Here is a 57671-nt window from a genome sequence, read left to right as displayed (position 1 = left end):
GGATGCCCTGCGCCCCGTATTGGCAGGCGATGTGGGTGGTCAGCGCGGTGAGGCCGCCCTTGGCGGCCGAGTACGCGCCGCCGCGCAGACCACCGACCACGGCGAAGGTCGACGTGACGTTGATGATCGCCGACCCGGGCGGCATGTGCGGCAGCACCTGGCGAATCAGGCGGAACGGGGCCCGCAGCATCAAACCCAGGAAGTGGTCCAGCGATTCGTCGTCCGTCTCGTGAACCGGCCGGGGGCTGCCGATGCCGGCGATGTTGACCAAAATGTCGATGCGTCCCCACTTGTCCACCGCGGCATCGGTGATCCGCTGCGGGGCATCGTCGTCGGTGAGATCGACGGCCACCGTGGCCACCCGGTCGGGATCGCCGATGTGTTGCGCCAGCTCGGCGAGTCGCTCGTCGTTTCGTCCGGTCGCCAGGATCGCCATGCCCGCCTCGGCGAGCTTCACCGCGCAGCCGAAGCCGATCCCCCCGCTCGCCCCCGTCACCACCGCTACCTGCATGTCACTGTTCCGCCTTCATCAGCGCCGCCTTGATCCGGTGCTTCAATATCTTTCCCGCGTCGTTCTTGGGTAGCACGTCCCAAAGTTCAAGCTGCTCGGGCGCTTTGAACCGCGCCACGCCCGAGTCTTCGAGGAAGCTGCGCAGGCCGGCCACGTCGAGGTCGGGCCCGCCCGCGGGGACCACGACGGCGCAGGCGCGTTCCCCGGTCCGCGCGTCGGGCAGCCCGACGACGGCGATTTCGGCGATGCCGGGGTGGCCGGCGAGGACGTCCTCGACCTCCTTCGGCGAGATGTTCTCGCCGTTGCGGATGATGATGTCCTTGGCCCGGCCGGTGACGACGAGATAGTCACCGTCGAGCCGGCGCGCCAGGTCCCCGGTGCGGAAGTAGCCGTCGTCGTCGAAGGCGTCGGCCTCGTCTTCGGGATGCTGGTAGCCGGTCAGCATCTGCGGCCCGCGCGCGTGGATCTCGCCGCCGACCAGCTTCACCTCCGCCAGGCCGACGCGCCCGTCGGTGTCGGCGGCGCGCTCGGGGTCCCGCAGCGACCCGACCGTCGTGACGGGGACCTCCGTCGAGCCGTAGACCCGGGTGACGATGGCCGACTCGAAATAGGCTGCGGCCCGGCGGATCAGCGCGGGCGGCACCGACGCCCCTCCGCAGATGAACACCTTCAGGTCCGGCAGGCGGGTGCCGGCGCGCTCCGCGGCGGCCAGGATGTGCTCGAGGAACGGGGTCGCCCCGGCCATGTGTGTGCACCGCTCGGCTTGCATGAGCGCCACCGCGTCGTCGCCGTCCCACCGCTCCATCAGGACCGCGGTGGCGCCCAGCAGCAGCGGGCATTCGAAGGCATAGATGGAACCGCCGATGTGCGCGATGGGCGACGCGACCAGGAACGTGTCGCCGGGTTCGACCAGCCAGTGCTCACCGAGCTGGCGGATCAGGGCGTGGATCGAGTTATGGCTGTGCAGAACGCCTTTCGGGCGTCCGGTGGTGCCCGACGTGTACAGGATCATGCGTACGGCATCGGGATTGAGCGCGGGGAGCGCCCCGACCGGGGCGCGTTCTTCGAGCAGCGAGTCGAAGGGCACGAACCCCGCGTCGGCGTCCCCGCGCACGATCACGACCTCGGGCGGGGACTCCAGCTGCTCGGTCACCCGGCCCAGCATCGCGGCATAGTCGTGGCGGCCGAACCGGGCCGGCGCGAAGATCATTCGGCTGTCGGCGTCCTCCAGGACGAACCGGAGTTCGCGGTCCCGCATGGACGGCAGGATGGGGTTGGCCACCATCCCCGCCAACGTGGTGGCCAGGTAGATCAGCGCGGCCTCGTGCCAGTTGGGCAGCATGAAGGACACCACGCTGCCCGGGGGGATGCGGGCGTGCAGCGCGTGCGCCAGCGTCGTCGCCTGCCGGTACAGGGTCAGACAGTCCAGCCGCCGATCACCGTCGACCAGCGCCACCCGGCGCGGCGTGCGCTCGGCGGCCTCACGCAGCGCGTCGGCCAGCGTGGTGCGGACCCCCCAGCCGCGCGCGTAGGCCTCGGCGGCGCGTTCGTCGTCCCACCGAACCCACCGCCCGCCGATCAGCTTCCGGCTGGTGGCCATTGCGGCAGCTTAGCCACGAACCCGGCGCATCGTCATCGAGTGCCGGAAGCGCGACGCGGGATGGGTGTTGATGGTGACCTGGGCGACCCGCCCGTCGGACGCCGTGTAGGTCCGCCGCACCTGCAATGCCGGTGCGCCCGAATCGATCTCGAGACCGGCGGCCAGGTCGGGGGGGATGAGCACCGCGGCGATCTCCTGCTGAACCTCGACGATGCTCAGCCCGAACAGGTCCTCGATCAGCGGGAAGATGGGGCCCTCGTGGCGTTGCAACAACCGGCCGACCCCCGCGAACGCGCGGTTGATGTAGTACTCGGTGCGGCACAGCGCCGCCCCCGCGGCCGCTTCGGCGGCGCGCCGGAAACCGCGCACGGTCAACCATTGCTCGCCGGCCGCCAACCCGGTGCGGGTGGCCAGGTCGTCGTCGACGGTGACCATGGCGACCGACTCGATGGCGAACCGGGTGTCCGTCGCGAACGCCAGCAGGTCGTTGATCGACATGACGTGCTGGACGTAGGAGTCCGACGACGGCCGCGGCACCACGAGGGTCCCGGTCCGGGGGCGCGACGACACCAGGTTGTCCTCACGCAGGCGCCGCAGCGCCTCCCGAATGGTGTACCGGCTGACCGCAAACCGCTCACAGAGTTCGTGTTCGGTCGGCAGTTGGGAGCCCACCGGGTAGACGCCCTCCACGATCTCCTTGCGCAACGTGCGGGCGACCTGCAGGTACCGGTGATCGACGACTCTGGCTTCCGGCATCTTTTCCCCTCAACCTTCCCGTCGCACGGCCAGCACGCTCCCGTCGCCGTCCGCCGAGACGTACAGCGTGCCGTCGGGCCCGGCGGCGAGGCCGGCGAACGGACCCTGCGGGCCGGAGAAGGGCGGCATGCCGCGCAGCGGCTTGGGCGTCACCCCGGGCGGGGCGCCCACCGGCAGGCCCGACGCGATGGTCCGGCGGGCCCCGGTGTCCAGGTCGAAGGCGACCAACTCCTTGGCGCCGGCGTCGACGACATAGAGCTGCCCGTCGCGCACCAGGATGCCCTGGGGGGCCGGGGGGCCCCGGGTGCCGGGTCCGAGGCGACCAAACCCTGTGGGCCGGGGGGGGACGACAGAGGGCGGCCGCGCCGCCCCCGGGAGGCCGGGGGGGGGTGGCGGGCCGCCCCACACGGCGTTGCCCGCCCCGCCGAGTCGGACGACCCGCCCGGCGCCCGCCTCGGACACCAGGCAGGCCCCGTCGGGGGCGATGGCCACGCCGACCGGTTCGCTGAGCCCGGTGGCCATCACCTCGACGGCGCCCGCGCCGATGGACAGCACGCGGCCCGCGCCGAGTTCGGCCGCGACCACGGCCCCTCCCGGCGCGACCGCGACCCCGTAGAGCTGGTCGAAACCTTCAGCGAGAACGACGCTTTCGTTGTCACCCGGCCGGTAGCGTGCCACCTGGCCGTTGGAGGTGGTGACGACGAACTCGCCGTCGGCGACGGCGGCCAGGCCGCGCAGGAACCCCGGGTAGCCGGGGGTGAACATCATCCCGACGGTGCGCAGAGAGCCGTCGGAGAGGAGCACATAGAAGTACGTCCCGTCGGCGATGTAGAGGTTGCCGTCGGCGCCCACCGCCAGATCCAGCGGCCAATTCAGCCCGCCCGGCAACACCGTTCGGGTCTGGCCGTCGCCGAGGATCTCGGTGATCTCGCCGGTGAAGTTGGAGACGAACACCCGCTCACCGACGAAAGTGAGGTTGTCCAGGCCGGGATTCAACGTTGCCAGCACGGTCCGTTCGCCGGTGCGCGCATCGATGCGCAGCACCTGCCCGCTGTGCACCTGGGTCGACACGATGCGCCCGCGGGAATCGAACTTCACCGCGTCGGGGACGCCGAGGTCGCCGGCCACGCGTTCGGGCTCCCCGCCGTCGGGGTCGATACGCCAGATCTCGTTGGCGCCCATCAGCGGGAAGTAGAGCATGCCGTCCGGTCCGACCTCCATGGCGTTGGGCGACGGCGCGTTCTCCAGCAGCACCCGCGCCGCGCCGGCGGCCGGATCGAGCTCCAGCAGGCGGCCGCCCTCGCGGCACTCGCCGATGAAGAGCCGCTGCCCGTGAAAGGTGATGCCGTTGGCCGACGGCACGTCGTCGCGCAGCACCCGGCTGCGGCCCGCCGGATCACGCACGCTCACCCGGCCGTCCATGACTTCGGTGGCGAACAGGTTGCCGTTCGGGTCGAACGCGACGTCGTCGGGGGCGACGATCTCGCCACCCTTGGCGCTGACGACGTCCAGCCGGCCGGTCGCCGGGTCGAGCGCGCTGATCTGGCTGCCGGTCACCTGGGCGATGTAGATCCGGCCGTCCGGCCCGGTGCGTAAGCCGTTCGCACCGAACAGCCGGCTCGGGGGTGTCAGGCGGGTGAGGCTCCAGCCGTCGGCGGCGCGGGGGTCCCGTTCGGCGGTATAGCGGCACTGAGGCGGCGACGATCCGGCCATCACGCTCGCACGGTAGCAACGCACCGCTGGTCCAGACAATAGACGTTGCAGTATTTATCGGATCCCTTGACGCGTCGCGGTGCCGCGGAGAATCATGCTCTCTAATGAGTGCACATCGTTATCTTGTCCGGACAATTATCTGATTCGATGACAGGCGACCTACTGAGCCTGGATGGGCGCATCGTCGTGGTCTCCGGCGCGGCCGGGGGCGGCATCGGCACCACGGTCACCCGCATGGTCGCCGAGGCCGGGGCGACCGTGATCGCGGTGAGCCGCGGGCGGGAGAACCTCGATCGCCACCTGGGGCCGCTGCTCGCCGCGGGGCTCTCGGTGGTGCCGGTTGTGGCCGACGCCTCCACCGAAGACGGCGTGCGAACCACGATCGACGCCGTGCGGCGCGCGGACGGTGAACTCCACGGGCTGGTCAACGTCGCCGGCGGCGCGGATCCCTCGACATGGATGCCGTCGACCCGGGTGACGCGCAGCGACTGGCGAGAACTGTTCGCCCGCAACCTGGAGACGATGTTCTTCATGAGCCAGGCCGTGGCCGCGGAGCTGAAGCACCGCGGCCGCCCGGGCTCGATCGTGTCGATCTCGTCGATCAGCGGGATGAACACGGCGCCCTTCCACATCGCCTACGGCACGGCCAAGGCCGCCATCGTCGCGGCGACCCGCACGATGGCGCTCGAACTCGCGGACGGCCCGGCCCCGATCCGGGTGAACGCCGTCGCGCCCGGGGTCACCGAGACGCCGGCGTCGGGCGCCTACGTCGACTCCGACGCCGAGCGGGATCGCCGCGCCATCGCAATGGGTCGCCGCGGGCGGCCCGCGGAGGTGGCCGGCGCGGTCCTGTTCCTGCTGTCGGACCTGTCGAGCTACATCACCGGACAGACGCTGCTGGTGGACGGCGGATTGAACCTCAGGTGGGGGCACCTGGGCGCCGACAACACCTCGTTGTTCCTCAAAGACGAATCATTCCGCGCGGCGATCACCCGCTGGGACGGGTAGAAAGCGAGGCCCCGATGGCACAGAACGGCGCGGCCGCGCCCGGGGAACTGACCGAGCCGGTCACCATCCCGGTGGAGGCGTACCTCTCCGAGGACTACGTGCGCGCCGAGCGCGACAAGCTATGGCGCAAGGTGTGGCAGCAAGTCGGGCGCGTGGAAGAGCTGCCCGGCGTCGGCAGCTATCTCACCTACGACATCCTCGACGACTCCGTCGTCGTGATCCGCACCGGAGCCGACACGCTCAAGGCCCACCACAACGTGTGCATGCATCGCGGCCGCCGGCTGGTCGACACCCCGGCCGGCGCGAGAAACGCTTGCGGACAAAAGAAGTCGTTCGTGTGCGGGTTTCACGGATGGACGTACGACCGGGACGGCGCCTGCACCCACGTGCCGGAAAGACAGGACTGGCAGGGCGCGCTGACCCCGGAGAACACCTACCTGGCACCGGTGAACGTCGACACCTGGGGCGGCTGGATCTGGATCAACATGGACCCGGCCTGCGAGCCGCTGCGGGACTACCTCGAACCCGCCGCCACCATGCTCGATCCGTTCCGCCTGCAGGACATGCGCTGCAAATGGCGCAAATGGCTGCATTTCGACTGCAATTGGAAGGTCGCCATGGAGGCCTTCAACGAGACCTACCACGTGGCCACCACGCACCCGCAGTTCAACAGGTTCGGCAACTTCCGGGGCTGGGCGATGGCGCAGGGCAAACACAGCAACATCGGCTACGACGCGCCCGAGGGGCTGGAGGAGACCAAGTCGAAGATCCGGCTGGGAACCGGTGCCGATCCCCGCATTTCGACGGCCGAGATGCAGATCTACACGCTGGAGGAAACCAACGCCACCACCACCAGGACCCTGGTGGAAGCGGCGCGCCGGCTGGTCGACGAGTTGCCGGACGACACCCCCGCCGGCCGGGTGCTCGAGCACTGGCTGTCCTCGGCCCGGCGCGACGACGCCGCCCGGGGCGTGGTGTGGCCGACCATCGATCCCGAACACCTGGCCAAGAGCGGCACGGCGTGGCAGATCTTCCCGAACTTCCAGATCGGGCAAGGCCTGACCACCGCGCTGTGTTACAGCGCCAGGCCACACGGCTACGATCCGGACAAGTGCATCTTCGAGGCGTCGTGCTACGAGCTGTATCCCGAAGGCGAAGAGCCGCAGACGGAATGGGTGTACGCACCGCCGGACGACCCGAACTGGCGCAGCGTGTTGCCGCAGGACTTCTCCAACATGGCCGCCGTCCAGCAGGGCATGAAGTCCTATGGCTTCCGCGGCCCCAAGCCCAACCCGTACATGGAACGCAGCACCGCCAACCTGCACCGCAACCTCGCCCGGTATATGGGCTCCGGTGCCCCGAAAAAGTTAGCGACGGAGATACAACGATGAAGGTCAATCTTGGTTTCGGCGCGCACAACTCGCACGACTGGGAGCGCGTCCTCGCCGAGGACTTCGGCCGGCCACCCGCGACGCCGGACTGGGAGTGCGTGCAGGCGACGCTCGCCATCGCCGACCTGGCCGAGCCGCTCGGGTTCGACGGCATCTGGATGCCGGAGCACTGCGGGACGCCGTATGGCATGACGCCCAACCCGATTCAGGCGCTGAGCTACTTCGCCGGCCGCACCCAGCGGGTCGGCCTGGGCACCTTCGTCGTCGTCGCGCCGTGGTGGCATCCCGTTCGGCTCGCACACCAGATCGCCTACCTCGACATCCTCTCCAACGGCCGCTACACCACGATCGGGATCGGCCGCGGGGTCTCGAAGGGGGAGTTCGACGCCGTCGGCGTGCCCCGCGAGGAGAGCAGGCAGCGGTTCAACGAAACGCTCGACATCCTGCAGCTGGCGTTCTCCGGGGAGCGGTTCTCCTACGAGGGGGAGATCTTCAAGGTCCCCGAAATGTCGCTGCGCCCCGAACCGCGAAGCGACGACCTCTTTTCGCGCATCTACAGCTCGTCGTCGACGGTCGAGTCACTGGAGATACTCGCGCGCCGCGGCATGGTCCCGCTCTTCGTCGGCAACAAGCCGATCGAGGACGCCGGACGGGAAGTGCAGAAGGTCAACACGTTCCGGAAGGAAGAGGGGCTGTCGCCCTGCCAGCCGAAGAACGTGATGTTCATGTACTGCACCACCGGCGACCCCGCGGAGTCCGAGGAGTGGATCTGGACGGCCAACCGCGACGTCACCGTGCACTACGGCTTCGCCGACGCGTCGAACTTCAAGGGCGTCAAGGGCTACGAGGCCTACGCCGCCCGGGAGGCCACCGCCACGGCCGTGCTCGCCTCCTCGGTAACCGGTGACGCCAAAGGCCCGTCCAAGACGCCGGGCTACCACGCCTCAAACCTGCTCATCGGGACACCGGAGGAAATTTTCACCCGCATCAAGGCCGCCCAGGAGGCGTGCTCGTTCTGCGAGCTGACCATCGTCCCCCAGTTCGGCACCATGCCCTACGACAAGGCGATGGCCAGCACCGAGCTGTTCGCCAGGGAGGTGCTGCCCGCCGTCCAGAAGATGGACGCGCCCCTGCACGCCGCGGCGCTGCCGGAGAACGCCCTGGCATGACGGACCCGGATTGCGCCCCTTCGCAGACCCCGAACGACGTCGACTTCGAGGCGCTACGCGAAAAGTACCGTCGGGAGCGCGAGAAGCGACTGCGCCCGGAGGGATCCAAGCAGTATGTCGAACTGGTCGACGACTTCGCGGGGTACTACGAAACCGACCCGCACTCACCGCCGTTGGTGCGCGATCCGATCTCGGCGGACATCGACGTCGCCGTGATCGGCGGCGGGTTCGGCGGCCTGCTGTGCGGCGCCTATCTGAAGAAGGCGGGCGTCGCTGACGTCCGGGTCATCGAGCTGGGTGGCGACTTCGGCGGCGTCTGGTACTGGAACAGGTACCCGGGCATCCAGTGTGACAACGAATCATATTGCTACGTACCGCTACTGGAGGAGCTGAACTTCATCCCGTCGAAGAAGTTCGCCGACGGCGCCGAGATCTACGACCACTGCCGTCGGATCGGGAAGCACTACGGGCTCTACGACTCGGCGATTTTTTCGACCCAGGTTCGCGAGCTGCACTGGGACGAGCCCGGCAAGCGCTGGCGGACCAGCACCGACCGCGGCGACGACATCCGGGCCCGCTTCGTGGTGATGGCCTCGGGCCCGTTCCACCGGCCCAAACTACCCGGCATCCCGGGGATCAACGACTTCAAGGGGCACAGCTTCCACTCCTCGCGCTGGGACTATGAGTACACCGGCGGGGACACGTCGGGTGGGCTGGACAAGCTCGCCGACAAGCGGGTCGCGGTGGTGGGCACCGGGGCGACGGCCATCCAGATCGTGCCGTTCCTGGGCCGGCATGCCAAGCAGCTCTATGTCTTTCAGCGCACCCCGTCCTCGGTCGGCGAGCGCAACAACGCGCCGACCGATCCGGAGTGGGTGAAGTCGCTGATGCCGGGCTGGCAGAAGGAGCGCCAGCGCAACTTCCATGCCTGGACCTTCGAGGGGATGGCACTGGGCCAGCCGGATCTGGTCTGTGACTTCTGGACCGAGCTGGGCCGCAACACCGCCGCGCGGGTGCTCGGGCTCAAGGACCCGACCGCTATGACGCCGGAGCAGTTCATGGCCATCCGCGACGAGGAAGACTTCAAGGTGATGGAACGGCTGCGGCGCAGGGTCGAGAGCCTGGTCGAGGACCCTGAGACCGCCGAGGCGCTCAAGCCCTACTACCGGTTCCTGTGCAAGAGGCCGACCACCAACGACGACTACCTGCAGACCTTCAATCGCCCCAATGTGACCCTGGTCGACGTGTCGGCGAGCAAGGGTGTCGAGCGGGTGACCGAAAAGGGCTTGGTGGCCAACGGCATCGAGTACGAGGTCGACTGCATCATCTACGCCAGCGGCTTCGAGATCACCACGGAGATCAGCCGACGGTATTCCATCGACGCGATAACGGGCCGCGACCGGGTGTCACTGTTCGACCACTGGCGCGACGGCTACCAGACGCTGCACGGCATGACCAGCCGTGGCTTTCCCAACCAGTTCTTCACCGGCTTCACCCAGGTCGGCATCTCGGCGAACATCGCCGCCAACTACGAACTGCAGGGCGAGCACATCGCCTACATCATCTCCGAGGCGCTGGCTCGCGGCGCGACCACCGTCGAGCCCACCGAGGCCGCCCAATCCCGGTGGTGCCAAACCATCAGGGAGACCGCGATCGACAACAGCGCGTTCGATTCCGAATGCACGCCGGGCTATTACAACAACGAAGGCGGTGGCGGGGGCGAGGGCATCCGGTCCCATCTGGGTGAGCCGTTCGGGCCGGGGTTCTACGCATTCAGCGATCTGCTGACCGAATGGCGCGACAGGGGTGACCTGGACGGTCTAGAACTGGGATCGTGATGGCGCAACTGAGATTCGACGATCGGGTAGCGGTGGTGACCGGCGCCGGCCGGGGGCTGGGCCGGGAGTATGCGCTGCTCTTGGCCGCCCGGGGCGCCAAGGTCGTGGTCAACGACACCGGCGGGGCGTTGACCGGCGCCGGCGCCGACGACCGTCCCGCCCACCAGGTGGTGAGCGAGATCAGGGCGGCGGGCGGCGACGCGGTCGCCTGCACCGAGTCGGTCACCACGCCGGGGGGTGGCCAGGCGATCGTCCAAGCGGCACTGGACAACTACGGGCGCCTCGACATCCTGATCCACAACGCCGGCAACGTCCGGCGGGGATCGTTGAAGGAGCTGAGCTACGAGGACTTCGACGCCGTCATCGACGTCCACCTGCGGGGCGCTTTCCACGTGGTGCGGCCGGCGTTCCCGCTGATGTGCGACGCGGGATATGGTCGTGTCGTGTTGACCTCGTCGATCGGCGGCCTCTACGGCAACCACGGCGTCGCCAGCTATGCCGCCGCCAAGGCGGGCCTGCTCGGCCTGTCCGACGTCGTCGCGCTCGAGGGCGCTGCGGAGGGGGTGCTGTGCAACGTGATCGTGCCGTCGGCGGTGACGAGAATGGCTGAGGGTCTTGACCTTTCGGCCTATCCGCCGATGGGTACCGAGCTCGTCGCGCCCGTGGTGGGCTTGCTGGCACACGAAAGCTGCCCGGTGAACGGGGAAATCCTGGTCGCCATCGCCGGTCGCGTGGCCCGCGCGGTGATCGCCGAAACCCCCGGCGTGCATCGCCCGTCGTGGTCGATCGAGGACGTGGCCGAGCAGATCGATGCCATCCGCTACCTGGCGGTGCCGCTGGTCTTCCCCGTCATTCCGGACGGCCACGGCGACCACATTCGCTACAGCTTCGAAACCGCGGCACGCAAAGAAGGTGCGCGCCATGTCTAGTCGCGCGGCCGGTCCCGGCCGGCACGGCGGACCGCTGACGGGTGTGCGCGTCGTCGACCTCACCGCGATGGTGATGGGGCCCTATTGCACGCAGATCATGGCAGACATGGGCGCCGACGTGATCAAGGTCGAGCCGCCGCAGGGCGACGACACGCGTTACGTGTCGGTGGGGCCGGCCCGCGGCATGGGCGGCGTCTTCGTCAACGTCAACCGCGGCAAGCGTGGCATCACCGTCGACCTGCGGTCGGAGTCGGGCAAGGCGGTGTTGCGGGCGCTGATCGAACGGGCCGACGTCTTCATCCACTCGATGCGCTCCAAAGCCGTTGCCCGGCTGGGGTTCAGCTACGACGAGGTGGCGGCGATCAATCCGGCCATCGTCTACACCAACTGCTATGGCTACAGCCGGCGCGGCCCCAACGGCGACCTGCCCGCCTACGACGACACCATCCAGGCGGCCTCCGGGGTGCCGTTCGTCCAGGAGCAGTTGACGGGAGAACCCAGCTACGTCGGCACCATCATGGCGGACAAGGTCGCCGGACTGACCGCGCTGTACGCCACCATGATGGCGTTGTTCCACCGCGAGCGCACCGGTGAGGGACAAGAGGTGGAAATCGGCATGTTCGAGACGATGGCGTCGTTCATGCTCGTCGAACACGCCAACGGCGCCATGTTCGACCCACCGCTGGGCCCCGCGGTGTATCCGCGGACGGTGGCCCCGAACCGGAGGCCGTACCGCACCCGGGACGGTTACATCGCGGCGCTGATCTACAACGACAAGCACTGGGCCGCCTTCATGGACGCGGTGCGGCCGCCCTGGGAGAGCGAGCTGTACGCCACACTCGAGCGGCGCGCGCGGCAGATCGACTCCGTGTACGCGCTGCTGGCCGAGACGATGGCGCAGCGGACGACCCAGGAGTGGCTCGATCTGTTCCGGGAACTTCAGATACCGGCCGCGCCGCTGTCGAGTCCGGCGGCCCTGTTCGACGACGAGCATCTCAACGCCCTCGGCTTCTTCGAGACGGTGCGCACGCCGCACGGGCCGGTGCGGTTCCCCGGCGTGCCGACCTGGTTCTCCCGGACACCGGGGCGCGTGGCCGGCCCGGCGCCGGAGCTCGGCGGCGACACCCAGGAGGTTCTCGAGGAACTGGGCCTGGCCGTCGTCGACGTGAACGCCGAGGTGAAGCCGGCCGGGCCCGTATAACACGCGCGGCGCCTACCAAAAGCGAAGCGCGTCATGGCGTGTCTCTCCGGTCGATCCGGCCGCCTCGCCTCTAGGCTGGCTTGCTGAACTCAACAGGAGGGGCAGCGACGTATCGGCATCAACCATGGCGCCGGGCGAGATGGTAGTTACGGCGCGCTGACAGCAAGCACCGAGCCGGGCGGGACCCATGCCGCGCCGGCTCGCCGGGCTCGGCGGCCCCGGTGGGTCGCGCCCGTGCGGCGGGCGGGTCGCCTGGCGATCTGGGATAAACCGGAGCGGCGCAGCGGAATTCCGGCGCTCGACGGGTTACGCGCGATCGCGGTTGCGCTGGTGCTGCTCGGCCACGGCGGCATCCCCGGGGTCGGCGGCGGATTCATCGGTGTCGACGTGTTTTTCGTGCTCAGCGGTTTCCTGATCACCTCGCTGCTCCTGGACGAATTGGGCCGCACCGGGCGTATCGAGCTGGCCGGCTTCTGGATTCGCCGCGCGCGGCGGCTGCTGCCCGCCCTGGTGTTGATGGTGCTCACGGTGGGCGCGGCCCGCCAACTCCTGCCCGAGCGATCCCTCACCGGCCTGCGCGACGACGCGATCGCGGCGTTCGTGTGGATGGCCAACTGGCGGTTCGTCGCCCAGAAGACCGACTACTTCACGCAGGGCGCCCCGCCGTCGCCGCTGCAGCACACCTGGTCGCTCGGGGTGGAGGAGCAGTACTACTTCGTCTGGCCGGTACTGCTGATCTCGGTGACGCTGCTGTTGGCCGCGCGGGCCAGGCGCCGCCTCACCCGCGCGACCGTCGGCGGCGTCCGGTTCGCGACGTTCGTGATCGCCACCGTCGGCGCGCTGGCGTCAGCCGCGCTCGCCATGGCGATGGTGACCGACACCACCCGCGACCGCGTGTATTTCGGCACCGATACCCGCGCGCAGGCCCTGCTGACCGGTGCCGCGGCGGCGGCCCTGATGGTTCGCGACTGGCCCTCGCTGAACCGGGGCTGGTGTCTGATCCGGACCCGGTGGGCGCGCCGCGTCGCGCGCGTTTTGCCGTTGGCCGGCCTGGCGGGGCTCGGGGTCGCGACCCACTACGCCACCGGCAGCAGCGGCGAGTTCCGCCACGGTCTGCTGATCGGGGTCGCGATCGCGTCGGTCGTCGTGGTGGCGCCGGTCGCCCTGGAGCAGCGCGGCGTGGCCGCCCGCATCCTGGCGGCTCCGCCCCTGGTGTGGCTGGGCACCATCTCCTACGGCGTCTACCTGTGGCACTGGCCGATCTTCCTGGTGCTCAACGGCGAGCGCACCGGGTGGACCGGGCTGCCCCTGTTCGCCGCCCGGTGCGGCGCGACGGTGGCGCTGGCCGCGGCGTCGTGGTGGCTGATCGAGCAACCCATCCGGCGCTGGCGCCCGGCGCGGGTGCCGCTGCTGCCGCTGGCGGCCGCCACGGTGGCCAGCGCGGCGGCGGTGACCCTGATGGTGGTTCCGGTGGGCACCGGGCCCGGCCTTCGTGAGGTCGGCCTGCCGCCGGGCGTCTCGGCGGTCGCCGCGGTGTCCCCGTCGCCTCCGGGCGGCGGCCGCCCGGCCGGGCCCCGCGATCCCAACCGGCCCTTCACGGTTTCGGTGTTCGGCGATTCGATCGGGTGGACGTGGATGCACTACCTGCCGCCGACGCCGGGATTCGCCTTCCTCGACCACACCGTGATCGGCTGCAGTCTGGTGCGCGGCACGCCGTACCGGTACATCGGCCAGACCCTCGAGCAGCGGCCGGCGTGCGACGGCTGGCCGATTCGATGGTCGGCGCAGGTCGGCCAGGACCAGCCGGACGTTGCGCTGCTGATCATCGGCCGTTGGGAAACCGTCGACCGCGTGAACGAGGGGCAATGGACTCACATCGGTGATCCCACCTTCGACGCCTACCTCAACGGCGAGTTGGAGCGGGCGCTGAACATCGTGAGCGCCAACGGCGTTCGCGTGGTGGTGGCCACCGTGCCGTACAGCCGGGGCGGCGAGAAGCCGGACGGCCGACTGTATCCCGAAGACCAGCCGGACCGGGTCAATTTGTGGAACACCATGCTGCGCAAGACCGTCGCCCACCACCCGGGCGTGCAAATCCTCGACCTGAACAAAAAGCTCTGTCCGGACGGCGTTTACACCGCCAAGGTCGACGGCATCAAGGTGCGCAGCGACGGCGTCCACCTCACCCCCGAAGGGGTGAAGTGGTTGACGCCGTGGCTGGAGGAATCCCTGCGCTAGGCCCTAATCGTCGGTGCGGCAGCTGATCTCCATGCTGTCGCTCTCCCGAACCTGGAAATTGAAGCTGACGTAGCCGTTCCCGGGATCGCGCACCCTGTCGAGATAGGGCTGCGTGTCGGCGGCGCTGGTGTTGTCGGCGACCACCAACGCCCCGATCGACAGCCGCGGTTCGAGCAGCTCGATCACCGGCAGATACAGGTCCTTCCAGCCGTCCAGCAAGACGAAGTCGACGGGCCCGTCGAGCCCCGCCAGCGTGGCCAGCGCATCCCCTTCGAGGACGGTGATCACGTCGTCCAGGCCGGTCTGCGCGAATGTCTTCTTCGCGGCGGCGATCTTGGCCTCGTTGAGCTCGGTCGTCACCACCCGGCCGGAGCCGTTGTCGCGCACCGCCGACGCCAGGTGCACGGCGGAGATGCCGAACGACATCCCGAACTCGACGACCGTTGCCGGGCGGGTCGCCCGGACCAGTGCGTACAGCAACCGGCCCGCTTCGGGTGTGACCGGGATGTAGAACTCGCTCATGGCGTCGGCGCGTTCCTGCGCCGTCATCGGCCGGTCGAAATCGCCATGCCGCTGGCGCAACAGCGACATCTGGCTCTTCGCTTCGGTGTACATGCGGTCGAGGACGGACGCGACCTTCGGATCTTGCAGAGTATTGGCCATGCTGTCGAGGGTAGGCCCGGGCGGCGCGCGGCGGTCCCGCGCAGCTGATGATCGCGGTGAGCTGCCGTAACGGTTACGCAAACGAGTTTGACGGGCCCCGGGCCGCGGTGTACAAAGGGTTTCGCAAGCACCTCGGTAGGTGAGGCGTCTGCATGGACACAGGCCACTGACCCCGAACGTCGAGAGACGCCCCGGGTCAGGACAGCTCTTCCCGGACCCAAGGGTTGAGCCCAAGTGGCTTCCGGATCGCGACCGTCGGTTGAATTCCGGATACGCCGTGCAGTGCCGAAGCTCCGACGAGAGGGGTGCGACCGGCGGCCCGTCGCCGGTTTTCGCTCTTCTCCCGTTCAGGTGACAGTGATGACACCCGCGTATGTCGCGGCCGTGAGGAGGTGAGGGCGAGATGAGTCCGGGCGATAGTCCCTATCCGAAATCCGTCTTGTCCCGATCCGGTTCCGGCATTCCTTCTGCCGCCTGAGCTTTCACGGACACTCGGTCATTCGTGCGCGTCGAGCGGCGCGCCGTTCCGGCCGGGTGCCTCCAGCTGAGCCGATCGGACCTCCCGCAAGGAGAAGATCATGGCTTTTGTTGTCACACAACGTCTCACCGCTCGGACCGGGGGGCGGGGACGTTCGTGGCTGCGGTCGGCGCGGCTGTGGGCCACCAGGGTGCACGGGCGGACCGTCCTGACGCCTCAGGAGCGGGCCAATCTGTACGTGTCGCGGATGCCGATCGCGGTAGTCACCGCGTCGCTGGGTGGACACCCTTCGACCGGCGCCCACCGGTGACGGCCTTCACGAGGACACCATGACCGCAGTCTCATCCGAGGCCGCCGGCGTCGTCACCGCCGCCACGCCAACGCATCCCGGCGCCGCCCACCCCGGCGACATCGTCGGGGCGTTCGGCCGTATCCGGCGTGACGGCGCCGGCGTGTCCGGCGGTCGCTGGCGCCGCCTGCGCACTTTGCTGGTCATCAGCGGTCCCGGGCTGATCGTGATGGTGGGGGACAACGACGCCGGCGGCGTCGCGACCTACGCCCAGGCCGGGCAGAACTACGGGATGGCGCTGCTGTGGACGCTGGCGCTGTTGATTCCGGTGCTCTACGTGAACCAGGAGATGGTGCTCAGGCTCGGCGCGGTCACCCGAGTCGGGCACGCGCGACTGATCTTCGAGCGGTTCGGCAGGTTCTGGGGCGCATTCAGCGTCGGTGACCTGCTGATCCTGAATGCGTTGACCATCGTCACCGAATTCATCGGCGTCGCATTGGCGCTCGGGTTCCTGGGCTGCCCCAAGCTGATCGCGATCCCGGCCGCCGCCGTGCTGCTGTTCGCGGTGGTGGCCGGGGGGTCGTTCCGCCGGTGGGAGGGGCTGATGTTCCTGCTGATCGCGGTGAACGTGCTGGTCATCCCGATGGTGCTGTTGGTGCATCCGACGGCGAAAGGGATTGCCGGCGGCCTGATTCCGCGGTTCACGGGCGGGGTCAACTCCACCGTGCTGCTATTGGTCATCGCGATCGTGGGCACCACGGTGGCGCCCTGGCAACTGTTCTTCCAGCAGTCCAACGTGGTGGACAAGCGCATCACCGCCCGTTGGATGCCCTACGCCCGAGCGGATTTGGTGATCGGGATCGTGGTGGTCATGGTCGGTGCGACGGCGCTGATGGCCGTCACGGCGTTCGGTCTGGCCGGCACGGCCGGCGCCGGGCACTTCACCGATGCCGGCGCGGTGGCGGCCGAGCTGTCCCAACACCTCGGCGGTACGGTCGGGACGCTGTTCGCGATCATCCTGCTCGACGCCTCGCTGATCGGGGCGAACGCCATTGGGCTGGCGACCACGTATGCCATCGGCGACGCGATGGGCAGGCGGCACTCCCTGCACTGGAAGATCAGCGAGGCCCCGCTGTTCTACGGCGGCTACGCCTTGCTGCTCGCGGTGTCGGCCGCGGTCGCGTTCAGCCCCGACCATGTCCTCGGTTTGGTGACTCAGGGTGTGCAGGCGCTCGCCGGTGTCCTGCTGCCTTCGGCAACGGTCTTCCTCGTGCTGCTGTGCAACGACCGGGCGTTGCTGGGTCCGTGGGCAAACAGCGTGCGGCAGAACATCGTTGCGTGGATCATCGTGTGGGCGTTGGTGCTGCTGTCGCTGGCGTTGACGGCGACCACGTTCTTCCCGGGCCTGGCTACGTCGACGATCGAGGCCGGCCTCGCCGTCGGCGCGGCCATCGGTGTCGTCGGCGGTGCCGCTGTGATCATCGCCGGTCGCCGGTATTCCGGGCTGCGTGACGCGGAAGCCGTCGTGCGGACGCTCGGGGGTGGCCTGGACCCCGAACAGGTCGACCAACTCGACGACACCCCGACACTCACGCGCGCCGAACGCCGCGCCATCCGCCGCCAGGACCGGATGGACTGGCAGACCCCGAGCCTTGCGGGCCTGGCCCGCCCGGCCATGTCGCCGATTCGCCGGGCGGGGCTTTTCACCCTGCGGGCTTACCTGGTGCTGGCGGTCGCGCTGGTGGTCGTCAAGGTCGTGCAGGCCGGCATCGTGGGCCCGGCCGCATCACTCTGAATCGTTCGGCAGCAGAACGATTTTGCCGCGGGTATGCCGTTTCTCCAGTTCCTCGTAGGCATCGGCGACCCGATCCAGCGGATAGGTCGCCGCGATTTCGAAATCGATGGCGCCGTCGACCACGAGCCGGGCCATTTCGGCCAGCACCTCGGGCGTCGACGCCTCAGCGCTGGCTTCGGTCTTGGCGCCGACCTCGCCGGCCTTCTGGAACGAGATGATCGTGTCGATCCGGTCGGGTGCGACGCCCAGGTCGACGGCGAGCTGCACGTAGTCGGGTCCGAAGAGGTCGATGAACGCGTCGATCCCCTCCGGTGCCGCCTCGCGCAGCCGGTTCGCCAGCCCGTCGCCATAGGGAATCGGGGTGACGCCGTGGGCGCGCAGCCAGTCGGCGTTGGCCGGTCCGGCGATGCCGAGCACCCGTGCCTTCCGCAGCACCAGAAGTTGCACGACGAGGCTGCCCACGCCGCCCGCCGCCGCCGACACGGCGACCGTCTCCCCCGGCCGAGGTGCCACTGCCCGGACGGCCGCGTACGCGGTCACACCGGCGACGTAGAGGGAGCCGGCGACCTCCCAGCTGAGTTGGGGGGGTTTGTGGATCAGCTGGCCGGCCGGGACCGAGGCATGGGTGGCGTGGCTGGACCGGCGGAAGCTGAACCCCAAAACCTCGTCCCCCACCGTGAATTCGGTCACTCCGGGGCCCACCGCGGTCACGATGCCGGCCAGGTCGCTGCCCTCACCGGACGGAAAGGTGGCGGGGAACATGTCGTGCACGGCGCCGGTTCGGATGGCGGCCTCGCCGGGGTTGATTCCGGCGGCGCGGACCTCGACGACCACCTCGCCGGGTGCTGGGGCGGGCATCTCGACGTCGGCCACGTATAACACCTCGCGACCCCCGTATCGGTCGAACCGTACGGCGCGCGTCGCAGCTGCCATATCGATCTCCTCTCGTCGCGGCTACAGCAGACCGAGCAGCCGCAGGTCGAGAACGTACTTCTCGATCAAGTCCGCCGTCAGGTGCGGGATGTCGTTGTCCGCACCGAGTTTGGCCGCGCGGACCGCGCCGCGGAAGACGTCGGTAGGGGCCGGGGCGCCGCGCAGCGGTGTCTCCGGCTTCCGGTAGGCGTCCAGTAATGGCAGCGCCGAATGCTGGCGCTGCCGGTCGGGCAGGGCCCGTAGCGCGGTGCCGAACCGGCCGAGCCACTCGTCGTAATCGTCGATGCGCCGGATGTCGTGGCCGCCGGCGATCAGCCAATCCACGAACACGTCCAGGGAGACGCCGTCGTCGTGCGGGTTCATCACGTCGTAGGAGCGAAACGTCTCAGTAGCCGCCGCATCCTCGGCAACGGTGGCGATCTGCTCGCCGAGCGCGGTCACCGCTTCGGCCACGAAGTCGGCGGGCAGCCCGTCGTAGTGGGCGACCGCCCGGCCGCCGGTGTCGGTGGCCTGGTAGAAGGACCCCGGCGCGATGCCGGTGACCAGCAAGCTGAAGATCAAGCGGGTGAACGCATCCGGGACGTTGAGCTGGCCTGCGTAGCGGCTATGGGCGAGGATCATGTCGGACCGGAAGACGGCGACGGGCAGCCCGCACAGGTCGTGCGCCTCCCGCAGCAGCACCTCGCCCGCCCACTTGCTGTTGGCGTACCCGTTGGCGTAGCTGTCGTCGATCGGCCGCACGGGGCTGGTAGCGCGGATGTCGCCGTCCTCGGTGAACTCGGCCACCGACATGGCCACCGCCACGGTCGACAGATAGCTCACCGGCTTGACGCGTTCGGTGATCGCCAGGCGGATAACCTCCGCGGTGCCAACGACATTGGGGCCGAACAATTGGTCGTAGGGCAGGACGTGATTGACCAGCGCCGCCGGGTGCACGATCAGGTCCACGCCGCGGGCGAGGGAATCCCATGTCGCGCGGTCCAGCCCCAGGCCGGGCTCACCGATGTCGCCGGCGAGCACCTCGAGATGGTCGGCCGCCAGCTCGCGGAACCGCTCGAGCAGGCGCGGATCACCGCTGCGGTAGACGTCCTCCAGCCGCGTGGCGGCCGCCGCGGCATTCACGCCGCGGACGATGCAGACGAGCTTTCCGCCCGTCTCCGCGAGGCGCTCCAGCCACTCCAGGCACAGGAAGCGACCGAGGTAGCCGTTGGCACCGGTCAACAGGACCGTGTGCGGCGTGCCGATGGCGCGGGGCAGGTCCGCCGCGGCGCCAAGGGTTTCGGCGTCGATGAATTCGTCCAGGGTGAGGTCGGCCGCGCGGACCTCGGTGGCGTCCCGCCCGTGGACCGTGGCGAAAGTCGGCCGACGCGACCCTGACGTGCGCTCGGCGGCAACGTATTCCGCGAGCTGACCCAGGCTGGTCGCCGGGCCGGTGATCATTCCCACCGGGACCTCGACGTCGAAGATGTCCTGCAGCAGGTTGGAGAAGGTCAAGGCCGACAGGGAATCTCCGCCCAGTTCGATGAACAACGCACCCGGGTCCGGCGGGCCGCCCGCCAACCCCAACAGCGCCTCGGCGGCGCTCACCAGCGTGTCGATCACCGGGCGGTCGGCCGCGCCCTCGCGCAGCGCCCGAAGCTCGGTCGCCCGGTTGTCCGCCAGATCCGCGTACAGCTGCTCGAGCCGATCGCCATAGTGTTCCTTGAGCTTCGGCCGCAGCAGCTTGCCCACTCCCGACAGCAGCCCGTTGTCCTCGCTGAACGGCTCGGGCTCGACGAGGAACTCGACCGGCACCTCATAGGACTGGAGCTCGGCGAGTTTGCCTGACTGGCGCAGCGATTCGCCCAGCGCAGCCCTCAGCCCGTCGGCATCGTCGGCGAATCGTTCCAGCGCGTCCGAGGTCGGCACGATGACGGCCAACAGGTAGGGGCGTTCGCTGTTGCCATAGACGAAGATCTGACGGATCAGGGCCGCGCTGCTGAACACCGCCTCCAGGCGCGCGACGGCCACGAATTCGCCCTGGGCGAGCTTCAATACGTTGTTGCGCCGGTCGACATAGGCCAGCCGATCCGGCTCCAGTTCCGCCATCACGTCCCCGGTCCGGTAATAGCCCTGCGTGTCAAAGGCATCGGCGGTGACGTCCGGGCGCTTGAAGTACCCGGGCGTGGCGGTCAGCGACTTGACCAGCAGCTCACCCCGCGGAAAGGGTTTGTCCGTAAGGAAGTAGCCCAGCTCCGGGACGTCGACGAGCTTGTAGCCCAGTACCGGGGGCCGGGCGATCCTGCCGTCCTTGGTCACCATCCCGACCTCGGTCAAGCCGTAGCCGTCGAGCACGTGCACGCCCAGGCAGGTCTCCACGAAGCTCCGCATCTCGGCGGCCAGAGGCGCCGTGCCGCAGAAGGCGGTGACGATGCGTCCACCCAGCACCTGCTCACGCAGCTCCGTCCGCGCCTCCGCGCTGGCGGATTCCGGGTCGGATCCCCGGGAGACGCGCCGGTCGACGGCGCTCTGGTAACGCTGATACAGCATCTCCGCGACCCGTGGCACCAGCCCCATCTCGGTGGGGCGCACCAGGTTCCAGTCTTCGAACAGCGTCGACAGGTCGCTCTCGGGAACGAAGTAACTGGTGCCGCCCGCTTGGAACGCGGTCGACAGCGGTATCCGGCCGCCGAGGTGGTTGAGCGGCATGAAGTTGACGTTCAACACGGGCGTGTCCGCGAATTCGGGCATCAGCTCGTTGGTCCACAGCTTGCACAGCATGCGCTCGGTGTACATGGCGCCCTTGGGCAGTCCGGTGCTGCCCGACGTGTACATGATCATGGCGAGGCGTTCGTCGGTACCGCCGGTGTACGCCGGCTCGGGCGGCAGGGCGCGGCCGCGCCCGATCAGTTCGTCGAACGTCTCGATCGTCACCGTCATCCCCGCGGCCGACAGCTTCGCCCGCGCGCGCTCCAAAGCCTCGCGCTGATCGTCGATTTGGGGGGAGTAATCGAAACCCACCAAGCGTCGCAACGCCGCGCTGCCCAGCGCCGCCTCGACGGCGAGGTCGAGGTAGCCCGCGCCCGCCGCGAGTATCCGCGGCTCGACCTCGGCGACGATCGGCTGCAGCCGCGCCGCCGCCGCGTTGTGCTGCAGCGGCACCGCCACCAGCCCGAGATATCCGCAGACCAGGTCGAGGGTCAGGTACTCGGCGCTGGCGAAACCGACTGTGGCGACGAAATCTCCGGGCGCCACCGGATCGGCGGCGTCGCCGCGCCAGGCGCTGGCAATCGCCCCGACGTTGGCCCACAGCTCGCGATAACTGAGGGTGTCGAACCGGGACAGCAGCTGCGCCGTGGTGCGGCCGGTCGCGGGATCGGTGACCAGCGAGCGCGCCCGCCAGCCCAGTGCCGGCCGGTCGGCATAGCCCTCGATGAGGGTCTGCAGGATCTGCGGCAGGCGAAGGCCCGGCTCGCGCGCCGCCTGTTGGACCGCGGCGTGCGGCTTGGTGGTGCGGAACTGTTCGTCGACGGCGTCGAGCCGGCGGATGCGGTCGGCCACCCGTTGCCGCACCGGACCGCTCGAACCCGCAACCGCTGACTCTTGCTTCGCATCACCCGTCATCGCCAGCCTCCCGGTTCGGATCCTCGTCTACCGAGAACTCACCGCCGCGGGCCAGTCTTCCGTTCAACCATTGTGACCGTCGTCACACGAAGGTCGAATGCGCCGTAAGCGCGGCGCGGATCCGGCGTCAGGCGACGACTTGGATGGGATCGCCGACGTTCACCTGGTTGAAGTACCAGGCGGCGTTGTCGGGACTCAGGTTGATGCAACCGTGACTCACGTTGGCGTAGCCCTGGGAGTCGACCGACCAGGGCGCCGAGTGCACGTAGACGCCGCTCCAGGTGACGCGCACGGCGTATTGGGCGGTGATCTTGTATCCCTCGGGTGAGCTGAGCGGGATCCCGATGGTCCGCGAGTCCATGACGACCGTGCGCTGCTTCTCCAGGGCGGTGAAATTGCCGATCGGCGTGGGCCGGCTGGGCTTGCCCATCGAGGCGGGCATGGTGCGTAGCACTTCGCCGTTACGGCTGACGGTGAACGTGTGCGCGGAGATGCTGGCAACACCGAGGAGCGCGTCTCCGGTGTCGAAGCCCGTCGTCAGGGCCTGAACACCGACCGACACGTGGGTGTGCGCGGGCCAGTACCGGTCGGGTACCCACTGCACGACGTTGTCCTCGACCCACTGGAAGTGTCCGGGCGTGTTGCTCGGCGAGGCGACGTGGATGGACCGCTCGACGGCGGCGCGATCGCCGACCGGCGCCGTGAACGTCACCACGACCGGATGCGCGACGCCCACTACCGCACCGTTAGCCGGCAAAACCGAGGCAACCGAGGGGGCGGGTTGCGGTGCGGGGATGGAGGCGTGGCTACGGCCGGTCGATCCGATGAGGCCGATCGCCGTGATCGCGACCATAACAAACAGATAACGAACACCTCGACGCATAGCGCCCGCCCTTCGAGATGGTGCGATTGACACAACCGTATTCTACCGGCTATTCCCGCATGGCCACTTTCAGCAAACATTTGGCGATTCGCCGGGCAGCACGAACACGATCCGATCATCGGCTCGCGGGACTGGCTGGCGAGCCGGCGAGACGTTAGCCTCAGCGAAACTCCCTGGGCCGAGGAGGTGCGGGTGCTCTTCCGACAGTTGGAGTATTTCGTTGCGGTCGCGCAGGAGCGCCACTTCGCCCGCGCCGCCGAAAAGTGCTTCGTGTCGCAGCCCGCGCTGTCCGCCGCGATCGCCAAGCTGGAGCGTGAATTGAACGTCACGCTGATCAACCGCGGGCACAGCTTCGAGGGCCTCACGCCCGAAGGGGAGCGGTTGGTGGTGTGGGCCAGGCGGATTCTCGCCGAGCACGACGCATTCAAGGCCGAGGTGCACGCGGTGCGCTCGGGCATCACCGGCATGCTGCGCCTCGGCACGGTGCCGACCGCCTCCACGACGGCTTCATTGGTGCTCTCGGCGTTCTGCTCGGCGCACCCATTGGCGAAGGTGCACATCCTTTCCCGGCTGGCGGGCAGCGAACTGTACCGGCGGCTCCGCGAATTCGAGCTGGACGCCGCGATCGTGCACGCCGCGCCAGACGAGGCGCACGACATGAACCTGGTGCCGCTATACCAGGAGCACTACGTGCTGTTGTCGCCCGCGGACATGCTGGGATCCGCCGCGCCGACCATGACCTGGCCGGAGGCGGCGCAATTGCCGCTGGCGCTGCTCAGTCCCGACATGCGGGATCGCCAGATCATCGACAAGGCCTTCGCCGACCACTCCATCGAAGTGACTCCGCAGGTCGAAACCGACTCCGTCGCCTCGCTGTTGGCTCAGGTCGCCGCGGGGAATTGGGCGTGCATCGTCCCGCACACCTGGTTGTGGACGTCGCCGCTGGGACCGGAGGTCCGCGCGGTGGAGCTCGTGGATCCGGTGCTCAGGGCCGACATCGTCCTGGCCACCAATTCCGCCGGACCGGGATCACCGATCGCCCGCGCGCTCGCCGCCTCCGCCGAGGAGCTGTCGCTGAACGAGTTCTTCGACGTGCAGCTATCGCGAATCACCCTCCGACACTGACCTTTCCGGCCTCAACCCCACTTTTCGGGTTCAGGCTCGCCAGATGCCCGCTTTCCACTCCCGCCGCGGGGTCGAGCTCGCAGTCGATGACCGACGGCATCCGGGAGCCGATCGCCTCGGACAGCGCCGACCGCAATTCCGCCGGGGTGGTGACGTGATATCCCTTGCCGCCGAAGGCTTGGGCGATCAGCTCATGACGCGCACGTGCGTTCAACACGGTGGGGGCCGGATCGTGGCCGTTGGGGGATTCGTCGCCGCGGTAGACGCCGCCGTTGTTGAGGATGACCACGGTCACCGGGAGCCGGTAACGGCAGATCGTCTCGACGTCCATGCCGCTGAAGCCGAATGCGCTGTCACCCTCGACCGCGACGACGGGCCGGTCGGTCTCGACGGCGGCGGCGATGGCATAACCCATGCCGATGCCCATGACGCCCCAAGTCCCGGTGTCCAGCCGGTGCCGCGGCAGCTCCATGCCGATGACGTTGCGGGCCAGGTCCAACGCGTTCGCTCCCTCGTTGACCACGTAGACATCCGGATTATCCCGCAGCACGGCACGAATCGCGGCGAGCGCGTTGTAGAAGCGCATGGGATGCGGGTCCTCGGCCAGCCGCTCGGACATCTTGGCGTCGTTGCGGGCGGTGCGCTCGGCCAACTCCGCGGCCCATTCCGCGGGCGCCGTGACCGGGCGGGCGGTGAGGCCGTCGCGCAGCGCCGACATCACCGAGCCGATGTCGCCGACCAGGGGCCCCGCGATCGGCTGATTGCTGTCGAGTTCCGACGGCGCAATGTCGACCTGCACGAACTTGGCGTCGGCGGACCACTGCGGCGAATCCCCGTGGCCAAGAAGCCAATTCAGCCGCGCGCCGACCAGAAGGACCACGTCCGCCCTTGCGATCGCCAGGGAGCGCGCGGCCGCCGCGGACTGCGGGTGGGAATCCGGCAACAGCCCCTTGGCCATCGACATCGGCAGGAACGGAATCCCGGTGGTCTCGACGAACTCGCGAATCACATTGTCCGCCTGAGCGTATGCCGCGCCCTTGCCGAGCACGATCAACGGTCGCCGCGCACGCGCCAGCAGCTGCAGCGCGCGTTCGACCGCATCGGGCGCCGGCAGCTGCCGTGGCGCCGGGTCGACGATCCGCCAGACCGTGTCCGCGGCCGCCGCGGCGTCCATCGCCTGCCCCAACACGTCGCCGGGGATGTCGAGGTACACGCCCCCGGGGCGGCCGGAGATCGCGGTGCGGACGGCACGCGCGACCCCGCGCCCGATGTCCTCGATCCGGCCGATCCGATAGGCCGCCTTCGCGAACGGCCGCGCGGCGTTGAGCTGGTCGATGTCCTGGTAGTCGCCGCGCTGCAAATCGACCAGGGCCCGATTGCTGGACCCCGAGATCTGGATCATCGGGAAGCAGTTCGCGGTGGCGTTGGCCAGCGCGGGCAGCCCGTTGAGGAACCCGGGTCCGGATGTCGTCAGGCAGATGCCCGGCCGGCGGGTCAGGAACCCGGCGGCGGCCGCGGCATTGCCGGCCGAAGCCTCGTGGCGGAAGCCGATGTAACGGATCCCCGAGGCCTGCGCAACGCGGGCAAGGTCGGTGATCGGGATGCCGACGATCCCGTACATGGTGTCGACGTCGTTGGCCTTGAGCGCCTCCACCACCAGATGGAAGCCGTCGATCAAACGCGTGGACGCGGTCATGGGGGCGACTCCTCGTGTGGTTCCGCTGTAGTAAACGCTTGGCCCTTACTCTGACGCGGCCACCCGCCGGGTGTCCAAGACGGAGCCGCTATGCAGCGATTCACGACGTCTATCGGCGCTGGCAGCGTGGTATTCGGTCGCGTCGATAGTCAGTGGTTATCGGTCGTGAGCGAACCACTATTGGACGGGCGGCCGGGCCGCCGGGCATGGTTCGAGCAGATGCTTATCAAGACGAGGGCGAAAGGGAGCGCGGCGATGAGGACGACGAGGCCGGAAGAGATCATCGGCGGCACGGGCTCGGCCCAGACGCCGGGGCCGGGCATCACCGATCTGGTCGAGGAGGCGGGGCACCGATCCCCGGAGGCGCCCGCGCTGGTCGTCACCTCCGATCGGGTGCGGGTCAGCTACCGCGATCTGCTCCGGCTGGCCGACGACCTGGCGGGGCAGCTGGCCCGGGGCGGGCTGCGCGCGGGCGACCGTGTCGCCCTGCGCTCCGGAAGCAATGCCGAGTTCGTCGTCGGGCTGCTGGCGGCTTCCCGGGCCGGCCTGGTCGCCGTCCCGCTGGATCCGGCCCTGCCGGTCGGGGAACAGCGCGCTCGCAGCGAGGCCGTGGGCGCCAGGGTGGTCCTCATCGACGGCGCGGCACCCGCCGACGACGAGGGACGGCACCTGCCGTGGTGGCCGCTCGCGGTGACGCCCGGCGGCGCGGGCGGCACCCCGGCCGTCGACGTGGACACCACCGCCGCTCCCGCGCAACAGTTTTCGACGCCCGAGGGCCTGCGCGACGACGATGCCATGATCATGTTCACCGGCGGTACCACCGGGGTGCCGAAGATGGTCCCGTGGACCCGCGGCAACATCGCCGGCTCGGTGCACGCCATCATCGCCGGATACGGGCTCGGCCCCCGGGACGCCACCGTGGCGGTGATGCCGCTCTACCACGGTCACGGGCTGCTCGCCGCGCTGCTGGCGACCCTGGTGTCCGGGGGAACGGTGCTGCTACCGGCCCGCGGTCGGTTCTCGGCGCACACCTTCTGGGACGACATCGATGCCGTCCGCGCCACCTGGTACACGGCGGTCCCGACGATTCATCAGATCCTGTTGGAGCGGGCGGGCACCGGCCGAGAGGGTAGCTCCGCGTTGCGCTTCATCCGCAGTTGCAGCGCCCCGCTCACCGCCGAAACGGCGCAGGCGCTGCAGGGCACCTTCACGGCCCCGGTGGTGTGCGCCTTCGGCATGACCGAGGCCACCCACCAGGTGGCGACGACCGAGATCGGCCACACCGAAAACCCAGCCGCCACACCGGGTCTGGTCGGCCGGTCGACCGGGCCGGAGATCCGGATCGTCGGGCCCGACGGGCGGCCGGTGCCGCCGGGGGAGGTCGGCGAGGTGTGGCTGCACGGCCCCACTGTGGTCCGGGGCTACCTCGGCGACCCGGCGATCACGGCCGCCAATTTCACCGACGGGTGGCTGCGCACGGGTGACCTGGGAACGCTGTCGGCGGCCGGCGAGCTGGTCATCCGCGGCCGGATCAAGGAACTCATCAACCGGGGCGGGGAGAAGATCTCCCCGGAACGCGTCGAGGGCGTGCTGGGCAGCCATCCCGGCGTGCTGGAGGTGGCCGTCTTCGGCATGCCCGACACGCTGTACGGCGAGACGGTGGCCGCGGTGATCGTCCCCCGGGGATCGGCCGCGCCGACCCCGGACGAGCTGACGTCGTTCGCCCGCGACCGGCTCGCGCCCTTCGAGGTGCCGGCCAGCTTCCAGCAGGCCGCGGAGTTACCGCACACCGCGAAAGGGTCGCTGGACCGCCGCGCGGTCGCCCAGCGGTTCGGGCGCGGGGCGTGACGGTTCAGACGGTCGCCTTCACCCGGGTGGCCGCGGCCTCCGGCATGGGTTCGTAGCGGGCGAAGGCCCGGTTGAACGACGCGGCGCCGTGGGCCAGCGAGCGCAGGTCGATCGCGTAGCGCGTCAACTCCACCTGGGGCACCTCGGCCCGCACCAGCGTGCGCTCGCCCGCGGTCTCGGTACCGAGCACCCGGCCGCGGCGACCCGACAGGTCGCCCATCACCGCGCCGACGAAGTCGTCGGGCACCAGCACCGAAATCTCGTCGATCGGCTCGAGCAGGCTCACCTTCGTCGCCGCGGCCGCCTCGCGCAACGCCAGCGCCCCGGCCATCTGGAACGCGAAATCCGAGGAGTCGACGCTGTGCGCCTTGCCGTCGAGCAGCGTGACCCGGATGTCGACCACCGGGTAGCCGGCGTGCACGCCCTTCTCCATCTGCGCGCGCACGCCCTTCTCCACGCTCGGGATGAACTGCCGCGGCACCGCGCCGCCGACCACCTTGTCGAGGAACTCGAACCCGGAGCCCTCCGGCAGCGGTTCCACTTCGATGTCGCACACCGCGTACTGGCCGTGCCCGCCCGATTGCTTGACGTGCCGGCCGTGGCCTTTCGCCTTGCCGCCGAACGTCTCGCGCAACGGGACCCGCAGCTCCACGGTGTCCACGGTGACGCCGTACCGGTTGGCCAGCGCGTCGAGAACGACACCGGCGTGGGCCTCGCCCATGCACCACAACACGATCTGGTGGGTCTCGGGGTTCTGCTCGATGCGCAGCGTCGGGTCCTCGGCGGCCAGCCGGCCCAGCCCGACCGACAGCTTGTCCTCGTCGGTCTTGGCGTGCGCCTGGATGGCGACCGGCAGCAGGGGTTCGGGCATCGTCCACGGTTTGAGCACCAGCGGCTCCGCCTTGTCCGAGAGGGTGTCGCCGGTCTCGGCGCGGCTCAGCTTGCCGATCGCGCAGATGTCGCCGGCCACCACGGCCGCCGCGGGCCGCTGCTGCTTGCCCAGCGGAAACGACAGGGCGCCGACGCGCTCGTCTTCGTCGTGGTCGGGGTGCGTGCTGCCGTTCCCGTTGACCGAACCGAAGAACGACGCAAAGTGGCCCGACACATGAACCGTCGTGTCGGGCCTGATGGTCCCGGAGAACACCCGGACCAGGCTGAGCCGTCCGACGTAGGGATCCGACGTCGTCTTCACCACCTCCGCGAGCAGGGGCGCGCCGGGATCGCAGGTCAGCGTCGCGTGCGTGGCGCCCTGGGGCGTGAACACCTCCGGGAGCGGGTGTTCCATCGGGGACGGGAAGCCGCGGGTGGCGACCTCCAGCAATTCCAGGGTGCCGACGCCGGTGCCGCTGCACACAGGGATCACCGGGAAGAACGACGCCCGGGCGACGGCCCGCTCCAGGTCCTCGATGAGCACCGCCTCGTTGATGGACTCACCGCCGAGGTAGCGATCCATCAGCGACTCGTCCTCGGACTCCTCGATGATGCCTTCGATCAGGGCCCCGCGCGCCTCCTCGATCCGCTCGGCGTCCGACGGGTCCAGCGCCTGCGCGGTCCGCTTGCCGCCGGAATACTGGTAGCGCGTCTGCGACAGCAACCCGATCAGGCCTTCGCAGGACGGCATGCCGGTCGGCAGGTAGAGCGGTAACACCTTGTCGCCGAACGCGTTCTGCGCGGCCGCCAGCGCCTCGGAGTAGTTGGCGCGGGTGTGGTCGAGCTTGGTGATCACCACGGCGCGGGGCATGCCGACCTGATCGCATTCCTGCCACAGCGATTTGGTGGGTTCGTCGACACCCTCGTTGGCCGCGATCACGAACAGCGCGCAGTCGGCGGCGCGCAAGCCGGCCCGCAGCTCGCCGACGAAGTCGGCATAGCCGGGCGTGTCGACCAGGTTGATCTTGACGCCGTCGTGCGCCAGGGAGGCGACGGCAAGGCCGACCGAGCGCTGCTGGCGGATCTCGGCGTCGTCGTAGTCGCAGACGGTGCTGCCGTCGGTCACCGAGCCCGCCCTGGTCAACACCCCTGCGGCGACCAACAGCGCCTCGACCAGGGTGGTCTTGCCGCCGCCCGAGGGCCCGACGAGGACGATGTTGCGCACATCGCCGGGACCCTTCGCGATGGGAGCGGCCGCCGCGCCCTGGGCAGCGTTCGCCTTGTCCGCCATGACATTCCTCCAGTCCTCCCCGGCCGCATCACCGCTGGGGCACCCCAGTCGCGGTGTGTTCTGGCTCACAGGGTCTGTAAGCAACTTTTCCCCCAACCGCGGCCCAACACAAGGCCACGGGCCGGCCACAATTGCGTCGGCCCGACGGGAAGCCGGGAGTTGCCGTCAGGCGTGCCAGCTGGACCAGCGGTGCACCGCGACCGCGATCACGGGACCGTCCAGCGAGACGGATTGATACTGGGGATATTTGGCGCGCAGCAGCCGGTACGCGGACGCCATCGCCGGCCCCTCGGTGTGGACGGTCGCAGCCCCGTCGGCTCGCACCCACCACAGCCGCGCCCAGTCGTCGGCGTAGTGGTCGACGAGCAGGCTCACGTGCGGGTCGTTTTCGATGTTGGCCAGCCGCCGCAGCCGCCGCGTCGTCTTCGGTTTCGCATCGACGGCGGTGTACAGCACGTCGGGGGAGTCCTCGGCGACGGCGAATACCACCGGAACCAGGTGGGGGAGGCCGGCCGGCGTGACCGTGGCCAACCGGGCCACCGGCGATTCACCGAACCTGGCCTTGGCGTCGAATCCGCCCACCGTGTCAGCCTAGACGCCGGTCATCCGGGCGGCCGGGAGACCATCGCGGCTGATCAGAACCTCGCCAGTGCCGTGCATAGCTACCTGCATTACGGTTATATACACACGATTGTGCCGCCCAGAACCGCAAGGCCGGGACAGTTCGGTGTTTTCCGCGACGCAGGAAGGGTGACGGGATGAGCAAATCGCACCACCGCTCGGTGTGCTGGTCATGGTTGGCGAGCGTGCTGGCCGTGGTCGGGCTGGGCCTCGGTCTGGGCACCGCCCCGGCGGTCGCATCGCCGATCCCCCGGCCGCAGGCTCCAGTCGATGCGGCGGCACTGGTCGGCCAGGTCGGGCCGCAGGTGGTCAACATCAACACCAAGTTCGGCTACAACAATGCCGTGGGCGCCGGGACCGGCATCGTGATCGACCCCAACGGCGTCGTGCTGACCAACAACCACGTCATCTCCGGCGCGACCGACATCAGCGCCTTCGACGTCGGCAACGGCCAGACCTACGCCGTCGACGTGGTCGGTTATGACCGCAGCCAGGACATCGCGGTGCTGCAACTGCGCGGCGCCGCCGGGCTCCCGACGGCCGCCATCGGCGGCGGGGTCAGCGTGGGCCAGCCGGTCGTGGCGATGGGTAACGCCGGCGGCCAGGGCGGAACGCCCAGCGCCGTCTCGGGCAAGGTCATCGCGCTGAACCAGAGCGTCTCGGCGACCGACACCCTGACCGGCGCCAACGAGTCGCTCGGCGGGCTGATCCAGGCCGACACGCCGATCAGGCCCGGGGACTCCGGCGGACCGATGGTCAACAACGACGGGCAGGTCGTCGGCGTGAACACGGCCGCCACCGACAACTACAAGATGTCGGGCGGCGGACAGGGCTTCGCCATCCCGATCGGCCACGCGATGGGCGTGGCCGGGCAGATCAGGTCGGGCGCCGGCTCGAACACCGTGCACATCGGCCCGACCGCGTTCCTCGGCCTGGGTGTCACCGACAGCAACGGCAACGGTGCGCGCGTCGAACGCGTGGTCACCGGCGGCCCCGCCGCGTCGGCCGGGATCTCGCCGGGTGACGTCATCACCGGGGTCGACAACGTCGCCATCACCGGGGCCACGTCGATGACGGACGTCCTCGTCCCGCACCACCCCGGCGACAACATCGCGGTGCAGTACCGCTCCGCCGGCGGCGGCGAACGCACCACGAACGTGACGCTGGGCGACGGGCCGCCGGCCTGACACCCGCACCGACGATGCGCGCTGGGTGGTCAATTCGGTTGTCGCCAAGCGCGTTTCGTCGCATGCCAGCGGGCGTGATTCCGAATGTCGCGCCTCGGGTACACGTGGCATCGTGGATTTGATGAACGACGCAAGAGAAGCGGTCGAGCACCATCCCGCAGGGGGCAGTCACGTTCAGGACGGTGTCGTCGAGCACCCGGAGTCCGACGACTTCGACAACGCCGCCGCGCTGCCCACCGACCCGACGTGGTTCAAGCACGCCGTTTTCTACGAGGTGCTGGTGCGGGCGTTCTTCGACGCCAACGCCGACGGGTCGGGTGACCTGCGCGGACTCCTGGGACGCCTGGACTACCTGCAATGGCTGGGCATCGACTGCATCTGGCTGCCCCCTTTCTACGATTCGCCGCTGCGCGACGGCGGCTACGACATCCGGGACTTCTACAAGGTGCTGCCCGACTTCGGCACGGTGGAGGACTTCGTCGCGTTGCTCAACGCCGCGCACGAGCGGGGCATCCGGGTCATCACCGACCTGGTGATGAACCACACCTCGGATTCACACCCCTGGTTCCAGGAGTCGCGGCACGACCCCGACGGCCCGTACGGCGATTTCTACGTGTGGAGCGACACCAGCGAGAAGTACACCGACGCCCGGATCATCTTCGTCGACACCGAGGAGTCCAACTGGACCTTCGACCCGGTGCGCAAACAGTTCTATTGGCACCGGTTCTTCTCCCACCAGCCGGACCTGAACTACGAGAACCCGGCCGTGCAGGAAGCCATGATCGACGTTCTCCGCTTCTGGCTCGGGCTGGGCATCGACGGGTTCCGGCTGGACGCGGTGCCCTACCTGTTCGAGCGGGAGGGCACCAACTGCGAGAACCTGCCCGAGACGCACGCCTTCCTCAAGCGCGTGCGCAAGGTCGTCGACGACGAGTTCCCGGGCCGGGTGCTGCTGGCCGAGGCCAATCAGTGGCCGGCCGATGTCGTCGAGTACTTCGGCGACACCAGCACCGGCGGCGACGAATGCCACATGGCGTTCCACTTCCCGCTGATGCCGCGCATCTTCATGGCGGTTCGCCGGGAGTCGCGCATTCCGATCTCGGAGATCCTGGCGCAGACGCCGGAAATCCCCGACATGGCGCAATGGGGCATCTTCCTGCGCAACCACGACGAGCTGACGCTCGAGATGGTCACCGACGAAGAGCGCGACTACATGTACTCCGAGTACGCCAAGGACCCGCGGATGAAGGCGAACGTCGGCATCCGGCGCCGCCTGGCACCGCTGCTGGACAACGACCGCAACCAGATCGAGCTGTTCACCGCGTTGCTGCTGTCCCTGCCCGGCTCGCCGGTCCTGTACTACGGCGACGAGATCGGCATGGGCGACGTGATCTGGCTGGGTGACCGCGACGGTGTGCGCACCCCGATGCAGTGGACACCGGACCGCAACGCCGGCTTCTCCAAGGCCAACCCGGGCCGGCTCTACCTGCCGGCCAGCCAGGACTCGGTGTACGGCTACCAGGCCGTCAACGTGGAGGCTCAGCGCGACACGTCCACGTCGCTGCTGAACTTCACCCGCATGATGCTGGCCGTGCGGCGCCGCCACGAGGCGTTCGCGATCGGCACGTTCGAGGAGCTGGGCGGCTCCAACCCGTCGGTGCTGGCGTTCGTGCGCCAGGTGCCAGGCGGCGGCGACACGGTGTTGTGCGTCAACAATCTCTCGCGGTTCCCGCAGCCGATCGAGCTGAACCTGCAGCACTGGAGCGGTTGCACGCCGGTGGAACTGACCGGGCACGTCGAATTTCCGCGGATCGGGCACCTGCCCTACCTGCTGACGTTGCCCGGACACGGTTTCTACTGGTTCCAGCTGACCGCATGTGAGGATGAGGAGGAGCGGCGCTGATGACTGAGCCCGCCAAGCTGCCCTGGTCGGACTGGCTCCCACAGCAACGGTGGTACGCCGGACGCAACCGGGAACTGACCTCCGCCGAGGCCGCCGTCGTCGTCCCGTTCCGCGACGACCTGGACCTGGTCCTGGTCGACGCCCAGTACGCGGACGGCTCGTCGGAGCGCTACCAGGTGATCGTGCGCTGGGATACCGCGCCGGTCTCCGAGTACAGCACGGTCGCCACCATCGGCGCCGCCGGCGACCGCACCGGTTTCGACGGCCTGTACGACACGGACGCGCCGCAGTTCCTGCTGTCGTTGATCGACTCGTCGGCAGTTCGGAGCGCGTCCGGCACCGAGGTGCGGTTCGTCAAGGAACCCGGCGTCACGCTGCCCCTGGAGGCGTTGCCCCACGTCTCGGACGCCGAACAGAGCAACACCAGCGTCATCTTCGACCGCGACGCCATCTTCAAGGCGTTTCGCCGGGTCAGCAGCGGCATCAACCCCGACATCGAGCTGAACCGGGTGCTGGGCCGCGCCGGCAACCCGCACGTTGCCCGGCTGCTCGGCACCTACGAGATGGCCGCCCCCGACGGCACGGCCGACGACGCGTGGCCGCTCGGCATGGTGACCGAGTTCGCGTCCAACGCCGCGGAAGGGTGGGCGATGGCCACCGCCAGCGTGCGCGACCTGTTCGCGGAGGGCGACCTGTACGCCCACGAGGTCGGCGGCGACTTCGCCGGCGAGTCCTGCCGGCTGGGCGAGGCCGTGGCATCCGTGCACGCCACCCTGGCCGAGTCCCTCGGCACGGCGCAATCCGCCTTCCCGGTCGACACCGTGCTGGCGCGGCTGTCGTCGACCGTGGCGAAGGTGCCCGAACTGCAGGAGTACGCGTCGACCATCGAGGAGCGCTTCTCCAAGCTGGCCGGTGAGGCGATCACCGTCCAGCGGGTGCACGGCGACCTGCACCTCGGCCAAGTGCTGCGAACCCCGGAAAGCTGGCTGCTGATCGACTTCGAGGGCGAGCCGGGCCAGCCGCTCGATGAGCGCCGGGCCCCGGATTCACCGCTGCGCGACGTGGCCGGCGTGCTGCGGTCGTTCGAATACGCCGCGTACGGACCGCTGGTGGACCAGGCGGACGACAAGCAACTGGCCGCCCGCGCCCGCGAATGGGTCGAGCGCAACCGGACCGCGTTCTGCGAGGGGTACGCCGCCGCGTCGGGGGTCGACCCGCGCGATGCGGCCGACCTGCTGGCCGCCTATGAACTGGACAAGGCCGTCTACGAGGCCGGCTACGAGGCGCGGCACCGTCCCCACTGGTTGCCAATTCCGCTGCGCTCCATCGCCCGGCTCACCGCCTCTCATAGCAAACTCTGATGATCTGCGAGTAACGCGGGCTTCTGGAACCATGTCCGTGTGAATAGCGAGATCTTCGACAGCGAGGCGCGGTTGTCCTGGGTGCTGGCGGCGCTAGCCGGCATCATCGGGGCGATCTCGTTCACCCACTCCGCGGGATACTTCGTGGTCTTCATGACAGGGAACGCGCAGCGCGGGGTGCTGGCGTACTTCAGCCACCAACCGTGGCTCGCCGCGAGCGCCGGGCTGCTCATGGTGGCGTTCCTCGCCGGCGTGGTGATCGCCTCCATGTGCCGGCGGCACTTCTGGGTGGACCACCCGCACGGCCCCACCGTGCTGACCACCGTCAGCCTGGTGGCGGCGGCGGTGGTCGACGTCTTGGACGAAGGGTGGGAGGAGAACTTCCTCGACTTCGCGCCGATCGTGTTGATGGCGTTCGGCACCGGCGCGCTGAACACGTCGTTCGTCAAGAACGGGGAAGTGTCGGTTCCGCTGAGTTACGTGACCGGAACGATGGTCAAAATGGGCCAGGGCATCGAGCGCCACCTGGCCGGGGGGAAAGCCGCGGACTGGCTCGGTTATTTCCTGCTGTTCGCCAGCTTCGTCGTGGGCGCCGCGATCGGCGGCTTCATCAGCGTCGTGGTCAACGGGACCTGGATGCTGGTGTTCGCCGCGGTGGTGTGCACGCTGACGACCATCTACACGTACTTTCACCAGGATCGCCGGGCGCTGTTGAACGACCGGCAGGACAAAAAGCATCGGCAGCAGCGCTGACCGGTGCGCTGCTGCCGATGCTGGCTTGGCGGTTCAGGCCGCCGGTTGTGCCGGCTGTGCCGGTTGGGCCGGCTGGGCGGTGGTGTTGCTGGCGAGCAGCACCTGCTGGATGTCGGGCTTCATCGCGACCAACTGCTGGTTCCAGTAGGGCCACGAGTGCGTGCCGTTCGCCGGGAAGTTGAACGTCCCGTTGCGGCCGCCCGCGGCGACGTAGCTGTTCTGGAACTGCTGGTTGGTGCGCAGCGTGAGGCCCTCCAGGAACTTGGCCGGCATGTTGTCGCCGCCGAGGTCGCTGGGCGTCCCGTTGCCGCAGTAGACCCAGATCCGGGTGTTGTTGGCGACCAGCCGCGGAATTTGGACCATCGGGTCGTTGCGCTTCCACGCCGGGTCGGTCGACGGGCCCCACATGCTGTTGGCGTTGTAGCCGCCCGAGTCGTTCATCGCGAGCCCGATCAGCGTCGGCCACCAGCCCTCGGACGGGTTGAGGAAGCCCGACAGCGAGGCGGCGTAGGGGAACTGCTGCGGGTAGTACGCGGCCAGGATCAGCGCCGAGCCGCCGGACATCGACAGGCCCACCGCGGCGTTGCCGGCCGGTGAAACCTGCTTGTTGGCCTGCAGCCACAGCGGCATCTCCTGGGTCAGGAAGGTCTCCCACTTGTAGGTGTAGTTCTGTCCGTTGCCCGACGACGGCTGGTACCAGTTGCTGTAGAAGCTGGACTGGCCGCCGACCGGCATCACCACCGACAGGCCGGACTGGTAGAACTCCTCGAAGGCGGGGGTGTTGATGTCCCAGCCGTTGTAGTCGTCCTGGGCGCGCAGCCCGTCGAGCAGGTACACCGCGTGCGGTCCGCCGCCCTCGAACTGCACCTTGATGTTGCGGCCCATCGACGGTGACGGCACCTCCAGGTATTCCACCGGAAGCCCCGGCTTGGAGAACGCCCCCGCGGTGGCCGAGCCGCCGGCCGCGGTGACGAGGCCGGACATCAGGGCAGCCCCCATGGCCGCGACCGCCAGCTGACGCGGCATGGTTGCCGCGGCGCCACGCAACTTCCGCAACTCTGAAAAGAACTTCATAGCCCTCTACCCATCCCAACTTTCATCTGCCGCGTGCGGCGGTCGAATCCGTTCGCTGGGCAGTGAATCACGGGGAGAGGACGCAAATCGCCTGTCGCGGCCGGAGCAACAGATCGCGGTTGGCTAACGATTGGGCGTCGGCGGGGAATCGTTGCTAACTGGTCACGATTGGCTACCGAGGGTGTAACTAGGCGACGAGCCGGCGCAATAGCGTTGATGCCGCGGCGATTCCGAGCACGGCGGCCACCGCCAGCACGACAACGTCCATCGGGTTGAAGGGCATCCCGATGAGCAGTCCGCGTAAGGCGTCGACTTCGTAACTGAGCGGGTTGACCCTGCTCAGCACGTGCAACCAGGCGGGCATCACGTCCACCGGGTACAGCGCGTTCGAGGCGAAGAACAACGGCATCGTGATGGCCTGGCCGATCCCCATCAGGCGATCGCGGCTGCGCACCAGGCCGGCCAGCGTCATCGACAGGCAGGCGAAGAACGCGGCGCCCAGCATGACGACGGCCATCGCCGCGACAATCCGCAGGGGGTTGACCGTCAGCCCGACATTCATCAGATACGCCAACGCCATGACACCGACAACCTGGGCGACCGAGCGCACACCGGCCGCGAACGCCTTGCCGGTGATCAGCGCCGACGCCGGCGCCGGCGTCACCATCAGCTTGGCCAGCACGCCCGCGTCTCGATCCCAAATGATCTGTATCCCATAGAAAATCGAGATGAACAGCGCCGACTGGGCGATGATCCCCGGCGCCAGGAAGGCCAGGTATGAGACCGATCCCGTGTGGATGACGTGCAAATGGCTGAAGGTGGTCCCGAAGATCAACAGCCACAGCGCCGGCTGCACCATGCGGGTGACGAGCTCGGTCCTGTCGTGCTGCAGCTTCTGCAGTTCGACGATCGCGAACGCGCCGACGCGGCTGAACACGGCGCCCACCCGCTGCCATCCGCGCGGCGCGCGAACCAAGGTTCCCGGCATGGCGCTATCAACCGACACGGCGTGCAACCTTTCTGGCGGAACGGATTTCGCGGATCGAACCCGTCGGCTCGGAGGAGGCCGGCTCACCCTGCAAGTCGGAGGCGGCGTAGTGGCGGAACACGTCCTCGAGCGTCGCCCGCGGCGAAACGGTGGATTTCAGCTTGGCCGGTGTGCCCACCGCCCGCAACTCGCCGCAGTGCATGAGCGCGACGCGATCACACAGCGCGTCGGCCTCCTCCATGTAGTGGGTGGTCAGCAGCACAGTCATCCCGAACCGCGCCTGCATCTCCTGCACCTGTGTCCAGACGCCGTCCCGCGCAATCGGATCCAGCCCGACGGTCGGTTCGTCGAGCACCAGCAGCGACGGGCGGTTCACCAGCGCCTGTGCCACCTCGAGGCGCCGAACCATGCCGCCGGAGTAGGCCGCGGCCAGCCGATCGGACACGTCGAGCAGGTCCATGGCGGCCAGCGCCTGCCCGACCCGGTCGGAACGCTCGGCCCGGGGCACACCGTAGAGCCGCGCGAACCACTCGACGTTCTGGCGGCCGGTCAGCGCGGGCTCGATCGAGAGCTGTTGCGGCACATACCCGATGTTGCTGCGAATGTCGGTCGTCTGGCGGCGCGCGTCCAGCCCGAAGATCCGCAACTCACCCTGCTGCACCGGCGCCAGCGTGGTGAGCATCCGGACGATGGTCGTCTTCCCGGCGCCGTTCGGGCCCAAAAGGCCCATGGTTTCCCCGGGGCGCACCTGCAACGTCACGTCGTTGACGGCGGTGAACTGGCCATACCGATAACTCAGGTGCCTGGCGTCGATGGCCATCGGCATTGATGCGCTCATGACCGTCGCTCCTGCAGTGTCCTGGTCATCATCTCTATGACCTCCAATCCTCTTGTCAATGCCTCGATTTGATCGTCGTCGAGTTCGGCGAGCACTTCCGCCAGCGCCTCTCGTCGCGCCGCCCGAGACGCGTCGACGATCTGCTGGGCGGGCTCGGCCAGGTGTAACCGGCCGACCCTGCGGTCGGTGTCGCCGACGGTCCGGATGAGCAAACCCCCGGACACCAGCTTCGACACCAGGGTTGACGCGGTGTTGGGAGCCAGTCCGAGCTCGGCGGCGGCGGCGTTCACCGAGATGCCGGGTTGCCGGCCCACCAGCCACAACAGCTCGGACTGCGATTCGCTGAGCCGCGCCGAGTCGAAGCCCCGGCCGGCGGACCGTCGCAGCTGCCTGCGGAACCGGCCGACGACGCGAAACACCTCGGCGACCACATCGGTACTCGTATGCACCCTTCCAGAATACCTCTGTAGCCGAGCTATTTATGTGCGGGCGCTGTGCGTCGGTTAAGTATCGGCTACTTCGAAAGTCGATGCAGGATGACGTCGGTGATGGCCCCGTCGTCGACGGAGGCGGTCATATAGGTGCAGAACGGCTGCCGGCGGCGATCGGTCGGCGAGCCCGGATTGAGCAGTCGCAGGCCGGTTCCGCTGGTGGTGTCCCAGGGGATGTGGCTGTGCCCGAACACCAGGACCTGGGTGTCGGGGTACAGCCTCGACATCCGCGCCTCGCGCCCGGCCGCGGCGCCGGTCTCGTGCACCACGGTGAACCGCACGCCCGCCAGGGTCACATCCGCGCGTTCCGGCAGGCGCGCGCGCAACGCGGGACCGTCGTTGTTTCCCCAGCAGGCCACCAGCCGGGCCGACCTGCTCTCGAGCTCGTCGAGCAGGTCGGTCGCCACCCAATCGCCCGCGTGCACGACGACGTCGGCCGCAGCCACCTCATCCCACACCCGCGCGGGCAAGTCGCGGGCGCGGTTGGGGACGTGGGTGTCCGAAATCAGCAGTAGCCGCACAGCCCCATCTTGCGCCGGCGGTCGTCAGCCCGGCATCGACGCCATGGTCTTTTCGGACCTGGGGGCAGGCGCATCGGCGGGCTCGCCCAGCAGGAGCGATCGAACCACGCGACGCGGACCGAAGGGCCGCAGCATGGAGCTGGCGGGCCGCGGGCGCACTCGTATCGGCCACCAGAACCACCGCCCGAGCAACGCGGCGATCGACGGCGTCATCAACGACCGCACGATCAACGTGTCGAACAGCAGGCCCAGACCGATCGTGCTGCCCGCCTGGCCGATCGAGCGCAGATCGCTGGCGACCATCGACATCATGGTGAAGGCGAAGACGAGCCCCGCCGTCGTGACGACCCCACCGGTCTCGCCCATGGATCGAATGATGCCGGTCTTGAGGCCGGCGCCGATCTCCTCCTGGAACCGCGACACCAGCAGCAGGTTGTAGTCCGAGCCGACGGCCAGCAGGATGATCAACCCGAACACCGGCGCGATCCAGTTCAAATCCAGGCCGAAGAGGTGTTGCCACACCAGCACCGAGAGCCCGAAGGCGGCGCCCAGCGACAGCAACACCGTCCCGACGATCACCAGGGACGCGACCAGAGCCCGCGTGATGATCACCATCACGACGAAGATCAGCGTCAGCGCCGCGAGTCCCACGATCAGCAGGTCGTAGTGCGAGCCGGACTGGATGTCGCGGTAGATGGCCGCCGTACCGGCGAGGTAGAACTTGGCCCCCGTCAGGGTCGTGCCCTTCACCGCCTGATGCGCGGCGGCCAGTTCCGGCATGACGGCCGAGATGCCCGCCGGGGTGGCCGGATCTGCATCGTGGGTGATGATGAAGCGCGCGGCCTTCCCGTCCGGAGACAAGAAGAGCTTCAGACCGCGCTGGAAGTCGGGATTTTGAAAGGCCTCCGGCGGCAGATAGAAATAGTCGCCACTGCGGGAGGCGTCAAAGGCCTGCCCCATTGCGCTGGCCGTGTCGGTCATCTGAGCCATCTGCGTGACCAGGCCCGAGAAGCTGCTGTGCATCGTGAGAAGCGTCCCCTGCATGGATTTGGCGACGGCGATCATCGGCGGGAACTGCGCGGCCATCTGCGGGATGATCGCGTCGATGTTGTCCACGTCCTTGATCAGGGTGCTCATGTTCTCGCTGAACTTGTCCACCCCGTCGATCGCCTCGAACACCGACCTCGTCGCCCAGCAGACCGGAATGTTGTAGCAGTGCTGTTCCCAGTACAGATAGCTGCGGAGCGGTCGCGCGAAGTCATCGAAATCCGCCAGGTGATCCCGCATTTCGTCCAGCGTCGCCTGCATGTCGTGCATGTCGCCGACCATGCGGTGCGTCGCGCCGCTCATCTGCCCGAGCAGGCCCTGCATCCGCTGCATCGAGCCGATCATCGCGCCGAGGTCATCACTCATCTTCAGCATGTCCGCCGTGCGGTCCCTCATGAACTGGAGGTTCTCTTGGATCGGGATCGATTGCGCGCTGATCTGGAACGGTATCGAGGTGTGTTCGATCGGCCCGCCCAATGGCCGGGTGATGCTTTGCACCATCGCGATTCCCGGTGACCGGAAGATGTCCTTGGCGAGTCTGTCCAGGATGATCATGTCGCCGCTGTTCCGCATGTCGTGATCGCTCTCGATCATGAGGATGTCGGGATTCATCGTCGCGGCGCTGAAATGGCGTTCGGCGGCGGCGTATCCGACGTTCGACGGCACGTTCTGGGGGGTGTAGAAGCGGTCGTTGTAGCTGATCTTCATGCTCGGCATGATGAGGATGCCGACGATGGCGATGACCAACGACGCCGCGAACACCGGGCCCGGCCAGCGCACCGTCGCGGTGCCGATGCGCCGCCATCCGCGGGTCTTGATCATCCGGCGCGGGTCGAGTAGCCCGAACCGGGTCGCCACGGCGACCACGGCCGGGGCCGCGGTCATCGCTCCCGCAACGACGACGAGCAGCCCCAGCGCGGACGGAATGCCCAGCGCCTTGAAATAGGACAGGCGCGCCAGGTGCAGGCAGAAGGTGGCCCCCGCGATCGTCAAACCCGAGCCCAGGATGATGTGCGAGGTCCCGCGAAACATGGTGTAGTAGGCCGTTTCCCGGTCCTGCCCCGCCTGGCGCGCCTCTTGGTAGCGCCCGATCAGGAAGATCGCGTAGTCGGTTCCGGCCGCGATCGCCAACGATGACAACATGGCGACGACGAACGTCGAGAACCCCAACAGCTCGTAATTCCCCAGCAGCGCGACAAGCCCTCTGGCCGTGCCCATTTCAAAGCCGACCATCACCAGAACCAGCAGCACGGTGCTGACGGACCGATAGGCGATGAACAGCATGATCATGATGACCACACCGGTGACGCCCATCATCTTGAACATGCTCTTGTCGGCGGCCTCGTTCATGTCCGTCGTCAGCGGCGCCGGGCCGGTCACGTAGACCTTCAGCCCGCGGGGCGGATCGGACTTGTCGACGATTTTGCGTACCGCGTCGACGGATTCATTGCCCAGGGTGCTGCCCTGGTTGCCGGCCAGGTTGAGCTGGACGTAGGCGGCTTTGCCGTCCTTGCTCTGGACGCCGGCGGCGGTGAGCGGGTCCCCCCACACGTTCTGGACGTGCTGCACGTGCTTGGGATCCGCCTGCAACTTGCTCACCAGGCCGTCGTAATAGCGGTGCGCCTCGTCGCCGAGTTGCTTATCGCTCTCGAGGACGATCATCGCGATGCTGTCGGAATCCGACTCGTGGAAGGTCGCGCCCATCCGTTTGGCGGCGATCATCGCCGGCGCATCCTGCGGCGACATGGTCACCGCGTGTTTGCGTGCGACCGATTCGATCGGCGGCACAAGCACGTTCAAGGCAACGGTGAGCAGCAGCCAGCCGATGATGATCGGCCACGCGAAGGTGCGGACGAACCGCATGAACCTCGGGCGGGTGTCGGTGTCGGTGTTCATGCGGCCTTCACCAGACAGGAAATTTGGGCGTGGCGCCCGGCCGAGGACTGCTCGTCCTTGACCACGCCGTTGACGGTGATGCGGCACCCGAGTTTGTCGCTATCGCCCTGCGCCACCACGTTGGCGATCACGGCGGGCACCGTCGTGGCGATCGTGAAGCTCCAGGGGAGGTTGGTGAAGTTGGCCTGTGCCGGCTGTGCGTTCTTGTCCAAGTAGCTCACGCTTCCCGTCGTGTCGCTGGGCCCGTAGATCTCGTATGTCACCTGCTTGATATGCGAGGGCTCGAGAGGCGCGGCGCTGCTGCCGGTCACGGTGAAGATCTCTTCGGAGCCGAAGACGCCGCGCAGCCGATCGACGGCCACGCCGCCGAGGGCAACCGCCACCACAACGACGAGCGGTACCCAAGCCCGTCTCAGAAACGTGGACACTGACGTTTCCTCTCCCTCGTGACCGGGTCCCCCGCTATGGAGTCTCGGCCCGCGTCACCGCAGCCAATAGGGCCGTTCGGCCCGCAGTTGAGGGTCGCCAGGCACCGGCCCCACGCCAACGCGGTGACCGGATACCCGCGAGCCCTCGCTTCACCCGCGGCTCCATTAGTACCATACCCCCAGGGGTATAGACAATCCTGACGTAATGCCCCCTGGGGTATGGTATGAAGGAGTCATGAAAGAAGAAATTCAGGTCGGTTCGCCGGTTCCGGCCGACGTCGCCGGGCACGACCCCGCCGACATGGATGCCGTCCTCGCCCGGTTACGGCGGGCCCACGGCCAGCTCGGCGGCGTCATCGCGATGATCGAGCAGGGCCGCAGCTGCAAGGATGTCGTCACGCAGTTGGCCGCGGTGTCACGGGCGCTGGATCGCGCCGGATTCAAGATCATCGCCTCCGGCCTGCGCGACTGCATCGCCCGGCCGGAGGGTAGTCCCACCGACGGGCCCGGCCTATCGATCGACGAGCTGGAAAAACTGTTTCTGAGCCTGGCCTGACGGCCGGCCTCTCCGAGAAGGGGGATGAGCAATGGACCCCGCCGACAAGGGTCGAGCTGGATCGAAAGCCACGCTGTGGCTGGACCCGGTGTGTCCGTTTTCGTGGAACACCGCGCGTTGGCTGCGCGCCGTCGCCGAGAAGACCGGCGTGTCGGTGGATTGGCAGCTGATGAGCCTGGCGGTGCTCAACGAGGGGCGCGAACTCCCGCCCCCACAGCAGGCGCGCATGCGCGACTCCCGGAAGGTCGGCCGGTTGATGGCCGCCGTAGCGCGGGAAAAGGGCGCCGCCGGGTGGGCCGCCGCGTACTTCGCCTTCGGTGAGCGATACATCGACCGCTCGGAGCCCCTCGACGACAACCTCGTCGCCCACGTCTTGACCGCGGCGGGCGTGCGCGACACCCTCCCCGGGGCGATCTCGGACGAATCGCTGGACGAGCTGGTGCGGCGAGGGCACCAGGCGGCACAGGATGCGCTCGGCGAAACCGGGGGCAGTCCGATCCTGCAGATCGACGGGCATGCGTTCTTCGGGCCGGTCCTGACCGCGGTACCCGACGAAGGGGACTCGATCGCAGTGTTCGACGCGGTCGCGACATTGGCCGCCGTTCCCCAGTTCGCCCAACTGCAACGGCCGCGCACCGCGGGCTGACGCCCGCGCGACCGAGAAAACCTGAAAGAGGAGGAGAAATGACATCAGGATTGACCGCCACGCTGCACACCTCGTTCGAGGACGCGGTGAATCGGACGACGGAAGCCCTCGCCGAGCAGGGCTTCGGCGTGCTGACCACCATCGACGTCAAGGCCACGCTGAAGAAGAAGCTCGGTGAGGACATGGAGGATTACCTCATCCTTGGTGCCTGCAACCCGGTGTTGGCCCATCGCGCGCTCGGGATTCACCGTCAGATCGGCCAGTTGCTGCCATGCAACGTCGTGGTGCGAACCGACCCCGACAGCCGGGGCGATGCGGTTCTCGTCGAGGCGATGGATCCCCAGTTGATGGTCAAGGTGACCGGCGAGCAGGGCGCATTGCAGGACGTCGCGGACCAGGCCACCGCCAAACTGCAGGCCGCGATCGGAGCGCTCAAGCAACCGTCTCCGACGCCCTGACGCCGGTCTTCGGGGGGCGGGCCAGGCCGTGACACCGCGGGCCGCGGGGCTCGGCGAACGTCCCGACGAGTCGCTCGTGCACGTCTGAAAGGCGTTGGTGTGTCGGTACTTTCGGGCCTGGTGTTGGCTAAGCTGACCGCACCGGCACTCGTGGTAGCAGTCTCACCCATATCCATCGGCGTGTCGTTGGTACTGCTCGCCCACAACGACCGGCCGTACTCTTCGAGTGTCGCCTACTTGCTGGGCCGGTTGGTGTCGCTGACCGCCCTCGCCGCGGCGTTCATGCAGTTCCCGCGACTGTTCGACGGCCTGCTGGAGCCCGCGCCGGCGTGGGCCGACGGGGTGGTCGTCGGGGCCGGCGTGGTGCTGATGTCATTGGGCACCTGGCTTTGGTGGCGACGCGCCCACCCCACGGGCGGGCTGCGGTGGGAAGGCAGTGTGGGCAGGATAACGCCTTCGGCCGCGGCCGCGATCGGAATGCTCCCCATGCTGGCCAACCCCAAGGTGCTGGCCGCCAGCGCGGCCGTCGGAACCCAGATCGCCAGCGTGCGAATGACGGCCGCCGGCTCGGTGCTGGCGGTGGCTTACTATGCGGCGCTGGCGAGTTCGACCGTCGCCGCCCCGGTCCTGGCCTACCTCGTCGTCGGGCCACGAATCGACCCCCAGCTCGAGCGGATCAGGCAGTGGATTCAGCGCCGGCACCGAGCGCTCGCGGCCACGGCCGTCGTGCTGGCCGGCTTTGCCGTTGTGCTGTACGGCCTCTCCTGAGACCGTGGATCACTGACCGGGGCTCCGTGTCGGTCAGCCGCGTTGACTGCGTGCCTCGGCGCCCGTCTCCCCGGCGTCGAAAGAATCATCCGAACCGGCCGCCCCGACGTACGAGCCGTCGGCCTCTCCGGCCGCGGCGCGTGAGCGAGACTCGTGAGCCTCCGGTTCGACGTCGGATTCCGTCTTGTGGCCCTTCGGATCTGCCATGTGCTTCCTTTCGATGCGGCTCCCAATCCCTGACGGGTTCCCCAGCCATGCAGTGCCAAACCCCAGGTGTTGGCGACCAGGTGGATGCCGTATGGAGCGGGCGCCCGGCACAGCCGTTCAAGCGTCGCTCAAGGCGTCGCCGAACTCTCGGACGACGCGATCGTGCTGGCTCTCCGCCAGCGCCTGGCCGGCCCCCAGCACCAAAGCCATGGGCCAGTCGAGGATTTGGAACGCCGCCAGCGCGGCCAGCCCGCCATAGAACGCGAGGTGATCGGCGTGCGGAACTCGCACCCGCCCGATGATCGGGATGTTGAGGCGCGGGCGTTCCGTTTTGCGGGTTCGTTCCGAAGGGCGCCTGCGCGTCTGGGTGCCCCCGTTGTCCGCTTCGCCGCGCGTCCGTGACTGGTGCGCGTCGGATTCAACCGTCTGGCTTCTGCGTTCAGGCATCCCGTTCCCTCCGTGCGGTTCGCAGTTCACGCAGGGCTTCCCCCGAAAGGCCGCACCGAAACCAACCTCGGGCGTGCGCCGGGCCGAGCCGTCGGTGTCGTCGGCGTGCGGGCGGCTGCTGTGAAACCCCATGGTGTGCGGCGACATTGGGTACGAAGTGACCTTTCCCCGGAGCGACGCCGCTGTCCCATCCGCGACTACCCCCGCGGTGCTCGGGCAAACGGGGTGGGCCGGATGGTGGGGCGGCGCGGCAACGGCGCTATGGTTACCACCCGGAGTCAAGGAGGAACGTCAATGCGCACCTTCGAATCAGTGGCCGACCTCGCCGCCGCCACCGGCGAGACGATCGGGCACAGCGACTGGGTGACGATCACCCAGCAAGACGTCAACCTGTTCGCCGACGCGACCGGCGATCACCAATGGATCCACGTCGACCCCGAACGCGCGGCCGCGGGTCCGTTCGGTGGGACGATCGCCCACGGATTCATGACCCTGGCGCTGCTGCCCCGCCTGCAGCACCAGATCTACACCGTCAACGGCATCAAGCTCGCAATCAACTACGGCCTCAACAAGGTTCGCTTTCCCGCGCCCGTACCGGTCGGTTCGAGGGTGCGCGCGCAGACGTCGCTGGTCAGCGTCGACGACCTCGGCAACGGCGCCGTGCAGGCGACCATGTCGACCACCGTCGAGATCGAAGGCTCGGCCAAGCCGGCCTGCGTGGTCGAGAGCATCGTCCGCTACATCACCTGACCCAGGCGGCCGTCGCGAGACTTAAGCCACGGCGATGCATGGCGGCGTGTCGTGTGCGTGGTTTAAGTGTCGCCGAAACGAGCCCTCGGGTCAGAACTCCGCGACGGAATGCTCGAGACGCTCGGCCAGGCGCGCCTGCGCCTCCGCGCGGCGGGTGGGGATGTGCGCGGACGGGAATAGCGTTGTCACGGGATGGTATTCGCGCAAGGTGCGGCGGGCCACCGTCATCTTGTGCAGTTCGGTGGCGCCGTCGGCTATCCCCAGCGACTCGGCGGCCACCATCATCTTGACGAACGGCATCTCGTCGGAGACGCCGAGCGCGCCGTGCAGGTGCATGGCCCGCTGCACGACGTCGTGCAGCACCTGGGGCATGGCGACCTTGACCGCCGCGATGTCGCGGCGCACCTTCTGGTAGTCGTGGTGCTTGTCGATCAGCCACGCGGTGCGCAGCACCAGCAGCCGGAACTGCTCGATCTGGATCCAGCTGTCGGCGATCTTCTCCTGGGTCATCTGAAAGTCCGACAACCGCCCGTGCCGCGTCTTACGGGAGACGGCGCGCTCGCACATCATGTCAAAAGCGCTGCGCGCCAGGGCGATCGTGCGCATCGCGTGGTGGATACGGCCGCCGCCGAGCCGGGTCTGCGCGATCATGAACGCCTGGCCCTCGCCGCCCAGTACGTGGTCGGCCGGGACGCGGACGTCGGTGTAGCGCACATAGCCGTGACTCGCGCGCTTCGACGATTCGGCTCCCACGCCGACATTGCGGACGATCTCGATGCCCGGCGTCTCGGCGGGAACGATGAACAGCGACATCTTGTCGTAGGTGCGCGACTCGGGATTGGTCACGGCCATCACGATGAAGAACGAGGCGTGCTTGGCGTTGGTGGAGAACCACTTCTCGCCGTTGATCACCCAGTCCCCATTTCCCGAGGCGTCCCGGGTCGCGGCAGTCACGAACTGGCCGGGGTCGGAGCCGCCCTGCGGTTCGGTCATCGAATAGCACGAGGTGATCTCGCCGTCGAGCAGCGGTTGCAGGTAGCGGGCCTTCTGTTCGTCGGTGCCGAACATGGCCAGAATCTCGGCGTTGCCCGAATCCGGCGCCTGGCAGCCGAACACCGACGGCGCCCAGCGGGAACGGCCGAGGATCTCGTTGAGCAGCGCGAGCTTGACCTGGCCGAAACCCTGGCCGCCTAGCTCGGGGCGCAGGTGCGCGGCCCACAACCCCTGATCCTTCACCTGCTGCTGCAACGGCCGCAGTATCGCCATCATCTCGGCGTTCTTCTTGTCGTACGGGTCGAGGGCGACCAGATCGAGCGGCTCGAGTTCGTCGACCATGAACTTCTCGACCCAGTCGAGCTTCGCCTGATAGTCCGGATCCGTTTCGAAATCCCACACGGTGGCCACCCGTTCCCCGGCGCAGCGTCGCACCGGCTTCGTCGATGAAGGCCACCCCATCGTAGATGGCGGCAGCGGCGGATCAGCCGTCGCCGCGGGTGTCGATGACGCGCTGGGCGATGTCGACGAGCTTGACCTGACTCTCCTGAGACAGCCGGCGCAGCAGGTCGAACGCGCGCAGTTCGTCGACGCCGTAGCGCTCCATGATGATGCCCTTGGCCTGGCCGATGCGGTCCCGCGTCGACAGGGCCGACTGCAGCTGCTGCCCGTGCCGCCCGGCGATGATCGCCGACGCGGCATGCGCGGCGAAGACCGCCCCGATGGTCTCGGCTTCGGTGTCCCAGGGGTCGGCCCGGAAGCTGAACAGGTTCAGCGCGCCGGCCGTGCGCTCAGCGGTGTACAGCTTGAACGAGAGACTGCTCAGCACACCGCGTTCCACGGCCGCCGGCGCGTATTGGGGCCAGCGTGGTTCGTCGCGGAGGTCGTCGGTGCGCACGATCGTCTGTTCCAGGGCGGCGTCGTGGCAGGGGCCCTCACCGAAGTCGTGCTGCAACTTGTCGAGCTGCGCAACCAAGCTGTCGGTGTCCGCGACCGATTCGAACTCCTCGCCGCCCTTGATCAGCAGCACCCCGGCGATGTCCGCCGCGGGTATCAGCTCCACCGCGGCGGTGGTCACGTCGGCGAGAACGTGGCCCAGCGAACGCGGCGCGGCGATGTCGCGGGCGAGTTCGGCCATGCGCACGGCCAGTTGGTGGGTCGACGTCGGGTCTGCAGACTCCATGAAACCGGATTCTCCACGATCGCCCGGGCGCGTAAGCCTCCGGTGCCGATCATCGGTTGCTGTCGTTGCGTATGCCGGCGGCTGGCCGCCACCGCCGGGACGGATACCCGGGCCCGCGGCCTTGAAACCGGTCGACGGGTCATCGGCCCGCGGCGGTGATGTTCGCCTACGCCCGGCTGTGGTGCCAGATGCCTTGCGACGGTGTGAATATCGGGAACGCGGTATCGCCCGCGGGTGCTCAATGCAACTTCGGCAATACGTTGGTGCGGTAGAACTCGATCGCCGTGAGCGGATTCCCTTGGGGGAAATGGAGAAACGGCACGGCGCCGGCGTCGACGATCGCTTGCACCGCCTTGATGTGCGGCGCGGGGTCGGTGCCGACGGTCCAGTTGGCCAGCACCTTGTCGAGGGGATTGACCTGTGCGGCGCGCTGGATCTCCTCAGGGTTGGGCTGGTCGACCGCGCCGGCGGTGAAGCGCCACAGGCCGGCGGCGGCGCTCGCCTCGGCGTTGTCGCCGACGACCGCGAACAACTCGGCGCGCTTGCCGAGGGCGCCGGGGTCGCGGCCGGCGGCGCGCGCACCCGAGTCGAATGCGGTCAGCAGCGTGGGATTCGTGACATCCCGGGCCTGCCCGATCCATCCGTCACCGTATTGGCCGGCCATTGTGGCGCTCTTGGGGCCGCTGGCCGCCACGAAGATCGGCGGCGGCGCCGAAGGCGTGTCGTAGAGCTTCAACGAATTCGTCTGAAAATAGCGCCCGGCGAACGAGGTTCGTGATCCGCTCCACAACTGGCGGATCAGGGTGATCGCCTCGACCAGCCGGTCGTGGCGCTCGGTGTACTTGCCGAACGCGTTGGTGGTCGCCTGTTCGTTCAGCCGTTCCCCGGTTCCCACCCCCAGGAAGACGCGTCCGGGATACAGAACCGCCAGCGAGGCGAACGCCTGCGCCACGACGGCCGGGTGATACCGGTAGGTGGGGCAGGTGACCCCCGTGCCGAAGGAGATGCGGCTGGTGGCGTTCCCCACCAGCGCCAGGGTCAGCCAAGGGAACATCGAGTGGCCCTCGTTGTCCTGCCACGGCTGGATATGGTCGCTGGCCCAGACATGCGCAAAGCCGGCCTGTTCGGCCGCCTGGGCTTGCGCCACCAGTTGGTCGGTGCGGAACTGCTCATGGGAGAGCACCAGACCGACCGCCTTGGCCGCGGGCGGCGGCGGTGCCGCGGGCGCGGCGTGGTCGGCGTCCGGTCGCCCGCAGCCGGCGGAAAGTCCGGCGGTGCCGAGCACGCCCGCACCCGCGGCCATCCGTCCGAAGTCGCGACGCGAGACGCCGGTCACCGGACTAACGTACCCAACGCCGGGCCGCTCACACCCCTGATGCGGCGGTCGGTCACCCGCTAGCCTGACTCGGGTGAGTCCCCAGACCCGCCCGGCGCGCAAGGCCGATCTCCGTGAGCTGTCACGCACGCTCGGCCGGGCCTTCTACGACGACCCCGTGACCACCTGGCTGCTGCCCGATCCCCGGGCGCGGGCCGCGCACCTGCACCGGTTGTTCGCGACGATGACACGCCATCACCACCTGGGGTGCGGCGGCGTCGAGGTGGCCTGTGACGGCCCGGGCATCGGCGCGGCCGCGCTGTGGGATCCGCCCAACCAGTGGCGGGAGACACGCATGGGGGAACTCGCGATGATCCCGACTTTTCTGCGGGTGGTCGGCCTGCGTTCGGGTAAGGCGCGCGGCCTGCAGGAACTGATGAAGAGCACGCATCCCGAAGAGCCGCACTGGTATCTCGCCGTGATCGGGAGCGACCCCTCGGTCCGCGGGCGGGGCTTCGGTCGGGCGCTGATGCGGTCGCGGCTGGACCGCTGCGACGCCGAGTACTGTCCCGCCTATCTCGAGTCGAGTAAGCCCGAAAACGTGCCGTACTACGAACGTTTCGGTTTCACGGTGACCCGCGAGATCGTCGTGCCCGACGGCGGCCCGACCATGTGGGCGATGTGGCGGACGCCGCGCTAGCGGTCACCGGCGTTTAGCCCCCCAACCCGGCGGGCAACCGTTCCCGCATGAGCGATAACCCGCAAGCCGACGAGCTGGTGGACCCGGCCGACTTCCCCGAGGAGGGCGGACCCGGTGACACCCTGAACGCGAGCGAAGGCACCGACTCCGACGAGGTCCACAACGACGACGGCGACATCGTCGTCGACCCGCCCGAGGGCTGGAGCGAAGCGAACCGGTTCGGCATGACCGCACGGGAAGCGCGCGAGGGTGCGTCCCTGGATGCCCGGCTCGCCGAAGAGGAGCCCGACGTCACCGCCGAAGGTGTGGCGGGCGCGACCCTCGACGGCCCGGCCGGACGCGCGCATCGCGGCCAGATCGACGGGGCACCCGAGGATGGCCAGTCGCTCTACGAGGTCGTCGACGAGAACGGGGCGCCGGACTTCACACAGACCACCGAGTAAGACGACCAGTGTTCGACTGTTCACTCCCGGTGGGGTGCACGGACGCCCGCTAGGGCTAGGGGCTGCTCTTCCAGCCGGCGATGCCGATCGCGATCATCCGCAGCTGCTTGACGGCGATCCGCCGGATGTCTTCCAGCGCCTCGGTGCTCTGCGCGTCCTCGATGGCCTCCGCGATGACGATCATCGCGTTGACGAACAGGGTCGCCAGCACGTTGAGATCCTCGGTGCTCCACTCGTGCAACCGCGGAAAACGCGCCAGGTCGGTCGCCAGCTCGGACGTGATCAACCGGATCTCGGTGCGGATGGCATAGCGCAGCACGCTCAGCCCGCTGTTGCGTTCGCGTGCGATGAATCGCCAATGTTCCCGCCGCTGCGCGACACTGGCCACCAGGATCTCGACGGACGACTCGATCACCCGATTCGGGTCGAGCTTGCCGGCGCGCGCGTCTCGCAGCGTGTCGCGCAGGCTCCGGAACGACTCGTCGATCAGGACCAGCCCAAGGGCCTCCATCGACTCGAAGTGACGGTAGAACGCCGCCGGGACGATGCCGACCTCACGGGTCACCTCACGCAGGCTCAGGCTGGAGAAGCTGCGGTCCTGCAACAGCTTGAGAGCCGCGGCGATGATGGCGCGACGGGTCGCCTCCTTGCGCTCCTCGCGCGACCGGCTTTCGCGCACACGCTCGCGACCAGAACCGCGCACCCGTGAGGTAGGAGTACGGCTGTTCACTATGTGAACCCTACCACAGAGCGGCAGTAAACCCTTGACTGACCGGGTGGTACGGCCCCACGGTGTACATATGTTCACTCAAACCGCTCAGACTTCTGGCCGGGCCCTCGCTCGCACGTTTCGGAAGCGCGTCTTGGGTTCAGACCTTCTCGACCTGCTCACCGGCCCGCACGGCGTCGACCGGTACACCGAGCTGGTGGCGCCGACCTGGACGCTGGGGGAGGCCCGCGCCAAGGTGACCGGCGTTCGTCGCAACACCGCTCGCAGCGTCACGCTCGTCCTCGCCCCGAACGAGCGCTTCACGTCCGCCTGGACGGTCCAGGCCGGCCAGTACGTCAACCTCACCGTCGAGATCGACGGCCGCCGGCACACCCGCTGCTATTCGCCGGCCAACGCCGAGGGCGCGAGCCGGCTGGAGCTGACGGTCGGCCGGCACGACGCCGGGCTCGTCTCGACCTACCTGTACGAGCACGCCCACCCCGGCATGGTGGTCGGTTTGGCGGGTGTCGGCGGCGACTTCACGCTGCCCAAGGACAGGCCGCGGCGAATCCTCTTCGTTTCCGGCGGAAGCGGCATCACGCCGGTGATGGCGATGCTGCGCACCCTGGTCGCCGAGGGCCACGCGGGCGAGATCGCGTTCGTCCACTACGCCCACACCGCGGCCGAGGCATGCTACCGCGACGAACTCGCCACGCTGCCCGGCGTCCGGGTGCTACACGGCTACACCCGATCGGGCGGCGGTGACCTTGCCGGCCGGTTCGATGCCGCACACCTGGCCGCCGCGATGCCATCCCCGGACGCGGTGTTCGTCTGCGGGCCGGCGCCTTTGGTCGACGCCGTCCGCAAGCACTGCGACAACGTCCGCACCGAGAGCTTCGTGCCGCCGTCATTCGATGCACCGGCGGATCCCTCGGGCGGGCGGGTCAGCTTCTCCGACAGCGGCGTCGATGTCGTCGACGACGGACGCTCGCTGCTGGACCAGGCGGAGTCGGCGGGCCTGACACCGGAAAACGGCTGCCGGATGGGCATCTGCCACACCTGCACCCGACGGAAGACCACCGGAACGGTGCGCAACCTGATCACCGGCGCGGTCTCGACCGGTCCCGACGAGGACGTGCAGATCTGTGTGTCGGTCCCCGTCGGCGACGTCGAGCTGTCGCTGTAGTGACAAGCCACCCAATTCCTTGGAGGAAAAGCCATGACACAGAACAAGATCACCCTCACCCCCGAGCAGGCCGACGCATTCGGCCGCGAGCTGGACGCCATCAGGGAGCGCGTGATGGCTGACCTGGGCGCGCAGGACGCCGACTACATCCGCCGCGTCATCAAGGCGCAGCGCGCGCTGGAAGTCGGCGGCCGCGCGTTGCTGTTCCTTCCGCCCGCCTGGCTGCTGGGCACGACCATGCTCGGATTGTCGAAGATCCTCGACAACATGGAAATCGGCCACAACATCATGCACGGTCAGTACGACTGGATGCGCGACCCGAACATCTCCGGCCGCTCCTTCGAGTGGGACACCGCATGCCCGGCCGATCAGTGGCGCCACTCCCACAACTACATGCACCACACTCACACCAACATCGTGGGAATGGACCGCGACATCGGCTACGGCATCCTGCGGATGAGCGAAGACCAGCCCTGGCAGCCGTACTTCCTGGGTAACCCCGTCTACGCCTTCCTGCTGATGGTGCTGTTTCAGTACGGCGTCGCGCTGCACGAACTGGAGACCGAGCGCATCCGCTCCGGCGAAATCGAGCTCGCCGACAAACGCGAGGTGCTGCGCGCGATCTGGAAGAAGACGCGCCGGCAAACCCTCAAGGACTACGTGGCGTTCCCGTTGCTGGCCGGCCCGTTCGCACCCTTCGTCTTCGCGGGCAATCTCTCGGCGAATCTGATGCGCAACGTGTGGTCGTACATGATCATCTTCTGTGGCCACTTCCCCGACGGCACCCAGGAATTCACCGTCGAGGAGACCAAGGACGAGTCCCGCGGCATGTGGTACTTCCGCCAGGTGCTCGGCTCGGCGAACCTCACCGGCGGCAAGCTCTTTCACCTGCTCTCCGGCAACCTGTCCCACCAGATCGAGCACCACCTGTTCCCGGACATGCCGGCGCGCCGCTACGCCGAGGTCGCGCCCGAGGTGCAAGCGATCTGCGAGCGCTACGGCATCCCCTACAACCGCGGCCCGCTGCTGCGCCAGTTCGGCACCGTCGTCCGCAAGATCGTCCGGCTGACGTTCCCGGACTCGGTGCTGCGCAACGCCACGAACGACCGATCGGCCGACCCGGCGCCCGCCGCCGCCTGACGGCGGGCCGCGTCCCCCGCGCCGTGGGCCTTGCGCGCGGGGGACAATGGGCGACGTGGAATGGACCGGCGCGCGCTATGCGGACAAACCGACGGTGGAAGCATCGACGTGGATCGACGCGGACCCCGCCCGCGTGTGGAGCCTGGTTTCCGACATCAAGCTGATGCCGACGCTGAGTAATGAGCTGCAAGCCGTGGAGTGGGCCGAGGGTGCCGACGCCCCGCGCGTGGGTGCCTGCTTCATCGGACACAACGAACACGAGGCCTTCGGGCAATGGAGCTCCAGCTCGCAGATCGTCGCGTGCCACGAGCCCCGCGAATTCGCCTGGGCCGTCGGCGATCCCACCAACCCCGCGGCGACGTGGCGGTTCCGGCTGACCCCCCGCGACGGCGGCACGGCGCTGAGCTACTGGATGCAGATGGGTCCGGGACGTTCGGGGCTGTCGGTGGCCATCGAATCGATGCCCGACAAGGAGCAGAAGATCGTGTTCGTTCGGATGCGCGAGTTCGAGGCCGCGATGGGCAAGACACTGGCGGCGATCAAGAGGCTGGCCGAGCACGGGGTGCGCTGATGCGCACCGCGACGACGGTCGAGTTGTCCACCGCCGGTCGTGACACCGCGACCTTCGTCGTCGAGGCGGAGAAGCTGGGCCTCGACGTGTGCTGGGTGGCCGAGGCCTGGGGCTCCGACGCGCCGTCGGCGCTGGGCTACCTGGCGGCGCGAACCGAGCGGATCCTGCTCGGGTCGGGCGTTCTGCAAGTCGGCGTTCGTTCGCCCGTCATGGTCGCCCAGACGGCGATCACCCTGTCCAACCTGTCGGGCGGGCGTTTCCTGCTCGGACTGGGCGCCTCCGGCCCGCAGGTGATCGAGGGCCTGCACGGCGTGTCGTTCGGCCGGCCCCTGGCCCGCATCGCCGAGACCGTCGAGATCGTGCGGCAGGTATTCAGCGGGGGGAGAATCTCCTACTCCGGCAAGCAATTTCACATTCCGCTACCCGGTGGTGAGGGCGTGCCGATGCGATTGTCGACCCGGCCCGAGCATCCCATCCCCATCTACCTCGCCGCGCTGTCACCGGCGATGCTGCGGTTGACCGGGCGGATCGCCGACGGCTGGCTGGGCACCAGCTTCGTCCCCGAGGGCGCGGGCGAAGCCTACTTCTCGCACTTGGACGAGGGCTTAGCCGCCGCCGGCCGCACGCGCTCCGACGTGGACATCTGCCAGGGCGCCGAGGTCGCCTTCGCCGCCGGGGAGGACGAACTGCGCGGGATGGTCGCCGGCCGCAAGAAGGGGTTGGCCTTCAGCCTCGGCGGGATGGGGTCCGCGAGCACGAACTACTACAACCGGGCCTACAGCCGGCAGGGCTGGGCCGACATCGCCGCCGAGGCCCGTGAGCGCTGGCAGCGGGGCGATCGCGACGGCGCGGCCGCCCTGATCACCGACGAGATGGTGCTGGCCACGACGCTGATCGGCACCGAGGAGATGGTGCGCGCCCGGCTTGCGGTGTGGCGGGACGCCGGCGTGAACACGGTGCGGCTGTATCCGGCCGGCGACACACTGGAGGCCAAGCTGCGCACCCTGGGCCGGGCCATCGAGCTGGTTTCGGCGGTCGGCTGATCTCGAGTGTGGGGGCTACGGACGGAATCAACGCGGTTCACGTACGTAGGCCACACACTCGGCGGGTTAGGTGGTGGCGGTCGGTGCCTGCGCGGCCTTCATCAGCTTCACCTGGGGCCGCGCCGGCACCCCGTCGGCCAGGAACCACCGGAAGGCGAGGTTCCCGCGCGGGTAGCCCAGCGTGGTCAGCGAATTCGGGTGACCGGTCAGTGCGCGGGACAACACGATGGTCACCGAGCCGTCGCTGTTGACCGCGGCGCTGTGGCCGTTGATCGAGCAGCGGACATCGGGGCCCTCGGCGGCGCCGAAGGTGGCCATGAACTGGTTCCACACCACCAGGTTCCAGAACCGGCAGGCGGGCGGCCGGTGCGTGATCACCAGCGCTTCGTCGTCGTCGAGCACGAAGCTGCCGTACGAGTAGCAGGCGTCGCGCGCCGACCACCCGAAGTTGGCGTCGGGGACTTGGTACGGGTCGGCGAATTCATTTGCGGCGTAAGCGGTTTCGTGTCCCAGAGCGTGCGTCTCGTCGACGCGCGTCCCGACCGCCAGCGGCACGATCGCGAACATGGTGCGCAACCAGGTCGACACCGCGCGCAGGCCCGCCGCGGTCTCGGCGTCGCCGTGCCGGATGGGGTCCGGCGCCTCGAGCGCCTCGATCCGCCACGTGACGGGGCGCCCGGTCAGCGGGTCGGCCTGGTAGTCGCGGGTCATCAGCACGGCGGCGTCCGGCGTGGGGCCGAGTTCGAAGGAGAAGTTGCCGTCGGCGTCTACGTCCAGATCGCTGTCGCGGACGATCGCGACCACCCGGTCGGACCACGCGCCCGGCGACGGCTCGTTGTAGGCGGTCACCGAAAAGTACACGCTGTCACCCGTGTTGCCGCTGATGCGGTAGCGGCGCTGCGGATCGACGGGGCAGAGGTGGTAGTAGGCGTCGGTGTTGTCGCCGCCCCAGCGCCGGTCGCGGCGGAACGGCGTGTTCACGGCGAAGAACTGGGGCCGGCTCGGCTCGGTGAACAGGTAGGCGTCGAAGGCCACGCCGAGCGTGCTGGCGAGCATGCGGTAGCCGTCCGCGACGTGCCGCTCGTCGGTGACCGCCCGGTCGCCCTCCATAAAGGACCGGTCCAGGGCGCCGAGGGTGCCCAGCAGCTCCTGCCACGCGGCCGTCGTTTCGTGCGTCATGCGCGGATTCCCTTCAGAAGCAAGGTGGTAGTGCGATCGACCCACGTATCGTCGAGCTCGGCGACGCGGGTCAACAGGCCCATGAGCGTGATGCCGGCGATGGCCTCGGTCAGTTCGGCGGCGGTCACGTCGGGCCGGACCTCGCCGCGGCCCGCGGTCCGCTCGAGTAACTCGGCGAGACCCCCGCCGATGACGCCGGCGAACCGCTCCAGCAGCGCCGCATGCAGGGAAGGGTCGGCGGCCATCTCGGCCACCAGCCCCGGCAAGGCCGCCCGGGCGGCCGGCGTCGTCAGGAAAGTCATTGAGCGACGGACCATTTCGCGAAGGTCCTCGGGCAGTGACCCGGTATCGGGCAGCTCGGTGGCGGCGCCGATGGGGAACACCGCCTCGTGGACGAGGTGCGCCTTGCTCGGCCAGCGCCGGTAGATCGCGGGCTTGCTG

General features: G+C 68.6%; 52 protein-coding genes and 1 riboswitch (2 of these 53 only partly in view). Of the genes, 26 read left to right on the top strand and 26 right to left on the bottom strand.

Annotated features, from left to right (window positions below; all coding sequences use genetic code 11):
* The 4 genes in view from C1737_RS18300 to C1737_RS18285 are tightly spaced (at most 9 nt apart) and all read right to left on the bottom strand, a layout consistent with a single transcriptional unit that may run on beyond the window.
* Positions 1-511, bottom strand: partial view of an SDR family NAD(P)-dependent oxidoreductase gene (locus C1737_RS18300; RefSeq protein WP_102419118.1) — the 5' portion only. It extends 263 nt beyond the left edge of the window; 511 of the gene's 774 nt are visible here — the first part of the coding sequence; it begins with the start codon at positions 509-511; its stop codon lies beyond the left edge, outside the window.
* A gap of 1 nt (position 512) precedes the next feature.
* A complete protein-coding gene (locus C1737_RS18295) occupies positions 513-2111 on the bottom strand; it encodes an AMP-binding protein (protein ID WP_102419117.1) in 1599 nt (532 codons plus the stop codon).
* 9 nt (positions 2112-2120) lie between these two features.
* Entirely contained in the window at positions 2121-2867 is a 747-nt protein-coding gene (locus tag C1737_RS18290; protein WP_102419116.1) for a GntR family transcriptional regulator, read from the bottom strand.
* A gap of 9 nt (positions 2868-2876) precedes the next feature.
* Positions 2877-4580 carry an SMP-30/gluconolactonase/LRE family protein gene (locus tag C1737_RS18285; protein ID WP_102419115.1) on the bottom strand — a complete coding sequence of 568 codons (1704 nt, stop codon included), beginning with the start codon at positions 4578-4580 and terminating at the stop codon, positions 2877-2879.
* A gap of 147 nt (positions 4581-4727) precedes the next feature.
* On the opposite strand from C1737_RS18285, the gene C1737_RS18280 reads away from it, so the two are divergent.
* From C1737_RS18280 to C1737_RS18250, 7 genes are all read left to right on the top strand, one after another.
* Positions 4728-5588 (top strand): SDR family NAD(P)-dependent oxidoreductase, encoded by an 861-nt coding sequence (locus tag C1737_RS18280; RefSeq protein ID WP_102419114.1) that lies wholly within the window; start codon positions 4728-4730, stop codon positions 5586-5588.
* A gap of 14 nt (positions 5589-5602) precedes the next feature.
* The gene (locus C1737_RS18275) at positions 5603-6979 is read left to right on the top strand and encodes an SRPBCC family protein (protein WP_102419113.1); all 1377 of its coding nucleotides are present in this window, start codon (positions 5603-5605) and stop codon (positions 6977-6979) included.
* The gene (locus C1737_RS18270) at positions 6976-8148 is read left to right on the top strand and encodes an LLM class flavin-dependent oxidoreductase (RefSeq protein ID WP_102419112.1); all 1173 of its coding nucleotides are present in this window, start codon (positions 6976-6978) and stop codon (positions 8146-8148) included. Before C1737_RS18275 ends, C1737_RS18270 begins: the two co-directional genes overlap by 4 nt.
* Complete coding sequence (locus tag C1737_RS18265; protein ID WP_102419111.1) at positions 8145-9986, top strand: NAD(P)/FAD-dependent oxidoreductase; 1842 nt, start codon at positions 8145-8147, stop codon at positions 9984-9986. Before C1737_RS18270 ends, C1737_RS18265 begins: the two co-directional genes overlap by 4 nt.
* Complete coding sequence (locus C1737_RS18260) at positions 9986-10915, top strand: SDR family NAD(P)-dependent oxidoreductase (RefSeq protein WP_102419110.1); 930 nt, start codon at positions 9986-9988, stop codon at positions 10913-10915. Before C1737_RS18265 ends, C1737_RS18260 begins: the two co-directional genes overlap by 1 nt.
* Positions 10908-12116: a CaiB/BaiF CoA-transferase family protein gene (locus C1737_RS18255; RefSeq protein WP_102420010.1), complete on the top strand. Its 1209-nt coding sequence runs from the start codon at positions 10908-10910 to the stop codon at positions 12114-12116. The genes C1737_RS18260 and C1737_RS18255 overlap by 8 nt, the downstream gene beginning before the upstream one ends.
* A gap of 234 nt (positions 12117-12350) precedes the next feature.
* Positions 12351-14354, top strand: a complete 2004-nt coding sequence (locus tag C1737_RS18250; RefSeq protein WP_102419109.1) for an acyltransferase family protein — start codon at positions 12351-12353, stop codon at positions 14352-14354.
* Between the two features lie 3 nt (positions 14355-14357).
* Here C1737_RS18250 and C1737_RS18245 read toward each other — a convergent pair whose 3' ends face one another.
* The gene (locus C1737_RS18245) at positions 14358-15017 is read right to left on the bottom strand and encodes an O-methyltransferase (protein WP_068096248.1); all 660 of its coding nucleotides are present in this window, start codon (positions 15015-15017) and stop codon (positions 14358-14360) included.
* A 124-nt stretch (positions 15018-15141) separates the two neighbouring features.
* Positions 15142-15329: riboswitch (M-box (ykoK) riboswitch) on the top strand.
* Positions 15330-15595: 266 nt separating this feature from the next.
* Here C1737_RS18245 and C1737_RS18240 point away from each other — a divergent pair.
* Both C1737_RS18240 and C1737_RS18235 read left to right on the top strand, forming a co-directional pair.
* Positions 15596-15805, top strand: a complete 210-nt coding sequence (locus C1737_RS18240; RefSeq protein WP_082974889.1) for a hypothetical protein — start codon at positions 15596-15598, stop codon at positions 15803-15805.
* Between the two features lie 19 nt (positions 15806-15824).
* Positions 15825-17579, top strand: coding sequence for an NRAMP family divalent metal transporter (locus C1737_RS18235; RefSeq protein ID WP_102420009.1), 1755 nt, complete (start codon positions 15825-15827; stop codon positions 17577-17579).
* Here the strand turns inward: C1737_RS18235 and C1737_RS18230 are convergent.
* The 3 genes from C1737_RS18230 to C1737_RS18220 all read right to left on the bottom strand — a co-directional run bounded on the left by C1737_RS18230 (position 17571) and on the right by C1737_RS18220 (position 22998).
* Positions 17571-18512, bottom strand: a complete 942-nt coding sequence (locus tag C1737_RS18230) for an NADP-dependent oxidoreductase (RefSeq protein WP_102419108.1) — start codon at positions 18510-18512, stop codon at positions 17571-17573. The genes C1737_RS18235 and C1737_RS18230 overlap by 9 nt on opposite strands.
* 21 nt (positions 18513-18533) lie before the next feature.
* On the bottom strand, positions 18534-22115 hold the full coding sequence (car, locus tag C1737_RS18225; RefSeq protein ID WP_102419107.1) for a carboxylic acid reductase: 3582 nt from the start codon (positions 22113-22115) through the stop codon (positions 18534-18536).
* A 127-nt stretch (positions 22116-22242) separates the two neighbouring features.
* Positions 22243-22998 (bottom strand): L,D-transpeptidase family protein, encoded by a 756-nt coding sequence (locus tag C1737_RS18220; protein WP_067919498.1) that lies wholly within the window; start codon positions 22996-22998, stop codon positions 22243-22245.
* A 192-nt stretch (positions 22999-23190) separates the two neighbouring features.
* Here C1737_RS18220 and C1737_RS18215 point away from each other — a divergent pair, with 192 nt between their 5' ends.
* Positions 23191-24123 carry a LysR family transcriptional regulator gene (locus tag C1737_RS18215; RefSeq protein ID WP_102420008.1) on the top strand — a complete coding sequence of 311 codons (933 nt, stop codon included), beginning with the start codon at positions 23191-23193 and terminating at the stop codon, positions 24121-24123.
* Here the strand turns inward: C1737_RS18215 and oxc are convergent.
* Positions 24107-25819 (bottom strand): oxalyl-CoA decarboxylase, encoded by a 1713-nt coding sequence (gene oxc, locus C1737_RS18210; RefSeq protein WP_102419106.1) that lies wholly within the window; start codon positions 25817-25819, stop codon positions 24107-24109. The genes C1737_RS18215 and oxc overlap by 17 nt on opposite strands.
* Positions 25820-26074: 255 nt before the next feature.
* Here oxc and C1737_RS18205 point away from each other — a divergent pair, with 255 nt between their 5' ends.
* Positions 26075-27667, top strand: a complete 1593-nt coding sequence (locus C1737_RS18205) for a FadD7 family fatty acid--CoA ligase (protein WP_102420007.1) — start codon at positions 26075-26077, stop codon at positions 27665-27667.
* Positions 27668-27671: 4 nt separating this feature from the next.
* Here the strand turns inward: C1737_RS18205 and C1737_RS18200 are convergent, their stop codons facing one another.
* The gene (locus C1737_RS18200; RefSeq protein WP_102419105.1) at positions 27672-29828 is read right to left on the bottom strand and encodes an elongation factor G-like protein EF-G2; all 2157 of its coding nucleotides are present in this window, start codon (positions 29826-29828) and stop codon (positions 27672-27674) included.
* Positions 29829-29993: 165 nt separating this feature from the next.
* On the bottom strand, positions 29994-30410 hold the full coding sequence (locus C1737_RS18195; protein WP_068096255.1) for a TIGR03668 family PPOX class F420-dependent oxidoreductase: 417 nt from the start codon (positions 30408-30410) through the stop codon (positions 29994-29996).
* A gap of 176 nt (positions 30411-30586) precedes the next feature.
* Between C1737_RS18195 and C1737_RS18190 the strand changes: the two genes are divergently transcribed.
* The 4 genes from C1737_RS18190 (at position 30587) to C1737_RS18175 (ending at position 35653) form a co-directional block, all read left to right on the top strand.
* The gene (locus tag C1737_RS18190; protein WP_102419104.1) at positions 30587-31636 is read left to right on the top strand and encodes a S1C family serine protease; all 1050 of its coding nucleotides are present in this window, start codon (positions 30587-30589) and stop codon (positions 31634-31636) included.
* A 121-nt stretch (positions 31637-31757) separates the two neighbouring features.
* Entirely contained in the window at positions 31758-33539 is a 1782-nt protein-coding gene (gene treS, locus C1737_RS18185; protein WP_068054511.1) for a maltose alpha-D-glucosyltransferase, read from the top strand.
* Positions 33539-34900: a maltokinase gene (locus C1737_RS18180; protein ID WP_067926842.1), complete on the top strand. Its 1362-nt coding sequence runs from the start codon at positions 33539-33541 to the stop codon at positions 34898-34900. Before treS ends, C1737_RS18180 begins: the two co-directional genes overlap by 1 nt.
* 39 nt (positions 34901-34939) lie before the next feature.
* On the top strand, positions 34940-35653 hold the full coding sequence (locus tag C1737_RS18175; protein ID WP_067926838.1) for a YoaK family protein: 714 nt from the start codon (positions 34940-34942) through the stop codon (positions 35651-35653).
* Between the two features lie 33 nt (positions 35654-35686).
* On the opposite strand, the gene ag85C is transcribed toward C1737_RS18175, so the two are convergent.
* The 7 genes from ag85C to C1737_RS18140 form a co-directional block, all read right to left on the bottom strand.
* The gene (gene ag85C / locus C1737_RS18170) at positions 35687-36727 is read right to left on the bottom strand and encodes a diacylglycerol acyltransferase/mycolyltransferase Ag85C (protein WP_068096257.1); all 1041 of its coding nucleotides are present in this window, start codon (positions 36725-36727) and stop codon (positions 35687-35689) included.
* Between the two features lie 187 nt (positions 36728-36914).
* A complete protein-coding gene (locus tag C1737_RS18165) occupies positions 36915-37733 on the bottom strand; it encodes an ABC transporter permease (RefSeq protein WP_068096326.1) in 819 nt (272 codons plus the stop codon).
* Positions 37723-38553: an ATP-binding cassette domain-containing protein gene (locus tag C1737_RS18160; protein ID WP_102419102.1), complete on the bottom strand. Its 831-nt coding sequence runs from the start codon at positions 38551-38553 to the stop codon at positions 37723-37725. The genes C1737_RS18165 and C1737_RS18160 overlap by 11 nt, the downstream gene beginning before the upstream one ends.
* Positions 38550-39002 (bottom strand): MarR family winged helix-turn-helix transcriptional regulator, encoded by a 453-nt coding sequence (locus tag C1737_RS18155; RefSeq protein ID WP_068096261.1) that lies wholly within the window; start codon positions 39000-39002, stop codon positions 38550-38552. The genes C1737_RS18160 and C1737_RS18155 overlap by 4 nt, the downstream gene beginning before the upstream one ends.
* Positions 39003-39067: 65 nt before the next feature.
* A complete protein-coding gene (locus C1737_RS18150) occupies positions 39068-39565 on the bottom strand; it encodes a metallophosphoesterase (protein WP_102419101.1) in 498 nt (165 codons plus the stop codon).
* Between the two features lie 24 nt (positions 39566-39589).
* Complete coding sequence (locus tag C1737_RS18145) at positions 39590-42508, bottom strand: RND family transporter (protein ID WP_102419100.1); 2919 nt, start codon at positions 42506-42508, stop codon at positions 39590-39592.
* A complete protein-coding gene (locus C1737_RS18140; protein WP_102419099.1) occupies positions 42505-42936 on the bottom strand; it encodes an MmpS family transport accessory protein in 432 nt (143 codons plus the stop codon). The genes C1737_RS18145 and C1737_RS18140 overlap by 4 nt, the downstream gene beginning before the upstream one ends.
* Before the next feature lie 235 nt (positions 42937-43171).
* On the opposite strand from C1737_RS18140, the gene C1737_RS18135 reads away from it, so the two are divergent.
* The 4 genes from C1737_RS18135 to C1737_RS18120 all read left to right on the top strand — a co-directional run bounded on the left by C1737_RS18135 (position 43172) and on the right by C1737_RS18120 (position 45364).
* Complete coding sequence (locus tag C1737_RS18135; protein ID WP_068096267.1) at positions 43172-43492, top strand: metal-sensitive transcriptional regulator; 321 nt, start codon at positions 43172-43174, stop codon at positions 43490-43492.
* Between the two features lie 31 nt (positions 43493-43523).
* Positions 43524-44138 (top strand): DsbA family protein, encoded by a 615-nt coding sequence (locus C1737_RS18130; protein ID WP_102419098.1) that lies wholly within the window; start codon positions 43524-43526, stop codon positions 44136-44138.
* Between the two features lie 38 nt (positions 44139-44176).
* Positions 44177-44596, top strand: coding sequence for a DUF302 domain-containing protein (locus tag C1737_RS18125; RefSeq protein WP_102419097.1), 420 nt, complete (start codon positions 44177-44179; stop codon positions 44594-44596).
* A gap of 99 nt (positions 44597-44695) precedes the next feature.
* A complete protein-coding gene (locus tag C1737_RS18120) occupies positions 44696-45364 on the top strand; it encodes a GAP family protein (protein WP_158243976.1) in 669 nt (222 codons plus the stop codon).
* A 33-nt stretch (positions 45365-45397) separates the two neighbouring features.
* Here C1737_RS18120 and C1737_RS26890 read toward each other — a convergent pair whose 3' ends face one another.
* Both C1737_RS26890 and C1737_RS18115 read right to left on the bottom strand, forming a co-directional pair.
* Positions 45398-45571, bottom strand: coding sequence for a hypothetical protein (locus C1737_RS26890; protein ID WP_197516372.1), 174 nt, complete (start codon positions 45569-45571; stop codon positions 45398-45400).
* 117 nt (positions 45572-45688) lie between these two features.
* Entirely contained in the window at positions 45689-46018 is a 330-nt protein-coding gene (locus C1737_RS18115; protein WP_068096331.1) for a hypothetical protein, read from the bottom strand.
* Between the two features lie 294 nt (positions 46019-46312).
* On the opposite strand from C1737_RS18115, the gene C1737_RS18110 reads away from it, so the two are divergent.
* Complete coding sequence (locus C1737_RS18110) at positions 46313-46768, top strand: MaoC family dehydratase (protein ID WP_102419095.1); 456 nt, start codon at positions 46313-46315, stop codon at positions 46766-46768.
* Positions 46769-46858: 90 nt separating this feature from the next.
* Here C1737_RS18110 and C1737_RS18105 read toward each other — a convergent pair whose 3' ends face one another.
* From C1737_RS18105 to C1737_RS18095, 3 genes are all read right to left on the bottom strand, one after another.
* The gene (locus C1737_RS18105) at positions 46859-48163 is read right to left on the bottom strand and encodes an acyl-CoA dehydrogenase family protein (RefSeq protein WP_199182872.1); all 1305 of its coding nucleotides are present in this window, start codon (positions 48161-48163) and stop codon (positions 46859-46861) included.
* 82 nt (positions 48164-48245) lie between these two features.
* Entirely contained in the window at positions 48246-48944 is a 699-nt protein-coding gene (locus C1737_RS18100) for a GAF and ANTAR domain-containing protein (RefSeq protein WP_102419093.1), read from the bottom strand.
* A gap of 238 nt (positions 48945-49182) precedes the next feature.
* Positions 49183-50280 (bottom strand): F420-dependent hydroxymycolic acid dehydrogenase, encoded by a 1098-nt coding sequence (locus C1737_RS18095; RefSeq protein WP_102419092.1) that lies wholly within the window; start codon positions 50278-50280, stop codon positions 49183-49185.
* A gap of 73 nt (positions 50281-50353) precedes the next feature.
* Between C1737_RS18095 and C1737_RS18090 the strand changes: the two genes are divergently transcribed.
* Positions 50354-50959, top strand: a complete 606-nt coding sequence (locus C1737_RS18090) for a GNAT family N-acetyltransferase (RefSeq protein ID WP_102419091.1) — start codon at positions 50354-50356, stop codon at positions 50957-50959.
* Positions 50960-51006: 47 nt separating this feature from the next.
* Positions 51007-51402, top strand: a complete 396-nt coding sequence (locus C1737_RS18085; RefSeq protein ID WP_102419090.1) for a hypothetical protein — start codon at positions 51007-51009, stop codon at positions 51400-51402.
* Between the two features lie 55 nt (positions 51403-51457).
* On the opposite strand, the gene C1737_RS18080 is transcribed toward C1737_RS18085, so the two are convergent.
* Positions 51458-52105: a TetR family transcriptional regulator gene (locus C1737_RS18080; RefSeq protein WP_197509211.1), complete on the bottom strand. Its 648-nt coding sequence runs from the start codon at positions 52103-52105 to the stop codon at positions 51458-51460.
* Between the two features lie 97 nt (positions 52106-52202).
* On the opposite strand from C1737_RS18080, the gene C1737_RS18075 reads away from it, so the two are divergent.
* Genes C1737_RS18075 through C1737_RS18060 form a run of 4 tightly spaced genes read left to right on the top strand, consistent with a single transcriptional unit; the run spans position 52203 to position 56051 of the window.
* The gene (locus C1737_RS18075; protein ID WP_102419089.1) at positions 52203-53297 is read left to right on the top strand and encodes a ferredoxin reductase; all 1095 of its coding nucleotides are present in this window, start codon (positions 52203-52205) and stop codon (positions 53295-53297) included.
* A 33-nt stretch (positions 53298-53330) separates the two neighbouring features.
* Entirely contained in the window at positions 53331-54437 is a 1107-nt protein-coding gene (locus tag C1737_RS18070) for an acyl-CoA desaturase (protein WP_102419088.1), read from the top strand.
* 46 nt (positions 54438-54483) lie between these two features.
* Positions 54484-55008, top strand: coding sequence for an SRPBCC family protein (locus tag C1737_RS18065; protein WP_199182871.1), 525 nt, complete (start codon positions 54484-54486; stop codon positions 55006-55008).
* Positions 55008-56051 (top strand): LLM class flavin-dependent oxidoreductase, encoded by a 1044-nt coding sequence (locus C1737_RS18060; protein ID WP_068096285.1) that lies wholly within the window; start codon positions 55008-55010, stop codon positions 56049-56051. The genes C1737_RS18065 and C1737_RS18060 overlap by 1 nt, the downstream gene beginning before the upstream one ends.
* Before the next feature lie 66 nt (positions 56052-56117).
* Here C1737_RS18060 and C1737_RS18055 read toward each other — a convergent pair whose 3' ends face one another.
* Positions 56118-57230, bottom strand: a complete 1113-nt coding sequence (locus C1737_RS18055; RefSeq protein ID WP_102419087.1) for a DUF1214 domain-containing protein — start codon at positions 57228-57230, stop codon at positions 56118-56120.
* On the bottom strand, positions 57227-57671 hold the 3' portion of the coding sequence (locus tag C1737_RS18050; protein WP_102419086.1) for a TetR/AcrR family transcriptional regulator. The gene runs 131 nt beyond the window's last position; 445 of the gene's 576 nt are visible here — the last part of the coding sequence; the start codon falls outside the window, past its right edge — the gene reads right to left on this strand; the stop codon is at positions 57227-57229. Before C1737_RS18050 ends, C1737_RS18055 begins: the two co-directional genes overlap by 4 nt.

Source organism: Mycobacterium sp. 4858, assembly GCF_900240975.1.
Taxonomy (GTDB): Bacteria; Actinomycetota; Actinomycetes; order Mycobacteriales; family Mycobacteriaceae; genus Mycobacterium.
This window is presented reverse-complemented; position numbering and strand designations above follow the sequence as displayed.

Coding starts and splice junctions, on each gene's coding strand:
- C1737_RS18065 (WP_199182871.1), top strand. CDS start 54,484: ATGGGCGACGTGGAATGGACCGGCGCGCGCTATGCGGACAAACCGACG.
- C1737_RS18240 (WP_082974889.1), top strand. CDS start 15,596: ATGGCTTTTGTTGTCACACAACGTCTCACCGCTCGGACCGGGGGGCGG.
- C1737_RS18285 (WP_102419115.1), bottom strand. CDS start 4,580: ATGGCCGGATCGTCGCCGCCTCAGTGCCGCTATACCGCCGAACGGGAC.
- C1737_RS18280 (WP_102419114.1), top strand. CDS start 4,728: ATGACAGGCGACCTACTGAGCCTGGATGGGCGCATCGTCGTGGTCTCC.
- C1737_RS18255 (WP_102420010.1), top strand. CDS start 10,908: ATGTCTAGTCGCGCGGCCGGTCCCGGCCGGCACGGCGGACCGCTGACG.
- C1737_RS18265 (WP_102419111.1), top strand. CDS start 8,145: ATGACGGACCCGGATTGCGCCCCTTCGCAGACCCCGAACGACGTCGAC.
- C1737_RS18115 (WP_068096331.1), bottom strand. CDS start 46,018: ATGCCTGAACGCAGAAGCCAGACGGTTGAATCCGACGCGCACCAGTCA.
- C1737_RS18260 (WP_102419110.1), top strand. CDS start 9,986: ATGGCGCAACTGAGATTCGACGATCGGGTAGCGGTGGTGACCGGCGCC.
- C1737_RS18270 (WP_102419112.1), top strand. CDS start 6,976: ATGAAGGTCAATCTTGGTTTCGGCGCGCACAACTCGCACGACTGGGAG.
- C1737_RS18200 (WP_102419105.1), bottom strand. CDS start 29,828: ATGGCGGACAAGGCGAACGCTGCCCAGGGCGCGGCGGCCGCTCCCATC.
- C1737_RS18125 (WP_102419097.1), top strand. CDS start 44,177: ATGACATCAGGATTGACCGCCACGCTGCACACCTCGTTCGAGGACGCG.
- car (WP_102419107.1), bottom strand. CDS start 22,115: ATGACGGGTGATGCGAAGCAAGAGTCAGCGGTTGCGGGTTCGAGCGGT.
- C1737_RS18075 (WP_102419089.1), top strand. CDS start 52,203: ATGTTCACTCAAACCGCTCAGACTTCTGGCCGGGCCCTCGCTCGCACG.
- C1737_RS18145 (WP_102419100.1), bottom strand. CDS start 42,508: ATGAACACCGACACCGACACCCGCCCGAGGTTCATGCGGTTCGTCCGC.
- C1737_RS18160 (WP_102419102.1), bottom strand. CDS start 38,553: ATGAGCGCATCAATGCCGATGGCCATCGACGCCAGGCACCTGAGTTAT.
- C1737_RS18275 (WP_102419113.1), top strand. CDS start 5,603: ATGGCACAGAACGGCGCGGCCGCGCCCGGGGAACTGACCGAGCCGGTC.
- C1737_RS18130 (WP_102419098.1), top strand. CDS start 43,524: ATGGACCCCGCCGACAAGGGTCGAGCTGGATCGAAAGCCACGCTGTGG.
- C1737_RS18060 (WP_068096285.1), top strand. CDS start 55,008: ATGCGCACCGCGACGACGGTCGAGTTGTCCACCGCCGGTCGTGACACC.
- C1737_RS18220 (WP_067919498.1), bottom strand. CDS start 22,998: ATGCGTCGAGGTGTTCGTTATCTGTTTGTTATGGTCGCGATCACGGCG.
- C1737_RS18100 (WP_102419093.1), bottom strand. CDS start 48,944: ATGGAGTCTGCAGACCCGACGTCGACCCACCAACTGGCCGTGCGCATG.
- C1737_RS18230 (WP_102419108.1), bottom strand. CDS start 18,512: ATGGCAGCTGCGACGCGCGCCGTACGGTTCGACCGATACGGGGGTCGC.
- C1737_RS18205 (WP_102420007.1), top strand. CDS start 26,075: ATGAGGACGACGAGGCCGGAAGAGATCATCGGCGGCACGGGCTCGGCC.
- C1737_RS18245 (WP_068096248.1), bottom strand. CDS start 15,017: ATGGCCAATACTCTGCAAGATCCGAAGGTCGCGTCCGTCCTCGACCGC.
- C1737_RS18055 (WP_102419087.1), bottom strand. CDS start 57,230: ATGACGCACGAAACGACGGCCGCGTGGCAGGAGCTGCTGGGCACCCTC.
- oxc (WP_102419106.1), bottom strand. CDS start 25,819: ATGACCGCGTCCACGCGTTTGATCGACGGCTTCCATCTGGTGGTGGAG.
- C1737_RS18070 (WP_102419088.1), top strand. CDS start 53,331: ATGACACAGAACAAGATCACCCTCACCCCCGAGCAGGCCGACGCATTC.
- C1737_RS18085 (WP_102419090.1), top strand. CDS start 51,007: ATGAGCGATAACCCGCAAGCCGACGAGCTGGTGGACCCGGCCGACTTC.
- C1737_RS18135 (WP_068096267.1), top strand. CDS start 43,172: ATGAAAGAAGAAATTCAGGTCGGTTCGCCGGTTCCGGCCGACGTCGCC.
- C1737_RS18190 (WP_102419104.1), top strand. CDS start 30,587: ATGAGCAAATCGCACCACCGCTCGGTGTGCTGGTCATGGTTGGCGAGC.
- C1737_RS18180 (WP_067926842.1), top strand. CDS start 33,539: ATGACTGAGCCCGCCAAGCTGCCCTGGTCGGACTGGCTCCCACAGCAA.
- C1737_RS18295 (WP_102419117.1), bottom strand. CDS start 2,111: ATGGCCACCAGCCGGAAGCTGATCGGCGGGCGGTGGGTTCGGTGGGAC.
- C1737_RS18235 (WP_102420009.1), top strand. CDS start 15,825: ATGACCGCAGTCTCATCCGAGGCCGCCGGCGTCGTCACCGCCGCCACG.
- ag85C (WP_068096257.1), bottom strand. CDS start 36,727: ATGAAGTTCTTTTCAGAGTTGCGGAAGTTGCGTGGCGCCGCGGCAACC.
- C1737_RS18110 (WP_102419095.1), top strand. CDS start 46,313: ATGCGCACCTTCGAATCAGTGGCCGACCTCGCCGCCGCCACCGGCGAG.
- C1737_RS18290 (WP_102419116.1), bottom strand. CDS start 2,867: ATGCCGGAAGCCAGAGTCGTCGATCACCGGTACCTGCAGGTCGCCCGC.
- treS (WP_068054511.1), top strand. CDS start 31,758: ATGAACGACGCAAGAGAAGCGGTCGAGCACCATCCCGCAGGGGGCAGT.
- C1737_RS26890 (WP_197516372.1), bottom strand. CDS start 45,571: ATGGCAGATCCGAAGGGCCACAAGACGGAATCCGACGTCGAACCGGAG.